The sequence below is a fragment of the Rufibacter radiotolerans genome (genome assembly GCF_001078055.1).
Lineage (GTDB): Bacteria > Bacteroidota > Bacteroidia > Cytophagales > Hymenobacteraceae > Nibribacter > Nibribacter radiotolerans.
Genome location: NZ_CP010777.1, coordinates 2,650,589 through 2,692,500 on the forward strand (window position 1 = coordinate 2,650,589; position 41,912 = coordinate 2,692,500).

36 protein-coding genes and 2 rRNA genes (2 of these 38 running past the window's edge) are annotated in these 41,912 nt (G+C 50.0%); 16 read left to right on the forward strand and 22 right to left on the reverse strand.

Annotation, left to right across the window (positions count from 1 at the left end):
* Window positions 1–812, reverse strand: partial view of a signal peptide peptidase SppA gene (sppA, locus tag TH63_RS11010; protein WP_048920987.1) — the 5' portion only. It extends 955 nt beyond the left edge of the window; 812 of the gene's 1,767 nt are visible here — the first part of the coding sequence; its start codon is at window positions 810–812; the stop codon falls past the left edge of the window.
* Between the two features lie 319 nt (window positions 813–1,131).
* On the opposite strand from sppA, the gene TH63_RS11015 reads away from it, so the two are divergent.
* From TH63_RS11015 to TH63_RS11030, 4 genes are all read left to right on the forward strand, one after another.
* Complete coding sequence (locus TH63_RS11015; protein WP_076606643.1) at window positions 1,132–1,710, forward strand: hypothetical protein; 579 nt, start codon at window positions 1,132–1,134, stop codon at window positions 1,708–1,710.
* Window positions 1,711–2,184: 474 nt separating this feature from the next.
* Window positions 2,185–2,628, forward strand: a complete 444-nt coding sequence (locus tag TH63_RS11020; RefSeq protein ID WP_048920988.1) for a hypothetical protein — start codon at window positions 2,185–2,187, stop codon at window positions 2,626–2,628.
* Window positions 2,629–2,770: 142 nt separating this feature from the next.
* Entirely contained in the window at window positions 2,771–3,295 is a 525-nt protein-coding gene (locus TH63_RS11025) for a hypothetical protein (RefSeq protein WP_048920989.1), read from the forward strand.
* 174 nt (window positions 3,296–3,469) lie between these two features.
* The gene (locus TH63_RS11030) at window positions 3,470–4,039 is read left to right on the forward strand and encodes a hypothetical protein (protein ID WP_048920990.1); all 570 of its coding nucleotides are present in this window, start codon (window positions 3,470–3,472) and stop codon (window positions 4,037–4,039) included.
* An 84-nt stretch (window positions 4,040–4,123) separates the two neighbouring features.
* Here TH63_RS11030 and TH63_RS11035 read toward each other — a convergent pair whose 3' ends face one another.
* From TH63_RS11035 to TH63_RS11055, 5 genes are all read right to left on the reverse strand, one after another.
* Window positions 4,124–5,404, reverse strand: coding sequence for a replication-associated recombination protein A (locus TH63_RS11035; protein WP_048920991.1), 1,281 nt, complete (start codon window positions 5,402–5,404; stop codon window positions 4,124–4,126).
* A gap of 348 nt (window positions 5,405–5,752) precedes the next feature.
* Entirely contained in the window at window positions 5,753–6,091 is a 339-nt protein-coding gene (locus TH63_RS11040; protein WP_048920992.1) for a hypothetical protein, read from the reverse strand.
* A 62-nt stretch (window positions 6,092–6,153) separates the two neighbouring features.
* Window positions 6,154–6,789: a hypothetical protein gene (locus TH63_RS11045; protein ID WP_156180547.1), complete on the reverse strand. Its 636-nt coding sequence runs from the start codon at window positions 6,787–6,789 to the stop codon at window positions 6,154–6,156.
* A gap of 27 nt (window positions 6,790–6,816) precedes the next feature.
* Complete coding sequence (locus tag TH63_RS11050; RefSeq protein ID WP_048920994.1) at window positions 6,817–7,431, reverse strand: NuoI/complex I 23 kDa subunit family protein; 615 nt, start codon at window positions 7,429–7,431, stop codon at window positions 6,817–6,819.
* Between the two features lie 4 nt (window positions 7,432–7,435).
* Window positions 7,436–8,539 carry a complex I subunit 1/NuoH family protein gene (locus tag TH63_RS11055; protein ID WP_048920995.1) on the reverse strand — a complete coding sequence of 368 codons (1,104 nt, stop codon included), beginning with the start codon at window positions 8,537–8,539 and terminating at the stop codon, window positions 7,436–7,438.
* 246 nt (window positions 8,540–8,785) lie between these two features.
* Here TH63_RS11055 and TH63_RS11060 point away from each other — a divergent pair, with 246 nt between their 5' ends.
* Complete coding sequence (locus tag TH63_RS11060; protein ID WP_156180549.1) at window positions 8,786–9,511, forward strand: hypothetical protein; 726 nt, start codon at window positions 8,786–8,788, stop codon at window positions 9,509–9,511.
* A gap of 77 nt (window positions 9,512–9,588) precedes the next feature.
* Window positions 9,589–10,191, forward strand: a complete 603-nt coding sequence (locus tag TH63_RS11065) for a DUF1801 domain-containing protein (protein ID WP_048920997.1) — start codon at window positions 9,589–9,591, stop codon at window positions 10,189–10,191.
* Here the strand turns inward: TH63_RS11065 and TH63_RS11070 are convergent.
* The 4 genes from TH63_RS11070 to murI all read right to left on the reverse strand — a co-directional run bounded on the left by TH63_RS11070 (window position 10,184) and on the right by murI (window position 13,681).
* A complete protein-coding gene (locus tag TH63_RS11070) occupies window positions 10,184–10,720 on the reverse strand; it encodes a flavodoxin family protein (RefSeq protein ID WP_076606467.1) in 537 nt (178 codons plus the stop codon). The genes TH63_RS11065 and TH63_RS11070 overlap by 8 nt on opposite strands.
* 92 nt (window positions 10,721–10,812) lie before the next feature.
* The gene (locus TH63_RS11075; RefSeq protein WP_048922767.1) at window positions 10,813–11,994 is read right to left on the reverse strand and encodes a glutathionylspermidine synthase family protein; all 1,182 of its coding nucleotides are present in this window, start codon (window positions 11,992–11,994) and stop codon (window positions 10,813–10,815) included.
* A gap of 163 nt (window positions 11,995–12,157) precedes the next feature.
* The gene (locus TH63_RS11080; protein ID WP_076606644.1) at window positions 12,158–12,787 is read right to left on the reverse strand and encodes a hypothetical protein; all 630 of its coding nucleotides are present in this window, start codon (window positions 12,785–12,787) and stop codon (window positions 12,158–12,160) included.
* A 78-nt stretch (window positions 12,788–12,865) separates the two neighbouring features.
* Window positions 12,866–13,681: a glutamate racemase gene (murI, locus tag TH63_RS11085; protein WP_048922768.1), complete on the reverse strand. Its 816-nt coding sequence runs from the start codon at window positions 13,679–13,681 to the stop codon at window positions 12,866–12,868.
* A gap of 157 nt (window positions 13,682–13,838) precedes the next feature.
* On the opposite strand from murI, the gene TH63_RS11090 reads away from it, so the two are divergent.
* Window positions 13,839–14,240: an SPW repeat domain-containing protein gene (locus TH63_RS11090; protein WP_048920999.1), complete on the forward strand. Its 402-nt coding sequence runs from the start codon at window positions 13,839–13,841 to the stop codon at window positions 14,238–14,240.
* Between the two features lie 129 nt (window positions 14,241–14,369).
* Window positions 14,370–16,274 (forward strand): ABC-F family ATP-binding cassette domain-containing protein, encoded by a 1,905-nt coding sequence (locus TH63_RS11095; RefSeq protein ID WP_048921000.1) that lies wholly within the window; start codon window positions 14,370–14,372, stop codon window positions 16,272–16,274.
* A gap of 275 nt (window positions 16,275–16,549) precedes the next feature.
* Here TH63_RS11095 and TH63_RS11100 read toward each other — a convergent pair whose 3' ends face one another.
* The 4 genes from TH63_RS11100 to TH63_RS11115 all read right to left on the reverse strand — a co-directional run bounded on the left by TH63_RS11100 (window position 16,550) and on the right by TH63_RS11115 (window position 22,791).
* Window positions 16,550–17,230: a P-loop NTPase family protein gene (locus tag TH63_RS11100; RefSeq protein WP_048921001.1), complete on the reverse strand. Its 681-nt coding sequence runs from the start codon at window positions 17,228–17,230 to the stop codon at window positions 16,550–16,552.
* A gap of 87 nt (window positions 17,231–17,317) precedes the next feature.
* The gene (locus TH63_RS11105) at window positions 17,318–18,532 is read right to left on the reverse strand and encodes a CaiB/BaiF CoA transferase family protein (protein WP_048921002.1); all 1,215 of its coding nucleotides are present in this window, start codon (window positions 18,530–18,532) and stop codon (window positions 17,318–17,320) included.
* Between the two features lie 156 nt (window positions 18,533–18,688).
* Window positions 18,689–20,260 carry a T9SS type A sorting domain-containing protein gene (locus tag TH63_RS11110; RefSeq protein WP_082161644.1) on the reverse strand — a complete coding sequence of 524 codons (1,572 nt, stop codon included), beginning with the start codon at window positions 20,258–20,260 and terminating at the stop codon, window positions 18,689–18,691.
* 1,001 nt (window positions 20,261–21,261) lie between these two features.
* Window positions 21,262–22,791 carry a T9SS type A sorting domain-containing protein gene (locus tag TH63_RS11115; RefSeq protein WP_197088547.1) on the reverse strand — a complete coding sequence of 510 codons (1,530 nt, stop codon included), beginning with the start codon at window positions 22,789–22,791 and terminating at the stop codon, window positions 21,262–21,264.
* Between the two features lie 613 nt (window positions 22,792–23,404).
* On the opposite strand from TH63_RS11115, the gene TH63_RS11120 reads away from it, so the two are divergent.
* The gene (locus tag TH63_RS11120; protein WP_231583465.1) at window positions 23,405–24,955 is read left to right on the forward strand and encodes a DEAD/DEAH box helicase; all 1,551 of its coding nucleotides are present in this window, start codon (window positions 23,405–23,407) and stop codon (window positions 24,953–24,955) included.
* A gap of 83 nt (window positions 24,956–25,038) precedes the next feature.
* On the opposite strand, the gene TH63_RS11125 is transcribed toward TH63_RS11120, so the two are convergent.
* From TH63_RS11125 to TH63_RS11140, 4 genes are all read right to left on the reverse strand, one after another.
* Entirely contained in the window at window positions 25,039–25,977 is a 939-nt protein-coding gene (locus TH63_RS11125) for a 1,4-dihydroxy-2-naphthoate polyprenyltransferase (protein ID WP_048921005.1), read from the reverse strand.
* 10 nt (window positions 25,978–25,987) lie between these two features.
* Entirely contained in the window at window positions 25,988–26,479 is a 492-nt protein-coding gene (locus TH63_RS11130) for a glutathione peroxidase (RefSeq protein WP_231583466.1), read from the reverse strand.
* 206 nt (window positions 26,480–26,685) lie between these two features.
* Entirely contained in the window at window positions 26,686–28,482 is a 1,797-nt protein-coding gene (argS, locus tag TH63_RS11135; protein ID WP_048921006.1) for an arginine--tRNA ligase, read from the reverse strand.
* Between the two features lie 6 nt (window positions 28,483–28,488).
* On the reverse strand, window positions 28,489–29,469 hold the full coding sequence (locus tag TH63_RS11140) for an arginase (RefSeq protein ID WP_048921007.1): 981 nt from the start codon (window positions 29,467–29,469) through the stop codon (window positions 28,489–28,491).
* An 83-nt stretch (window positions 29,470–29,552) separates the two neighbouring features.
* On the opposite strand from TH63_RS11140, the gene TH63_RS11145 reads away from it, so the two are divergent.
* Both TH63_RS11145 and TH63_RS11150 read left to right on the forward strand, forming a co-directional pair.
* The gene (locus TH63_RS11145; protein ID WP_048921008.1) at window positions 29,553–30,953 is read left to right on the forward strand and encodes a type III PLP-dependent enzyme domain-containing protein; all 1,401 of its coding nucleotides are present in this window, start codon (window positions 29,553–29,555) and stop codon (window positions 30,951–30,953) included.
* Between the two features lie 86 nt (window positions 30,954–31,039).
* Window positions 31,040–31,204 (forward strand): hypothetical protein, encoded by a 165-nt coding sequence (locus tag TH63_RS11150; protein ID WP_156180551.1) that lies wholly within the window; start codon window positions 31,040–31,042, stop codon window positions 31,202–31,204.
* A 149-nt stretch (window positions 31,205–31,353) separates the two neighbouring features.
* Here TH63_RS11150 and TH63_RS11155 read toward each other — a convergent pair whose 3' ends face one another.
* Window positions 31,354–31,887: a D-glycero-alpha-D-manno-heptose-1,7-bisphosphate 7-phosphatase gene (locus tag TH63_RS11155; RefSeq protein ID WP_048921010.1), complete on the reverse strand. Its 534-nt coding sequence runs from the start codon at window positions 31,885–31,887 to the stop codon at window positions 31,354–31,356.
* A 130-nt stretch (window positions 31,888–32,017) separates the two neighbouring features.
* Here TH63_RS11155 and hemG point away from each other — a divergent pair, with 130 nt between their 5' ends.
* From hemG to TH63_RS11170, 3 genes are all read left to right on the forward strand, one after another.
* A complete protein-coding gene (gene hemG / locus TH63_RS11160) occupies window positions 32,018–33,358 on the forward strand; it encodes a protoporphyrinogen oxidase (protein WP_076606468.1) in 1,341 nt (446 codons plus the stop codon).
* 24 nt (window positions 33,359–33,382) lie between these two features.
* Window positions 33,383–34,114 (forward strand): polyprenol monophosphomannose synthase, encoded by a 732-nt coding sequence (locus tag TH63_RS11165; RefSeq protein ID WP_048921012.1) that lies wholly within the window; start codon window positions 33,383–33,385, stop codon window positions 34,112–34,114.
* A gap of 191 nt (window positions 34,115–34,305) precedes the next feature.
* Window positions 34,306–35,268: a TerC family protein gene (locus tag TH63_RS11170; protein ID WP_048921013.1), complete on the forward strand. Its 963-nt coding sequence runs from the start codon at window positions 34,306–34,308 to the stop codon at window positions 35,266–35,268.
* Window positions 35,269–35,460: 192 nt separating this feature from the next.
* On the opposite strand, the gene TH63_RS11175 is transcribed toward TH63_RS11170, so the two are convergent.
* On the reverse strand, window positions 35,461–37,122 hold the full coding sequence (locus tag TH63_RS11175) for a biosynthetic peptidoglycan transglycosylase (RefSeq protein ID WP_231583467.1): 1,662 nt from the start codon (window positions 37,120–37,122) through the stop codon (window positions 35,461–35,463).
* Window positions 37,123–37,314: 192 nt separating this feature from the next.
* Here TH63_RS11175 and TH63_RS20550 point away from each other — a divergent pair, with 192 nt between their 5' ends.
* A complete protein-coding gene (locus TH63_RS20550) occupies window positions 37,315–37,551 on the forward strand; it encodes a hypothetical protein (RefSeq protein ID WP_197088699.1) in 237 nt (78 codons plus the stop codon).
* Between the two features lie 141 nt (window positions 37,552–37,692).
* Window positions 37,693–39,045, forward strand: a complete 1,353-nt coding sequence (gene purB, locus TH63_RS11180) for an adenylosuccinate lyase (RefSeq protein ID WP_048921015.1) — start codon at window positions 37,693–37,695, stop codon at window positions 39,043–39,045.
* A gap of 262 nt (window positions 39,046–39,307) precedes the next feature.
* On the opposite strand, the gene rrf is transcribed toward purB, so the two are convergent.
* Both rrf and TH63_RS11190 read right to left on the reverse strand, forming a co-directional pair.
* Window positions 39,308–39,419 (reverse strand): 5S ribosomal RNA (rrf, locus tag TH63_RS11185).
* 115 nt (window positions 39,420–39,534) lie between these two features.
* Window positions 39,535–41,912: ribosomal RNA gene (locus tag TH63_RS11190) — 23S ribosomal RNA — on the reverse strand; it runs 515 nt beyond the window's last position.

The following is a 41,912-nucleotide window of genomic DNA, read 5'->3' on the forward strand; positions in this document are numbered from 1 at the left end:
GCCTTCATGAAATCGGTGGCCTGGTCATAGTAACCCAGGTGAGAAACGATGCCCAGTTTAAGGGCGTCTTTGGCGTTGTGCACCAGCATGGAGTCTGAGATGTTCTTCACCACGGCAAAGTCTTTCTTGCGGGCGGTGGCAATGTTGCGCAGCATGAAATCATTGAGCGAGTTCAAAAACGAGGTGGTTTGCGCCCGGCTGGGGTCGCTCATCTTGTCTAACAAAAACGGCTCAACGGCGCTCTTGTACTCCCCAACTTTGAACACATAGGGCTGCAGTTCCAGCTTCTCCAGGGTGCCTTTGAAAAACATGACCTCAGAGCTTAAGCCGTTCAGTTCTATGGCGCCTTGCGGGTTCAAATAAAACCGGTCTGCCACCGAGGCCAGGTAATAGGCTTTCTCACTGGAGAACTCACTGTAGGCCACCACAAACTTTTTGGATTTCTTGAAATCTATCAATGAGTTTCTGATTTCTTCCACGGTGGCCATACCGGCTTGCAGCATGTCAAGATTCAGGAAAATGCCCTTGATGTTATCATCGGCTTTTGCTTTTTTGATGGAGGCTTTGATCTCATCCAGGCCAATGCCCCTTTCGCCGAAGAAATCGCTCATGCCCAGGTCAGCGAACGGGCTACGGGGAGCCCGCTCCACCACCGGCTGGCTTAACTTGATCTCCAGCACAGAGCCTTCCTCAATGGATACTTCATCCTCTACTGAGGCCGCGGCTATCCCTATCAGGAGCAGCACGCCTACCCCCATAAACAGGAATAACCCTACTATGGTGGCTAATACAAACTTTAAGAATTGTCGCATATCAATTATAAATCACACTTTAACCGGCAAGGCTTCAGCTTTTGGTACTAGTGTATTGGTCGTAATTTAGGAAGAAGACTTACAACTTGCCTGTAAATTATGTTAAAGACATATTTATCTTGCTTGCCTGAAACCGCAAAAGGCTCTGTCTGCGGGTGGTTCTGGAATTTTCCTATTTCTGTTTTGGGGCGGTTTTCTTAAAATCGTGCTTAAAACAGTTAGGCCATCTGGTAACCGAATGGCCGGTGCCGGGCGTAATAACCAAAACCAGAATGAGCCGCCCCCCTTGTTACTGGCCCTTTGCCGTATACTACAGAACATGAAAAAATGGATTTGCCTTCTGCTGTTCATCTTTGGCGCTCTGCTCACGCAGGCCCAGCAACGGCGCAACCTGAATTTCAAATACTTCGGGCTCACGCTGCACCCAAAGGGAGACAACAACGCAGAACTCATGCCCCTGAACCCCGATGGCAAAGGCTACCTTGTGTTGAACGTGGGCGGCAGCGTAGGCTATGAGCATTTTCTGGTGCCGGGCAAATTCTCTGTGAAAGCCATTCAGGCCCTGTACGCCGACTGCGCACTTCGGTTTGCCGGCTTCACCCATTTTGGTCTGCGGGCCGTTATTTTTGATATAGGTCGCCATTCAATGAACGGTGGGCTGGGCCCCACGCTGGTGTACCGCCGCAACTGGTCTGATTTGGAGGGCTACACGCTTTCCACCTCGTTTTTTGGGGGCGACCCCGATGACACCTGGCAATACAAAATGGTCTGGTACGCCGGCGAATTTGAATACAACTACCGCCTCTCTGACCGCACCGACCTCTCCACCTCCTTCGTGCCCGGCTACCCCAACATCATGAGCCTTTCCTTTGGCGTGCGCTATTGGCTGAAGGATTGAGAGATTGAATGATTGAGTAAATGAGAGAAAGACTAGGTTCCTACTTAGGGCTTCTACCCTTTAATGAGGCAAACTTCCCGACTAGTTTCTTCCCGGACCGACTTAGGTTTTGGGAGTAAATCCTTGATGATGTTAAGGCTACTTTGAGCCTTGTATTCTAAAACAAGGCCGGAAATAAGCTTGAAGTCAGTAACGCATTTTAGGAAAACTATATAGTATATTCGGCAGTGCAGTTACGTTTAGCCGACCAATGGTGGCTGGCTAAACCGAATAACTCCGTTTAGCAGCTAGTTATGCTTCATTATATAGATTCAACGCCAAATAATTGTAAGCGCCTGCTTTGAAGGTAAATTTTATGACAATTTTCAGTCAATTTCATCTATGCATTAATGTGAATGAATAAGAATCTTAAACTGATTCAATTAAATTCCGAAATATATGAAGATTATCTAAAAACAGGTTTTTAAACTATTTATGCTGAAACTAGGCGGATACATAAACTTATTAATTGCATTTGTACATCTTATCGGACTGATTTGGATGGTTCAAGTGTTTAAGTTATTTGGTATTAGTAAACAAATGAATGAACTTTCAGAAATCCATTCATCATTTCCATATTTACTAACAATTGTTGTTGCTTTAGTATTTTTCGTTTTTGGCCTTTATGGACTGTTAGCCGACGATAAACTCCCCAAAATGCCGTTCCTAAAGCCCGTAATATTTTTAATTGGGGGTATTTATATATTCCGTGGACTTGGAGAATTAATCTATGAAACAACGCGAAGCAAACACTCGACAACAGAAATAGCATATTCATTTGTCGCATTGGCAATTGGATTACTATATCTAATCGGAGGATTTAAAAAATGGAAAGTAACAAGAAAAAAAAATAACGAACGCATAACAACGGCTTGGTAAAAGGCGGGCTTACTTGCTTCGAATTAAGGCTAGTGCAAGGCTGAGCGTTTTTACTTTGTATGAACTTTAGTACTAAAAAACCCGCCCTTCACTAAGCTACAAATCGTTAGCAGCCATACTGTCAAACCGTTTAAATCTTAAAATGGAGGAGAGAATTCAATTTCTAAGGAAAAAAGCTGACCGAAAAAGAAAGTTACCAGAATTCTTAAATGAACTAGCAAAAATATCAAACCGATGCTTTGACGAGACTGAAGTACTATCTGTTGAACAAACTGAAATACTCAAATCTGAAATATCAAAAAGGAATTTTTACCAGTCAGTTCTAGTAATTGCAAAACCAACCGGAGAGAGTAATTACATTAAACAAATCTTGACTGCTTTAAAGCCCTGTTTGCTAGAAATGTCGGCTTATTTTTCAACAAATAGATATTTAGACAGCTTCTATCTCCTAACAGATGCTAGTTTTGTTATTGATACATTTGAAAAGATTATTGATTTTGATGGCGATACGCTCTTTGTTTATGACATTACCCTTAAAAATGGTTTTTTAATTGATTTAAATGAAGAAAGTTGGGCAATAGGTGAAAGGATCGAAAAACTCCTAACTTATGAGTTGAGAGTTTGGGGGACCGAATGGATTATGAAAGTGTCAACACAACTTTCATAATCCTTTAAATCACGGCAAAATACGGCTACTAACAGTGTTTTTATAAAATTAAGGCTGGACTTTAAGCTTTTAACTTAATATCGCTATTTTGATTTGTTGGTTAATTGAAACTGATATTTTTCAAATGCCACAGCTTCATAAAAACATTAACGTTGTAGTGCATTAATAAATAAGATGAGAAAGGAATTAAAAGATTTTAACTGGCACGTCTACGGGCTTTCTCTCTCTGACTATGAATATACATTTCAAATAGTCACAGAAGTAATTAGAGATAGGAAAAAACAACTTCAACAAAAAATCGACACTCTTGAAGTATTCGACGGAGACGGGAATCTTATAGACTTATCTACAGGCGAAGGTGACGAAGCTATTGACGATATATCATACTATAACTACATTGAAAATCTTTATCTCTGGCATTTTGGCCTTTGGCGATTGCAAGGTGTTTTCGAAGGCATTTTAAAACAAGAATTCTTCCATCAAGAAAAGCTTCCAGGTTTAAAATCAAAGTTAGATTTCATTAAAAAATTAAATTATAGAATTTCACAATCTGACTATGATGAAATATTGGAATGGGGAAAACTTAGAAATGCTTTGTCTCATCACCCTCCAGAACAGTATAGACCTTGTGAACTTGAAGAAAAAGATTTAAAAGAATATTACGAATTAGTAAAAAGAATTACAGAGGATTTACTCGAGCAAAAAGAGAAAAATAACGACCCCACAAAAACTCCTATGCGGTAGCTATGCCTCCTTATAGCAAAGCCGTAAAATTTCGAAAACCAAGCAGTGTCCTGCAAAATCTTTATTCTTTCAATCACTCAATACCTAGTACCCGTACCACTCGCCCCACTGGTTTCTTAAATTCTTACGCATTTCGTTTTCGCGGGCGTTGTTGCCGGGGTTGAAGAAGACGGTGCCTTTTAACTCGTCTGGCAGGAAATTCTGGGCCACGAAGTTGCCTTCATAGTCATGGGAGTATTTGTACTCGTTGCCGTAGCCAATTTCCTTCATGAGCTTGGTGGGAGCGTTGCGCAGGTTCAACGGCACCGGCGGGCTCCCCTGCTCCCGCACCATGGCCCGGGCCGTCCGGATGGCTTTGTAGGCGGCGTTGCTCTTGGGCGAGGTGGCCAGGTAAATGGCGCACTGGGCCAGAATAATATCGCACTCGGGGTACCCGATCACGTTAACCGCCTGGAAGCACTCATTGGCCATGATAATAGCCGTAGGGTTGGCATTGCCGATGTCTTCAGAGGCCATGATGAGCATGCGGCGGGCAATGAATTTAGGATCTTCGCCGCCTTCTACCATGCGGGCCAGCCAGTAAATAGTAGCGTTGGGGTCTGAGCCGCGCATGGACTTGATGAACGCCGAGATGATGTCATAGTGCGCTTCGCCGCCTTTGTCATACAGAGCCAGGTTCTGCTGGGCAATCTGCTTCACCAACTCATTGTTGATTACCACCTTCTCCTTGGAGCCCGAGGAACTGCCGTCAATCACTATCTCCAGCAGGTTGAGCAGCTTGCGGGCATCGCCGCCGGAGATGGTCAAAAGGGCCTCGTACTCGGCAATTTCTATCTCGTGGTTCTTCAGGATTTCATCTTCCGTCAAGGCTTTCTGGACCAGTTCCACCAGCTCCTTCTTCTCCAATGACTTGAGAATGTAGACCTGGCAGCGGGACAACAATGCCGGAATCACCTCAAATGAGGGGTTCTCAGTGGTGGCGCCAATCAAAGTCACAGTACCTTTCTCCACCGCCCCCAGCAGCGCGTCCTGCTGCGATTTATTAAACCGATGGATCTCATCTATGAACAGCACCGTGCCCTGGCGCTTGCGGGCCTGGTCAATCACATCGCGTATGTCTTTCACGCCGGCGTTAATGGCGCTCATGGCCACAAACGGCACCTTAAGTTGCCCCGCAATGATTCCGGCCAGGGTGGTTTTGCCCACGCCGGGCGGTCCCCAGAAGATCATGGAAGGTACCATGCCGGCCTCAATGTAGCGGCGCAGCACCCCATTGGGACCTACCAGGTGTTGCTGCCCGGCGTATTGGTCCAGGTTGTGCGGGCGCATGCGCTCCGGCAAAGGGGCTTTGGTGGTTTGGAACATGGTAAGAAAGGCTCTGAAAAGGTATTATCCCACTAACGGGGAAAGCTGCCACGAAGATACTTTGAATTGCTTTCCGTTTTATGCCTCTTTTCCGGAAAATGGGCTCAAAACGGAGGAGCAATTGCCAAGGGTTCATAGAAAGACAATTGCCTTTCTTAGGTGCAGGGCCAACAGGTCCTAAACAAATAACTGGTTCAGGTGTCAGCCCGGCTCTGAAAAGTATGGAAGTTTGAAACTTTAGCGAGGCGCTAGCCTCACTGATTCTTGGGAAGGCCTACAGCAGATAATGGAAGTATCCATCAGACGGCTAAGATACTCACGGAGAAAGAAGGAAATATCTAAGAGACGCTACAGCAACTTGGCTATGTCTACCGCTACGGCATAAGTAAACAAAACAAACAGCGTGATAAAGAACCCGTAGCCTACCAGGTACAAGAGCTTTTGCTTTTTATAGGGCTCCTTTGCCCGGTAGCTTTTTATCAGGAAGAAGAACCCCACGGGAGTAATGAAAACGGCTAGCAAGGCAGGCAAACTGATGGTCAAATCTCTGATGGTCCCTTCCAGCTTAAGAGCAGGCAACAGCAGGGCCATGAGAATGGTGAAGGCCGTTAAATATAGAATGGCCCGGTAAAGGGCTTTCGCCTTTTTCAGGTTTTTGTTGTTGCCCAAAACTGCTTCTGTTTCCATTGTCTTATATTCTTTCCTCCTTCCCGTTTTAGGCCTGTTTTAAAGAAAACAGGCCTAAAACGCTACTTTGTTGCTTCCTTTATAAGGCGGCCATCAAACAGATGGGTTTGTTCCAGCAGGTAAGTTTGGTATTCATACACCAGCTTTTTAGGGATGCGGGCAAAGTCCATCTGTTTTTCCCCCACCACCTTTTGGGTTGCACCGCTTACGGTATTCAAATCCAAATGCGTTTTGTGAAATCTCCTGAGTTCGGAGGGCAGATCATTTACTTGGATTACCCGCCACCGGGGCGTTCTGGTCACGCCGGTTTCATAGTATTGCGCCACCAGTTTCTCGCTGGGGTTTTGCGACGAGCGGTAAATGATGCGGTCTTCTTTTATATCACCCAGAAACTTTAAACTCAGGAAAAAGGCGATGCCCACCGGCAAGAGCAGCACGTCTGAGTATATCAGCAAGGGAGTAGATTTCTTCAGCTTTACCATCAGCAGGTAATAAATACCTTCAATGTACAGGAATACCAAAACCATTAACAGCAGCAATAGAAGCAGGTGGCCCTCCAGCAGAAACTGGGCAAAGGCAGAGCGGGGCTCATACCGGTAACTTGCCCACATCTGAAGCAGAATCAACGCTATTCCTACAGCCCCTATGGCTAGGATTTTTGACTTTGCCGTTTCTGCCTTTTTATGGTTGTCCTTCATACCACCTGGAATGTTGCGCTGGGTCTGCTACGGTTTTTTTTGCTGCCCGGCTTTCAGGGCCTCGGCCTTTGCTTTGGCCACCGCCTCCTGCTGATCGGCCCAGAGGCGCTTCTTTTCCTCGGCCTGCTCGGGGCTGAGGTCCGTGAAATGGTAGATCATGTTTTTGATGTCCACCTCCGGGAAGTCATAGACCTTGGTCATGGTCAGGCAATCGGTAGGGCAGACGGTGGTGCAGAGTCCGCAGTAACAACATTTGGCCAGGTCAATGTCAAACATGGGCGCGAAGAGCCGTTTTTTAGTGCCGTCTGAGGTTTCGCCTATGTCTTCGGTGGCTTTGACAGACTCAATGGTGATGCAGTCTACGGGGCAGATCTTGGCGCAGAGGTCGCAGACAATGCAGTCGTCAATCTCATTGTGCAGGCGGTAGCGGCCGTTCTCGGGTACAGGCAGCGTCTCATAGGGGTACTTCAGGGTCACCAATCCGGTTTGATGCGCGAAGTAGTTGGGGTCCGCGATATCCAAGGGAGCGCGCCGGCGCCTGGCCTGAAGCATGTGCCTGAACGTAAGCGCCATGCCCTGCCAGAGCGATTGCGCATTTCGCCAAAAGCCTCGTCTTTGTAAGCTGCCTGTTTCTTTGCCCATTTGGTTAAATCATGAATAAACGCCACACCGCCGCCAGCAATACTAACACCAGCGCCGCCGGGGTCAGCAGTTTCCAGCACAGGTGCATGAGTTGGTCTACGCGCAGCCGCGGATAGGTCCAGCGCAGCCATACCTGCACCGTCATTAGCACCAGCGCCTTGCCTACCAACCAGAAGAACGCCCATAAATGCCCACTCCAACTCCCCAAGGCACCCGTGGTCCAGTCGGCCAGGCGCACAGGGCCCAGGTTGGGGAAAGGCGTGTTCCAGCTGCCTAGAAACAAGACCACGGCCACCAAACTCACCAGCAACATCATGGCGTACTCGGCCAGGAATAGCGCGGCAAACCGGAAGCCACTGTATTCTACGTGAAAACCCGCCACCAGCTCAGATTCCGCCTCCGGAATATCAAAGGGCGCCCGGTTGCACTCGGCCAGCGACGCAATAAAGTAAATCACAAACCCAATGCTGAGCAGCGGCATGCGCAAAATGTTCCAGGTCAGGAATCCACCCACCTGCGTCACGTCCACTCCCCAGGCCTTCAGCCCGAACAGGTAATTGGTCTCCTGCCCGTACCCGGGAAACTGCCGCAGGTGCAGCCCCTGCTGAAAACTGATTTCCTGCAAATCAAGGCTCTGGCTGATGATCACCACGCTTAGAATCGCCAGCCCCGCCGGAATCTCATAGGACACAATCTGCGCCACCGACCGCATGGCCCCCAGCAGCGCATATTTGTTATTGGAGCCCCAGCCCGCCATCAAGAGCCCCACCACATCCAGAGACACAATGGCCAGTAGAAAGAACAGGCCCAACGAGGTGCCCGAGGGAATAAGGGTTGGGGTGAGCGGCACCACGGCAAACCCCGCCAGCACCGCCGCGAAAATTACCAGCGGGGCCAGTTTGAAAAGCCACTTATCGGCGGCGGCCGGCACTATGTCTTCTTTCTGGAGGAGCTTGAGGATATCGGCGGCAAACTGCAGGGTGCCGTACGGCCCGGCCTCAGTGGGCCCCAGCCGGTCCTGGATAAAGGCCGACAGCTTCCGCTCGGCGTAGAAGATGATTACCACCACGCCCAGAATCAGGAATATGACAAACGGCAACGCCAGCATGCGCTCAAAGGATTGTTCTGACCAAAGGTACTTAATTTAGCTATTTGTTTTTAGCTACGGGATAATGGTTTTAAAAGCCGTTTTCAGGGTCTTTTTAGAAATAAAGGCCTAAAAAAAACTCTCCGAAACCCCATGGCATCTTCTAAAAGAGGAAGGCGCCTTGCCTAGTTGTTTCGCCATTTTCTTCTGGTGTTTTATGGTCCGGAAATACTCTTTAATTTAGGCCTCTGGTTTAACCTGTCTCCTATGCTCCTACACCTTCTCTGGCCTTTGCTTTTCTTCTGGAATACCGTTGGTTCGGCCAAGGCCCCTGCCCTTACCGGCCAAGACGTAATAGCCAAAATGCACCGGAAATACGCGGGCAAGTTTGACCCTTATTTCACGTTTGACCAGACCGCGGTACTGTACAAAAGCCCCCAGGACTCCACGGTGCAGGTATGGCACGAGGCGATTGTTTTCCCGGGCAAGTTGGTGATCAAGTTTGACGATTTCTCGGCCGGTAACGGGGCCATCTATGCCCAGGACAGCCAGTTCGTTTTCAAAGACAATGTGTTGCAAAGCCGGAGGCGCCGCGTGCATGAACTTTTGGTACTGGCCTTTGACGTGTACCACCAGCCGGTAGCGCGCACAGTGGCCCAGCTGCAGGAAGCAGGCATTGACCTTTCCCTGGCCCGGCAAACCAGCTGGCAAGACAAGAACGTGTATGTGGTAGGCAACCCCGAAGGCAGCCATTTCATCATTGACCAAAAGAAGCTCTGGCTACTACAGACAGTAAGGCAAACCGGGGAAAACAGAACCGTGGTGGACCTGAAAGGCTACCAGAAACTACAAGACAACTGGATTGCCACCAACCTCACCTTTTCCCTCAATGGCAGACGCACCATGCGGGAAGTGTACTACAACATGAAATTCCCGAACGCTTTGCCTGCAGATATATTCACGGTAGCCGGATTTAACGCCGCCCGCTGGTAACCTGTTTTATGCCAGGTTTCCGGAAAACAGCCTTGAAACGAAGTAAACCTTTCTCCAATTATTAATCTAACACCAAAATGGCCACCGTTAAACTGACGCCCGCCCAGCAGGAAGAAAAAATTGAAGTCTTTTTCACCCACGGCCCGGCTTATGCGCAGCCTATCTGCGAGAAACTGAGAGAGGCCATTGCCACCGCAGACCCAGACCTGAAGGCCTCCTGGAAATGGGGAACTCCGGTGTATGAGAAAGCGGGCGCAAGCATGGTCTGTGCCATTAGTGTGCACAAACAGCATGTGAACCTCACCTTCTTCCAGGGGGTACAGGTGCCAGATACCTATGGCCTTTTCACTACCGGCCTTGACGCCAAAAACATGCGCACCATCAGGTTCACAGAGGCTGGCCAGGTAAATGAGAAACAGGTGGCAGAATATGTTATAGCCGCCACGCACGTAAAACCAGATAAGTCTGCCAAATCCACGGAACGCAGCGTAATTGAAATACCCGAAGACCTGAAACTGGCCCTCGCCCAGGCCCAGCAACTAGACAAATTTGAGCAGATGGCCTACACGCATCGCAAGGAATACGTGCGCTGGGTCACCGAAGCCAAACGCCAGGAAACGAGGGATAGCCGCATTCTAAAAACCGTAGACCGGATTATGGAGGGTAAGAAATTCAGCTGATCTCCTGCAAGGCGTCTTTTATTTCCCGCAGGAACTCCCGGTGGTCGCCTACGTGGAAGATGCTGGTCTCCACCTCCTCGGTGGAACCGTACAAACTACTGCCGTATTTCATGTTCAGGTACTTGGCCGTCAGTTTAAAGGGTACCTCAAAGCCATCGGGCAGTTCAGAATCTGAGCCAACGGCCACCAGGAACAGGGTTTTGCCCTGTAGTTGCCGGCCCAGGTCCTTGTGCGCCGTCACCACATCGGTGAGCCGGTCAAAGAATGTTTTCAGGAGGCCGCTCATGGCATACCAATACACGGGCGTGGCCATGATAATGACCTGGTGCTGCGTTACCTGCTCTATGATTTTCAGGAACTGATCATCGGGCGTGTAGTCGTTCTCATAGCGGAAGGGCGCAATATGGTAATCGAGTAGGTCCAATAGCTTATGAGGTGTGTCCTGGAAAACGGTTTCCAACAAACGATGGGTATCACTGTCTTTGCGGGCGCTGGCCTGCAGGATAAGTGGTTTAGGTTCTAGAGTCATAAAGGAGAAGTTTAGCCTTTATTTCTACCCATTATCCCTGCTTTGGTTTCGTCTACTCCATCTATCTATTTCTTAAAAGTACCGGGTTTTAGCTACTCCACCACGTGCCCCACAAACTGCGATAGGTTGGTGATGATGCCGCGTTCCCGCCGAAACCCGATGGCGCAGCCTTCGCCGGCCCAGAAAACGCCTGCCTGGTAGCGGTAGCCCTGGATGTCCTGGGGCAGTTCGGCCCAGGCCTGGTAAATGCGCGGCTGGCTGTGGTACTCACCGATGGTAGAGGAAACATCTGTGTTCTCCCGCACCTCTATGTTCTGGCCTTCGCGGCCGAAGAAAGGTTTCTCCACGGCCTTGCCTTCAAAGGGCGTGAACTCAGTGCGGAGCAGGAGCGGGTGGTACGGGAACTGTTGCCAGAGCCAGGCCAGGAAGCCTTTGCTCTGGAAAATGAGGGAATAGGCCGGGTTGGCAATGATGACCGTGCGGCTAAACTGCAACTCAATGATATCAGCGCAGAGCGCGGGCTCCAACTCTGCCAGCAGCTCCCAGGGCACCAGCTTGAAGAGGAACGGGAAGCGGCGCCACTGCTCTGCCCCTGTCTGGGCCCAGATGCCGCGTTCAGCGCCCAGCGTAGAGACTTCCATCTCATCGGCGGCGCAGATATGGGTCTCAAAGCCGGCCTCGCGGGCGGCCTCGGCCAATACCTCACAGTTCGTATAATCTTCTTTGTTGCCACCCAGATAAACCAGCAGCAAGGCCGGCTCCAGTTCGGCGTTCAGCCCTTGCCAGGTCTTGAATTGCTCCACCAACCCTTCATAGAGCCCGTTGGCCTGCTGGCTTTCATTCTTGCCTGCGGCGGCCAGGCTGGCCCACTGCACCACGGCGGTCTCCGGAATAGAGGTGGCGGTATCGGCGTTGAACTCCAGCAGTTTAATACCTTCTGGCGTTTGCGCGAAGTCAAAGCGGCCGTACAAATGCCAGTGCCGGTCATCTTCCCAGGAATGGCGCATGGCCTTCCACAATTTGGGCGGGATGCCAATCTTGCGCATGAATTCCTCGGGCAGGCCTTCGGGCACCGCCTCCACCATCATCTGGTATAGGGTGTTGGCCGCCTCCAGCAGGTCATCAGCGGCCGCCTGGGATAGCACCACTGCTTCCCCTGACAGGTACGTCTGGCATTCTTCCTCCACTACCCACTCCCACCCCATCTGCTTTACCATGTTGGTGACATCGCCGTGGTGCGGCATCAATTTTACGGAAAGGGCAGCGTCTGACATAGGCTGGAAATTTAAAAGAATCTGGTTGTGGGAAGGAAAAATCAAACAGCGTTTTAAGGCTGATTTCACGAAAACAGCCTTAAAACAGAAATTGCATAAAACAGGATTGTAGCCCCAGAATATCTAAGGAGCCTTAAGCTTTTACTGGAAACTAAGCCCGGGCTTATCCGCCGAACCCGCCAGATCTCCCGCCAAAGGTGCCAGAGCGGCTGTTGGTGGGGCGCGAAGAACGCACGTTGCCCGAAGCCGCCGGACGGCTATACGCGCCGGTGGTTCCCCGGAACGCCTGGGCGCCCCTGGACCGCTCGGCGGTGGTTTGCTGCCGCCAGGACTCGTTGCGCTGGATGGTGTTGGGGTTGGCGTAGTAGGCGCGGTTGGGTGACAGCATGCGGCCAGCCATGTAGCCAATGCTGCTCCACATGAGCACGTTCATCATACTGAACCCAGACCCGTTCTGGGGGTTGGCCTGGCTGTATTGCTGCATGCGCTTCTCCAGCTCCAACCCTTGCAGGGTGTCTACCTTGCCGTCATTGTGCTTGAGAATAGCCATTACCTGACCGGCCGGCGCTGGGCGCTCGTCGGTGATCTTCCATTCCTCGGGGTTCACCTCGGTCATCTCGGTAATCATTCCCTGGGTATAAGTCGGGGCGGTCTCGCCGGAGTTCCACTCCGTGGAGGCTTCATTCTGAGCCGAGCGGTTATCTGAGCATGAGGATAGCCCAAGGCAGGCGGCGGCGCTCACCAACAGCACGTTGCGGGAGAAATCACCAATAAGGAAATAGCGCTTTTTCATAGTCAGGGATACGATAGCCGTTTCAGGCATGTTTTTGTAAAAGTAAACGAAAAACAGACACGAATGATTGCCCTGCTCCTACTCCCACAGCGGGTAATGCTCCAGATGCACTTTCTCTTGGAAGAAAAGCTGCGTGGAGGCCTCAAAGGAGACCGTATAGTCAGACACGTAGAAGTGGGGAGGTCCCAGCAGGCGCTCCGCAGCAATGCCGTTTTTGGCCAGCACCTGCCCCACATGACGGGCCACCAGTTCCGAGGCGTCCAGCACCTCCACGCTTCCGCCGTAAAAGGTGGCAATCTGGTCTTTGATTAAAGGATAATGCGTGCAGCCTAGAATAAGTGCCTCAATTCCGTCTAAGGCGGGGTCAGAAAGATAGGTTTGAATCACGCTCTCAGAGATGGTGTTGTTAAAGAAGCCTTCTTCTATCATGGGCGCCAGCAAGGGCGTCGCCAGTGACTTGAGTTGGATGTGGCGGTCCAGGTCGTCTATCTTTTTTTCATAGACATTAGAAAGCACCGTCTGCTTGGTCCCGATCAACCCGATAGTTTTTCCGGCAAACCTTTCGCCCACGTAGGCCACCACCGGGTCAATCACGTTCAGGACAAGGGCCTTACTGCCCACGTATTCGCGCACCAGTTCATAGGCCGCCGCCGAGGCGGAATTGCACGCAATAAGAATAATCTTACAATTCTTCTTGAGCAGTAACTCACAAATTTTGATGGAATACGCCTGTATGGCCGCCGTAGATTTATCGCCGTACGGCAGGTGGGCGGTATCGCCAAAATAGACCAGTTGTTCCAGGGGCAAATGCTTTTTAATGGCCTTGGCCACGGTTAAACCGCCAATACCGCTATCAAAAATTCCAATAGGGCGTTCCCAATCTTCCGCTTTCATCATGCTCTTTTATTTCAAAAAATCAGGGTTTACCCCTTACCTCCGTAAAAGTACCCATATTGTTAAAATACAAAACCAAACTGCACCTCACCAAAACAACTCTATTTCAAAAACGTAAAAGTTCATACAAGTTGAAACTAAAATAGGAGGATAAAAAATGAAAATATTATCAACCCGCGCCCACGGGATCATAGATTACCTGGTGGGTATGTTATTGATTGCGGCTCCGTTTATTCTTGACTTTGACCGCGGCGGTGCCGAAACCTGGGTTCCTATCATTGTAGGTGCCATTATTATCTTACAGGCCCTGATGACTAACTTTGAGGTGGGCATGTTTAAAATGCTTTCTATGAACATGCACTTGACCATGGACTACCTGATCGGGGTTTTCCTGGCGGCATCTCCCTGGATCTTCAATTTTGATGAATACGTTTATTTACCTCACCTGGTAGTAGGTGTTATGATTGTGCTGGAAGCCATGATCACCCGTGTGGTGCCAGAACACGGCACTGACACCCGTCATCCGTACAGAGGCGGAGGCATTCACCAACCACATTAAGGTAAAATAACTTAAATTAGTGGAAGACAATAGAAAAGGCTGGGAGTAATCCTGGCCTTTTTCTATTGTCTTCTGTTTTTGCTGGCGCTGGTTCTGGTTTGCGCTTTTTGGTTTGCGTACCTTTGTGCCATGAATTACCTATCAGCAGACTCTATCTCAAAAAGCTTCGGTGACCGCTGGCTTTTCCAGAACCTTACCTTTGGCATAAACCGCGGGCAGCGCATAGCCCTCATTGGCGCAAACGGAACCGGAAAAACCACCTTGCTCCAGATACTGGCCGGTTCTATGCCACCAGACAACGGCTCTGTGAGCGTGCGTAAAGGCATACGGGTAGGGTTCTTGTGGCAACAGCCTTCGTTCCCGGCCGGAGCGTCTGTGCAGGAAGCCATCTTCTCTGGGCAGACCGAGGTGTTGGACGCCATCCGGGACTATGAAGCCTGCATAGCCGACCCCAACACCTCAGACAACAAGATGCACGAGGTGATGGAGCGCATGGAAAACCTGCACGCCTGGGAATACGAGGTGCGCACCAAGCAGATCCTGGGTAAACTGGGCATCCAGAACCTGGACGTACAGGTAGAGCACCTGTCTGGTGGCCAGAAAAAACGCGTGGCCATGGCCCGGGTCTTGATTGAAGAGCCTGATCTTTTGATTCTGGATGAGCCTACCAACCACCTGGACCTGGAGACCATTGAGTGGTTTGAGAACCTGCTCACCACTGAGCAGACCACCCTTTTGATGGTAACCCACGACCGGTACTTCCTGGACCAGGTTGCCAACGAGATTGCCGAACTGGACCGCGGCCAGCTCTACACCTATAAAGGAAACTACAGCTACTACGTAGAGAAAAAAGCCGAGCAGGAGGAAGCCAATGCCGCCGAGATGGGCAAAGCCAAGCAACTGATGAAAAAGGAGCTGGACTGGATGCGCAAACAACCCCGCGCCCGCGGCACCAAGTCTAAATCAAGGGTAGACGCTTTCTATGACCTGAAAGAGAAAACCTCCCAGAAAGACACCCGCACATCACTGGAGCTTTCCGTGAAGAGTACCCGTCAGGGCAACCAGATCCTGGAAATTGACCATTTGAGCAAGCGCTTCGGGGAGAAAGTAGTGCTGGACGACTTCAGCTACGTGTTCCGGAAGAAGGACCGCGTGGGCATTGTGGGCCCGAACGGTGCAGGCAAGACCACGTTCCTGAATATGCTTACCGGCCGCCTGGCCCCAGACAGCGGCGAGATCATAGCCGGCCAGACCACCGTCTTCGGGTACTACACCCAAAACGAGCTCACCTTCAATGAAGACCAGCGCGTGATTGACGTGGTAAAAGAGGTAGCCGAAGTAGTGGAAACCGGCAACGGCGAGGTAATTACTGCCAGCCAGTTCCTGCAGCATTTCCAGTTCCCCCCGGCCCAGCAGTACACGTTTGTAAAAAAGCTGAGCGGTGGTGAAAAACGCCGTCTTCAACTACTGCGCGTCCTCATCAAGAACCCCAACTTCCTCATCCTGGATGAGCCTACCAATGACCTGGACATCCAGACCCTGAACATTCTGGAAGACTTCCTGCTGAACTTCGGTGGCTCCCTTTTGATTGTGTCCCATGATAGATATTTTATGGACCGTTTGGTGGAGCACTTGTTCGTGTTTGAGGAGAACGGCCACCTGCGTGACTTCCCGGGCAACTACACAGATTACCGCGAATGGCTCAAGGAACGCGAAAGCCTGAAGGGCACCGAGGAATACAAAGCCGCCCTGAAAGCTGCGCAGGCCGCCGCAAACGCCCCGGCTCCGGCTGCTGCGCCAACCGCAGACGCTACGCCTAAACGCAAGGCCTCTTTCAAGGAAAAGCAGGAATACGAGTTCCTAGAAAAGGAAATTGCGGCCCTGGAGCACGAGAAGGAAGCCTTGGTGGCAGAGATGAACGCCGGCGAGGCCAACCACGTGCGCCTAAGCGAGATTGCCGAAAGAATTCAACAAGTGGACCACGCCCTGGAAAGCAAAACCGAACGCTGGCTGGAACTTGCTGTGTTTATCTAAGCATCTGCTATTGGGGATGATACACAAGAGCAGCGTTTTAAGCCTGTTTTCTGAAAAACAGGCTTAAAACGCTGCTCTTGCCTTAGGGTACTTTACTTAAGTTGGAGTTTCTGTTTTTGGCTTACTTTCAGGAAAACAGGCTTAAAACGGGTTTCCTCCCAAGTTTTTATCTAATAGAGATCAACTAAAGCAGTCGGGCCTGGCAAGAGTAAAATCTGCCAGGCCCAACTGCTTTAGTTTTAATATGTTTTCAACCTCTGGCTTGCCAGCTGGCCTTAGTACATTTGGGGCGTGCGCTGGTAGCTGAAGGAGAAACCTACTTTCTGGGGCGTACTTACCTGCTGCTCTTCCAGTTTCTGTTTTACCGTGATCTTCCGAATTTCATCTACGTCTGGCGCCACCAGGTCATTGTTAACAGAGGCGATCATGGCGCTTTCCACCAGGAGCCGAAGGATGCCGGGGTCCAGTTTGTTATGGGCCATGTCATTGTAGGTAAGGTCCAGCTGCTTCACCCCTTCCAGGTAAAAATGGTTGTCAATGTTGATGAGAATACGGCCCAGCAGATAGCCAGGGTCATTTAAGCGGTTATATTTAATGGAATCGGCCATGAAGTTATAGGCCATGATGTGCCCAAAAAACCGGCGCCGGAAATCCTCTTCCACGTAGCGGCTTTTCATGAGCTCATGATCCTCAGGCAGGGTGATAATGTTGGAGTGCATAATGAAAATGAGCAGGTCTCCGGAGAATTTAATATGAAACTCAAATTCATTGACGCTCCGGTACTCAATAATCACGTTGGCGTCTACCTTGGTCACCCTCTCCTTCAGGATGTCTACCAACGTCACGGAACAAGCCCTTAGCTGGTCAAATGCTTCTTTGGTGTTTCTGAAAATAGCCTGTTTGGTAGTAGACTTCTGACGTAACCCTTCATAAATAGCTTCAATTCTATCTTCCATAATTATTAGTTTCGTGAAAGTTTACCGCTGGACCAGTACCAGGCAAAGTATCCTGTATTGTACCCTGCGCAGCGGTTTTAGGTTGCCTTAAATCGCCTGTCTCCCTTTTACCGTCCCTTTCCTTTCCAGCACTTCCAACTGCTGCTCAGAGACCTTGCCCAGTTCCTGCAGCACCTGCCAGGAGTGCGCGCCCAGCACCGGCGGCGGTGTCAAAGACGCCTCTCCTTCTCCTTCCAGGACGAAGGCAATTTGCCGAATTCCGGCCGCCTGTCCGTTTTTTCCCTGGAGTAGCTGTGGGCCAGCGCCTTCCTGGGCCAAGGCTTCGGGCACCGTATGAATGGCCCCGGCGGGCACGTTCTGCCTGTTAAGATGATGAAGGAACGGGTCACGGTTCTGCTGCGCCACCAACTCCTTCAGCTTTTGGGTCAGCGCCTCCCTATTGGCTACCCGGGCACTATTCGTCTTAAAGGAATCCTGACTGGCCAGCTCCGGCTGCCCTAATATAGTACAAAGTGCGGAGAACTGGCGGTCATCGCCAATGGCCAGCACCAACTCCTTTCCATCTGCCGTCTGAAAGACGGTGCCGTAGGGTACAATATTGGGGTGCTCAGAACCCATTCGCTCTGGCGCCACCCCGGCCACAAGGTAATTGGTGCCCTGGTTGGCCAAGGACGCAATGGCCGCCCGCAGCAAGGACACCTCTACCAGTTGCCCCTTTCCGGTCTTCTCCTTAAGATACAGGGCCGCCAGCAACCCTTCCTTTAACTGGTGGGCCGCCAGGAGATCTATCAAGGCCACCGGCATTTTGAGGGGAGCGCCTCCCTTTTCCCCGTTTAGGTACATAAAACCGGCTTCGGCCTGCAGCACGGCATCATATCCGGCCCGGGCCACCTCTTTGCCGTAGCCCGTGATACTGCCGTACACCAAAGATGGATTTACTTTGACCAAGGATGCAAAGTCAAGCCCCAGCTTTTCGGCGTCGCCGGGCTTGAAACTGGCCAGCACCACATCTGCCTGCCGGATGATCTGGTACACCGCCTTTTTCATGGAACTGTCAGACAGGTCCAGGCACACAGATTCTTTACCCCAATTGGCAGCCGAAAAATAAGCTGACACCATGGTTTCCTTTGCTTCAGAAGGCAGTTTCCAGCGCCTGGTCACATCTCCGTTGGTTTTGGCATTCTCTATCTTGATTACCCTGGCCCCCAACTCCGCAAAAAACTGGCCCACGCTGGGCCCCGCCAATACGCTGGCCAATTCCACCACTACCAAATCATGAAAGAGCCCTTTGCCAGATGCCATACGTTTTAAAGCTGTTTTCCCAAAAGTGGGCAAAAAACGTAGAAATGAAAATTCAGGGCCCACATCTCCACGTATTTACTGTCCTATTTAACAAAAAAGGGGCAGCGACTCTCAGCCACTGCCCCTTTTCAAGTTACGCTAGTCCATCAATCCCGCTTATTGGATCACAATCCGGTGGGTGGTGTTTTGCCCGTTGGCGGTCACGGATATCAGGTAGATGCCAGCTCTGAGGTTCAAACTGCCAATGTTCAGGTTCGCCTCTGACCGCCCCGCGCCTACTTCCTGGCTAAACATCTGGCGTCCGGTCATATCCCGTAACCTGATGAGAGCCGCTCCTTTATTGGCTTGCCCGAAGAAGACGGTAAATTCACCGTTGGTAACCGGGTTAGGCGCTATGCTCATTTTGCCAGTTCCGGTAGCGCTGTGGTTCACAGCTATCACTTTTGAATATTCAAATGCGTTGTCAAGGTCAACTTGTTTCAGGCGGTAGTACACGGTGCCTGAGGTCTTGAAGCGGTCTGTGTAGGTATAGTTTTTCACAACTGTTGAGTTTCCGGAGCCTTTCACCTCGCCTATTTTCTGGAAGTTCTTGCCGTCCAAGCTGCGCTCTACCTCAAACTTGTCGTTGTTGATCTCGCTGGCGGTGCTCCAGGTCAGTTCCACGGCCCCATTGCGGGATACTCCATCAAAGCTGGTTATGGTTACTGGGAATGGCGTACCATCACCGCAGTCAGCTACTATCACTGTTGCTTCTGCTATGTCAGTACCGCAGGAGTTAGTGGCAGTCACGCTGATGGTCTGGGGCTGACCTAACTGTGCTTCTTCAAATATAGCTACTACGGTGACATATCCCGGGCCTTCATCCAGCACAACAAATCCTTCTGGCACGTCAAAGACATAGGTTGTTCCCTCTACAAAACTTTCTACGCTAATGGTGGTGGGTTCATCTGATAAGTTACAGATGGTGTCTGGGGCGGCAAGGGTCACATAAGGCAAGGGGCATGGGCCGCAGTTCGCATTTGTTTCCACAAAAAGAGAGGCGGAAGCCGTGCCGCAGAATCCTGCTTTGTAACCCCCTACACCCGTTCCGCTATTACCGTTTCCAGATACCTCTGTGTTATCCGTCACATATAGCGTCACCTCTCCGTCCATTAGGCCGGCCTCTACTACCAGCGTTTCAGTGCCTTGTCCGCTTATGATTTGCCAGTCTGCAGGCACTACCCAATTGTACACGAATTCACCAGAGGCGTTGGCCTGGCCGTTGCCTTTATTAACGGTAGCGGTATAGGTTTGGGGCTCGCCAACACAAACAGAGTCTGGGCCGGTAATAAAGGCTTCAAAGTTTTGCCCTGGTTTTACCGGTATGGTGGCCACCTTGGTTCCGCATTCGCCATCCTGTACTTTCACTACCACAGTACCGGACTTCTTCCCTACCTTAACCCGAATCTGGCTGGTTCCTTGGCCTTCCAATATAACCCAACCCGCACCCTCTGGATCACCGGCGGCTGCTCTTGGCGGGGTCCATTCATAAGAATTATAAATGTTGGCAATTTGATAAATGATAGTGGTGTCACCGGCGCAAGGGTGTTGTTGCGCAGATCCGTTGGCACCGTTTCCGGTTATGGGGCGAACGGGATTATTGCAAGGCCCTTGGGCATAGGTGAAATTGGGAAAACCCGAAATTATGAGCAACAGAGTGCTGACCCATAAGAGTATAGGTGTTTTCATGATTCGAAAATTTTGAAGGTTTATGCTGATAACAAGAAGCAGTTGATCAAAACACCCTGTGGGAAGGGACAAAAGGGGCGGGAAAAGCTTGAATTATACCAACGTTGCCAAAAATAGGGCAATAGGGTTTTGACCCTGCTTTCAAAGGGCTTTTCCTTACTATCTATATCTGTGAATTATGTAATTACCAGGGGTAAAAATAGCACCTTTGGGAAAGGCACCAGGGGGAGGTTATTTATAGAGTCTAATTAGAAGTAAAATAAGACTTACTTTCTTTTTTTTACACTTAAACTTCTGCGAGTGAGAATGTATCTTTATTTCCATACGCATTAGATTTAAAGTTCAATTAGTTAACTACTTACTATTCAACTAACCTACTATCTATAACGAGACCAATACTCATCTGTTTCGGTGGAATTGCATTATCTCGTTATAGTAATACCATATTCTTCTCATAGTACAAATTAATTTACTTTACTTATGCCCCATTGAATACTCCAATACAATAGCTTATTCAAATGAAGGAAAGCATCAATTATTCTAATTCTATAGACCTAAAAGCAGTTGAGAATCGGCTTAAAAATAAGAAGAGATGCGACACATAGAGCCACATCCGTTCTATCTATTGAATATCTATATTTATTAAATTACTACGAGTAGAGTGGTTGTTTCCATCTGCACCTACTGCCACCAGGTAGGCGCCCGTCCTCAAGTTTAGCTCACCTATGACCTAATGAATCTAAGATTCACTGTCTTCCACTTCCTGAGAAAGCACCTGTCACTCGGTCCTAGCCCTATTCCTCTACCTGGTTTGGGTCCCATTGATAAACTATAGACATTGAAATGAAACCTCCCAAATAAATATTCAGGATTACCGTAGCCAAGGCACCTCAAGCATCTCTATTAAGTCACTTGAGAACTAGCCTTACTTAATAAATAAAAAAAAAGAGGCAGCGACTTAGTAGCCGCTGCCTCTCTCCTCTTTTCAATCAATCTTAATCTTACTGCACTACTATCCGTTGGGTAGTGTTTTGCCCGTTGGCTGTGACAGTGATCAGGTAGATACCTGGTTTTAAGTTAAGCGAACCAAGGTTCAGGCTAATCTCAGCGCTTTCGCTGCTTACTTGCTGGGTGTTAAGAGTGCGTCCTGCAAGGTCAATCAATCTGATGGTGGCAGTTCCTTTTACTTTATTCTGAAAGCGAACAGTCACGTTTCCGTCAGTTACCGGGTTAGGATATACACTCATACCGGCGGCAGAAGAAGTACTTGCACTGTGGCTCACTGCTATCACTTTGGTGTACTCAGACTTCTTGTCAAGGTCAACTTGTTTCAGGCGGTAGTACACGGTGCCTGAGGTTTTGAAGCGGTCTGTGTAGGTGTAGTTTTTCACCACGGTGGAGTTACCGGATCCTTTCACCTCGCCTATTTTCTGGAAGTTCTTGCCGTCCATGCTGCGCTCTACTTCAAACTTGTCGTTGTTGATCTCGCTGGCAGTACTCCAGGTCAGTTCCACGGCCCCGCTGCGGGACACTCCGTCAAAGCTGGTCATGGTTACCGGGAATGGTGAGCCAAGTCCGCAATCTGCTACAATTACAGTAGCTTCAGCAGTGTCGGTTCCGCAATCGTTAGAAGCAGTTACCGTGATGGTTTGGGGCTGGCCTAACTGTGCTTCTTCAAACACGGCTACCACGGTTACATATCCTGGGCCTTCTTCCAAAATGATGAATCCTTCTGGTACGTTAAAGGTGTAGGTTACGCCTTCTTCTACTTGACCAACGCTAATGGTGGTAGGCTCGTCAGCTAAGTTACAGATGGTGTCTGGGGCTACTAAAGTTACTTCAGGTGCTTCGCATACGCCGCCACCGCAATTCTCATTTGTTTCAACCAGCAATTGGTCTGATGCTAATCCGCAATATCCTGCTTTATAACCACCTACACCGTTTCCATTGTTTCCGTTGCCGCTTACGGCAGTGTTATCGCTTACATACACGTTCACTTCGCCGTCAGTAGCACCAGGGATCACTACAATTTTTTCAGTGCCTTGTCCGCTTTGGATGGTCCAATCTGCAGGAACAGTCCAGTTAAAGATAAACTCACCTTTTAAGTTTGCCTTGCCAGTGTCTTTCTTAACGGTTGCAAAGTATGTCTGGGGCTCTTTAACACAGATGGAATCTGGACCGGTGATAACAACTTCAAAGTTCTTACCTGGCTTAACGGGCAGGGTGGCTACTTTAGTACCACAAATCGGGTCGGTTACTTTCACCTTCATGGTGCCGCTTTTCTGACCTACTCTAACCGTTACACAGTTAGTACCTTGTCCTGAGATAATCTCCCAACCTACAGGTGGCTCGCCGGCGTGGGCTCTTGGAACATCCCATTCAAAGGAAGTGTAGTTCCGGTCATTTTCAATGCAGTAGGTTTCAATGTCGCCGGGGCAGGGATGCTGGTTGCCGGTAATTGGTCTTGGCTGAGACTCGTTACAAGGGGCCTGGGCCTGGGCCAGATTTACAAAAGCGAAAAGTACAAGCATAAGGGTGCTAGCCCATGAAAGTATAAGTTTTTTCATGATTGAAAAGATTTGATTAAAAAAAGAAGACTTTAGTTTAACTGATTGTTTATCAGCGTTAACCTTTATACAGTAATTGCACCATGGTTAACTCTGACAGGCATTATGAAGGAAAACATCGAAAGGAAGTATAACTGCTATCATATGCGATTCGTAGTTTGTTTTAAAAGATACTTACTTTATAATTTCCTATTTTTGAATATATAAGCTTTAACGACCAACCTAATTTGCGGTTACATCAAATTGCACTTTCAATTAATGTTACAAATATCTTCTTTGCATAACACAATTTAATAGTTCATTTCTAATCATTTTAACCTGTTTTAACATATATAGCTACATTTTTATATTAAAAGTTGTTGTATTTATTCAATAAAGTGCTTTTATTTTTTTACGGTTTCATTTCACCCAAAATACAATTTCAGTATACTGTAACCTATATATAGGAATTTTACAACAAGCTTGTGATCTGTAGAATAATTCCCTCCCTCTGAATTAGGGTAAAAGATTATCTTTACCGACCTTTACCTAGTTACCGGCATTGTTTCCTGGTGGCATTGAAGAAGATACAAATACAATGAGTGTTACATTTGATGATTTCAACCTACAGCCTGACCTGCTAGATGGCATCAGGTCTATGGGTTACAAACAAGCTACCCCTATCCAGGCCCAGGCAATTCCCTTTATTTTAGAAGACAAAGACTTAATTGCCTGCGCCCAAACCGGAACCGGTAAAACGGCCGCGTTTCTGGTGCCTATATTAAGTAAGATCTCAGTGGCGAAGTTTGATTTCACCAGCACCCTGGTGTTGGTGCCTACCCGCGAGCTTGCCAAGCAGATTGACGACCAGGTAGAAGGCCTAAGCTATTTCACCGGCGCCACTTCTATCGCTATTTATGGCGGTAATAATGCCCAGAACTGGGACCAGCAGAAAAAGGCCCTTACCAGCGGCGCTGATATTATTGTAGCTACCCCGGGCCGGTTGATCGCGCACATGCAGATGGGTTATGTAAGGCTGGACCAGCTTAAATACCTTATCCTAGATGAGGCCGACAAAATGCTGGACATGGGCTTTATGGATGACCTGATGAAGATCATCTCCCAATTGCCCAAAGAGCGTCAGACGCTGCTTTTCTCGGCTACCATGCCGCCTAAGATCAGAACCTTCGCCAAGCAGATTCTGCATGAAGCCGAGGAAATAAGCCTTTCCATCTCTAAACCAGCCGCCAACATAGACCAGCAGATCTACCTGGTGTATGACAACCAGAAACTGCGGGTGCTGCAGCACATCTTGAAAGATGCCAAGGTGCAGACCATGATTCTATTCACCTCGCGCAAGAATGCGGTGAATGACATTGTGCGCTCCCTGCAGAAGATGGGCTTTGAGGCCGAAGGCATAAGCTCTGACCGTACCCAGGATGAGCGCGAAGCCACCCTGCAACGCTTCAGAAACAAGCAACTACAGGTCTTGGTGGCGACAGACGTCATGTCCAGAGGTATTGACGTAGATAATATCAGTCACGTGGTGAACTTTGACGTTCCGCAGGACGCCGAGGACTATGTACACCGCATTGGCCGTACGGCCCGCGCCGGCACCAACGGCATGGCCATCACGTTTGTGAATGAGCAGGATCAGGAACGCTTGGTTAAGATTGAGAAACTGATTGAGCGCGAACTGCCTAAGCAACCCTTACCAGAGGGTATGGGCGAAGGCCCGGCCTTTAACCCAGAAGCCAACCGCCGGAAAGGCGGTCGCGGAGGTTCTTCCTCTGGTGGCAGAGGCGGCGCACCCGCTGGCCGAAGCGGCGGAAGCCGTAGTGGTTCAGACAGCAGCCGTACCGGTGACAGAAAGCGCGAAGGCAGCGGCAGCGGCGGAGACCGTAACCGCAGAAGGGATGACAGACCCAGAACCGAAAGACCAGCCGGCGCCCCCACTACAGCCACGGCAGAAGGAGCCCAGCCCCGCGCCCCAAGATTAGAAGGACAACCCCAGGCTCCCCGGGCCGAAGGCGAAGAAATAAAGAGAAAGAAAAAGCGCCGGAAAAAACCAGCCGACAGAAAACCGGCAGAAGGCGGAAGCCAACCTACTTCGGGTGCACCGGCAGCCTCTGCTTCTTCTCCAGAATAAAAAGCTGTAAAATCAAAAAGCGTTTTGGGCCTGTTTTCTGAAAAACAGGCCCAAAACGCTTTTATAAGGGTTGGTAAAAGTTTTTATCTGTCAAGCATCAGCCCAATACCCAGCAACACTACAAACAAAAGCGTTGATAAGGCCATCTGCTTCAGGAGCGGGTCAAGTTCAGCCGGGGTCTGCCGGCGCTTCACTTCGCGGCCATTATAATAGAACATAGGCAGCGCGCCCACAAAGAGCCAGGGCCATAGGGTGGCATTCTCCCTCACCCCCACAAAGATAATGGTACAGGCTATCCCTGAAAGCAGCAGAACCCAATGGTAGGCCCGTGCCCGCAGCGCGCCCAGCCGCACCGGCACCGAACGCTTTCCTGCCAACTCATCAGATTTCAGGTCTCGGATGTTGTTTACGTTAAGCACCGCCGCCGAAAAGAAGCCCAGGCTGGAGGCCGGCAGCAGCAGTTCCAAGAACAGGCGCTCGGTCTGCAGGAAATACGTACCCAAGACCCCTACCCAGCCAAAGAAAAAGAAAACCGAAATATCTCCCAGGCCCGCGTAGCCATAGGGTTTGCCCCCGTTGGTATAACCAATAGCCGCCCAGATAGCCCCTAAGCCCAAGGCCAGGAAAAACATAAAAAGGTAAATACCTGAGGTACCTAAGGCTACCCACAATAGGGCTACGCCAGAGAGAAGGGATAACAAACTAAAGACCACAATAGCGGTTTTCATTTGCCCCGGCGTGATCTGCCCGGCCTGCACAGCCCGCTTAGGTCCCTCCCGGTGCTGACTGTCGGCGCCGTGCTTGCTGTCACCGTAGTCATTGGCCAGGTTAGACAGAATCTGGAGGAACAGCGTGGTCACCACGCACACCACCAGCACCGGCCACCTGGAAAGGTGATCGGCGGCAGCCAGGAACCCCCCCATGCCAATACAGGACAAGGCCAGCGGCAAGGTCCGTAGCCGGAAAGCTGAGATCCAGGTGCCAGCCGCTGGCCGTTTCGGGGTCGTTTTTTCTAAAACCACTTAAAAACGCTTAGCTATTGATGTCCCGGAGCAGTTCCTCGCTGAGAGGAGAAACTTTGGAAGGATAAAATTTTAACACCCTGCCATCTTCGCCAATGAGGTATTTGCAGAAGTTCCAGGTTGGGGCCTCTGCGTTGCTGCCGTTCGCCTCTTTAGACGTGAGCCACTTGTAGAGGGACTGCTGTTCTTTGCCCGTAACGGCTGCCTTCTCAAACAGCGGGAAAGTCACCCCGAAGTTCTTCTGGCAGAACTGCGCAATCTCCTGGTTACTGCCTGGCTCCTGCCCGCCAAAGTCATTGGCCGGAAAGCCCAGCACCACCACTTTGTCGCCGTGCAGTTTATGGAGTTTCTCCAGGTCCTCGTACTGCGGCGTGTACCCGCATTCAGAGGCTACGTTCACCAGCAATAGTTTCTTGCCTTTGTAGGCCTTCAGGCTGGTGTCTTTCCCGTCAATGGTTTTCAAAGGGATGTCATAGATAGAAGAAGCGGCTGTTGTTTCCATAGTAGTTGCGTTTTTTGAATCCTGAGTGGGACCAGACTGCGCAGAGCAGGCCGCCAAAAAGGAAAGTGATAGACTAAGCAGAAGCGTATTCATCTTGTTTTGGTTTATAGGCATAACCACAGGCCAGGTATTTTGTTCGGGCACTACCCCGTCATTTAGATAAGAAGGCAAGAACCTTTCGGCTCTTGCCTTCCTTGATCTCTTTCTTACATCCTTTCCGGCACGGTGATGCCTAGCAGGCCCATCATGCGCTTAATAGTCTTGGCCACCTGGGCCGAAAGCGCAATCCTGAAGCTGAGCACCTGCGGGTTGGTCTCCTGGAAGATAGGCACCTCGGTATAGAAGCGGTTGTAGGTCTTGGCCACATCAAAGGCGTACTGCGCAATGGTGGACGGAGCGAAGTTACGGGCCGCCTCCGCAATGATAGAGTCTGCGTAATTCAGCAGGATAAGCGCCTCGCGCTCGGTCTCGTGCAGCACTTCCACCCCGGTGAACGTCTCGGGTCCCCAGGATATGCCCAGTTCTTTGGCTTTACGCTGAATGGCGGCAATACGTGCATGGGTGTACTGGATAAACGGACCGGTGTTGCCTTTAAAGTCAATGGACTCCTCCGGGTTAAACAACATGCGCTTTTTGGGGTCTACCTTCAGCAGGAAGTACTTAAGGGCACCCATGGCCAGCGTGTGGTAGAGTTGCTGCGCCTCTTCTGTAGAGAAGCCGTCAATCTTGCCCAGTTCATCTGTTTTCTGGCGGGCGGTGTCAATCATCTCCTGCACCAGCTCGTCGGCGTCCACCACGGTTCCCTCCCGGGACTTCATCTTTCCGCTGGGTAGGTCCACCATGCCGTAAGACAGGTGGAAAATACCATCAGCATAGGGTTTCTGCAGTTTCTTTAAAATAGCCTTGAGTACCTGGAAATGGTAGTTCTGCTCATCGGCCACCACGTACAGAGACTGGTCATAATGGAAATCCTGGTACTTGAGTTCGGCGGTGCCGAGGTCCTGCGTGATGTACACCGAGGTGCCATCGGCGCGGAGCACCAGTTTCTCGTCCAGGCCTTCGGCAGTGAGGTCAATCCAAACGGAGCCATCGGCTTTTTTATAGAATACACCATTGGCCAGGCCTTCCTCTACGCGGTCTTTGCCTAATAAATAGGTCCCGGACTCATAGTAGAACTTGTCAAAGTCCACCCCAATATTCTGGTAGGTAGAAGTAAAGCCCTCATACACCCAACCATTCATTTTCTCCCAGAGGGCGATGGTCTCCGGGTCATGCTGTTCCCATTTCTGGAGCATTTCCTGGGCTTCCAGCATAAGCGGGACCTGCTTTTTGGCCAGTTCCTTTTCTACGCCCTGGGCTACCAGCGCGTCAATCTCCTGCTTGTAGGCTTTGTCAAACTCCACGTAGTACTTGCCTACCAGGTGGTCGCCTTTCATGCCTGCGCTCTGCGGGGTCTCGTCCTGCCCGTATTTCACATACGCGATCATGGACTTGCAGATATGGATGCCCCGGTCGTTCACCAGGTTCACTTTCACCACATCGGCCCCGGCCGCTTTCAGGATCTCAGCCACCGAGTAGCCCAAGAAGTTGTTGCGCAGGTGACCCAGGTGCAAAGGCTTGTTGGTGTTGGGCGAGGAATACTCTACCACCACTTTCTGTTTCGGGCCTGTTTTGGACAAATCGGCCCCGAAACCCGACACCTGATGGGCGAACTCCTGCAGCCACACACTGTCTTTGATCTCAATGTTCAGGAAACCCTTTACCACGTTAAAGCCGGCTACCTGGGGTGCCTGCTGGGTTAAGGCCTCGCCTAGCCCCTGCCCTATCTGCTCAGGACCCTTGCCCAGGGCCTTGGTAAGCGGGAAGGTGACAAAGGTAAAGGTACCGGCAAACTCCTTACGGGTAGGCTGTAGGTTGATCTGCTCTGCGGGAAGTGTGTATTGATACGTCTCTAGCAATACCTGGCTCAGGGCCTGGGCAATCTGTGATTCAAGTTGTTTCATCTGTGTTTAGGCAATGGGAGCCGCGTTGGCTTCTTGCGCCAGGCGGGACTGAATAGCTTCAGTGGTGTATTCTAAAATGTCAAAGGCGTTTTGCGCCATTATGTTCTCCGCGTCAAGGGTAGGGTTGATCTCTACCATCTCAAAGCAGATCACCTTGGGGCTGCTGACCAATTGGTGGCACAGCTCTTTGGCCTGCGCCACGTTCAAGCCTACCTCTACCGGCGTGCCCGTTCCCTTGGAGAACTTAGAGTCCAGGCTATCCACGTCAAAGGAGATGTAGATAATATCACAATCGCGCAGGCGGTGAAGGGCTTCCTGAGCCACTTGCTCCACACCCTTGGCAATGACCTCTGGGTAGGTGAAATTCTTGATGTTGTATTTGTCAAACAAGTAGACCTCTGGCTTCTCATAGCTGCGGGTCACTATATAGACAATGTGTTCGTGTTTTAGCTTAGGCGTCTCAGTGCCCACGCGCTTGAGAGATTCCCAGAAGAAGATGGTCTCAGGGCTTGGGTCGTTCACTTTGCAGTCTAGGTTATCTTCACCTAAGGAAACCGCCAGCGGCATGCCGTGCATGTTGCCAGACGGGGTGGTGTAGGGCGAATGGATGTCGGCGTGGGCGTCTACCCAGATCACGCCCAGCGTTTTGTCTGGGTAGGTGGCCTTGATACCTGCCAGGGTGCCGCCGGCATTGGAGTGGTCCCCGGCCAGCACCAGCGGGAACATGCCCAGTTCCAGGGTCTGCTCTACCGTGTTACTGATGCGCTTGTAGGTCTGCAGGATGCTGTCAATGTATTTGGCATGCGGAAATAGGTTTTTCTCAAACATGACATCATTGAGGTTGGGAACCTCTACGGCCGTAAATTTCTTGAAATAGTCTGAGCCCTTGTTCAGGCAGGCTATCTTGAGGGCATCTACCCCTAAACTAGCACCGCGAGTTCCTGCGCCAAGCTCAGATTTCACCTCTATCAGTCTGATTTTTTTCATGCAAAACAGAAACTAGTTTTTGCAAAGATGGTAAAAGACTAGCAATATTGCACGTTATTGCTTTCCGTAAGCACAACCTTATAATGGATAAATACACAGACCTCATTCACCAAACCTTTGACTTCCCAACCGAGGAATTCTCTGTCACCAATAACGAACTTTCTTTCAACGGAATACCCATGATGGAGCTGGTGAAGCAGTACGGCACGCCGCTGCGTCTCACCTACCTGCCTAAGATCAGTTCCCAGATTCAGAAGGCTAAGATCCTATTCAAGGAGTCCATGGCCAAGCTGAATTACCAGGGCTCTTACACCTATTGCTACTGCACCAAGTCCTCGCACTTCTCTTTTGTGCTGGAAGAGGCGCTCAAGAATGACATCCATATTGAAACCTCTTCCTCTTTTGACATGCCTATCATCAAGGCACTGTATGAGAAAGGCAAGGTGACCAAAGATATCTTTGTGGTCTGCAACGGGTACAAGCGGGACCTGTACCGCGACTACATCACGGGCATGATCAATGAGGGCTTTAAGAACGTGACGCCCGTGCTGGATGATTTGAATGAGATTGACCATTACCAAGGCTACGTAGAAGGCACGTGTCAGGTGGGCATCCGTTTGGCCTCAGACGAGGAGCCTAAGTTCCAGTTCTATACCTCTCGTTTGGGCATCAACTACAATGATGTGGTGGGCCTGTATGAGAACAAGATCAAGGACAACCCCAAGTTCAAGCTTAAGATGCTCCATTACTTCATCAACACGGGCATCAAGGACACGTCTTACTACTGGTCTGAGCTGAGCCGTTTTGTGCACAAGTACTGCGAGATGAAACGGATCTGCCCTGATCTGGACACCATTGACATTGGCGGCGGGTTCCCTATCAAGACCTCCATCCAGTTTGACTACAACTACCGGTACATGATTGAGGAGATTCTGCGCACCATCCAGAATATCTGCAAGGCCGAAGGCGTGCCGGAGCCCAATATCTTCACCGAGTTCGGAATCTATACCGTGGGTGAAAGCGGCGCGCACGTGTATTCCATCCTGGATACCAAGCTGCAGAACGACAAGGAGCTCTGGTACATGATTGACGGCTCTTTCATTACCAACCTGCCAGACACCTGGGCCCTGAACCAGCGCTACATCCTAATGGCCATCAACAACTGGGACAAAGACTACCAGCGCCTGAACATTGGCGGCCTCACCTGTGACAGCCAGGATTACTATAACTCTGAGATGCACTCGTTCCAGGTATTCCTGCCCAAGGTGCAGAAAGAGCAGCCAGAGCCGCAGTACATTGGCTTCTTCCACACGGGCGCCTACCAGGAAAGCCTGAGCGGGTACGGCGGCATCAAACACTGCCTTATCCCTTCGCCCAAGCACGTGATCATTGACCGCGAGGCCGACGGCACGCTCAAATCATGGGTTTTTGCCGAGGAGCAGAACGTTGATTCTATGCTGAAGATACTGGGCTACAAGGCGTAAAAAAATAATTTACGGCTTTTGTCTTTCATTGCTAAACAAAAGCTGTAGATTTGAAGTAGAATACCCAAATGTTGTACTATAATAATATGAAGAACCTTTTTCTTTTCGCTGCCATCTGCTCTTTAGGCTTTGCTTCTTGCAAATCATCTACCTGCCCGGCTTATGCTCAAAAATCTGATCAATCAGGTGAGCACAAAGTTTTGGTGAAAGCCGTTGCCAAAGCCCCTGCTGCCCGCAGCGTGAACGGCTAACGTTCTTCTACCACATACCATCAACTGGAGAACCGGGAGCTGCTTCCGGTTCTTTCTTTGTTTACGCTAACCTGGTTTAACTCACCAGTTTGCATTTTTTACCTGATAAGCGTTTCGGGCCTGTTTTTAAGAAAACAGGCCCGAAACGCTTATTTTGTGTGGCTCACTATCCACTGGGCGGCCTCCAGTAAATCTGCCTTCTGCGGCACATCTGTAACCGGGGCATGCGGCCCTACCAGAATAGCAGGCACCCCACTCTTGCGGGCGGCTTTTATGTCCCGTAACTGGTCACCTACCATCCAGCAGGCACTTGGGTCTAAATTGAATTTTGCGATGGCCCGCTCCAGCATCAGGCTGTCTGGCTTACGGGAAAGGGATTCCGAGCTGGACGGGTGCCCCGGAGCCATATAAATTGCATCTATTACCTCGCCGGCGGCCGTCTGCAGTTTCTGGTGGCAGGCCAGCGCATCTTCTTTGGTGTAGAGGCCTTTAGCAATGCCCCCCTGGTTGGTGATGACAATAAGCAGATAGCCGGCCTGTTTGAGCAGGGCCAGGGCCTCGGGCACGCCCGGTGCCACCTCAAACTCATGCGTGCGCCAGGTGTAGTCTCCCCGTTCCACATTCAATACCCCGTCCCGGTCCAGGAAAACCGCCTTTCTTTTAACCGTATGCTGTTGCTCCATGGGTTCAAAAATAAGCAGAACCAACGACGCTTTCTCTCTATAAAACCCGTTTAGAGCTATTTTCTCTAAAATGGATGTAAAACGTGTTTTCCTGGGCTGCGTACGTTAGTGCAGTATCAATGGAGTTTACATGCGGGTAGCCATTATAGGAGCGGGAATATCTGGATTGGCATTGGCTTACTACTTACAGAAGCTAGGGGTTCGCTATGACCTCTTTGAAGGCGAAACCGACGTGGGCGGCCTGATCAGGACTGAGACCAAAGGACCTTACCTGCTGGAACTGGGTCCACCCTCTCTTCAAATGGGCCCCGAGGTGCAGGAACTTTTGCAGGAACTGAAACTGGAAGAAAAAGTCATCCCAGCCGCCAGTAATAACCAGGACGTCTTTATCAGGAAGGAAGGGCATTACCACGGGGTGCCCTCTACGCTCCGGAAACTATTGCTGAACCCTTTTTTCCACTGGCGCACCAAACTCCAGATCACCCAGGAATCCAAACTGCCACCCCAGGAAGTGCCCGACGAGACCGTCACCCAATTCTTTAAACGGCGCTTTGGGCAGGACGTGGTAGACTACGTGGTGCAACCCATGGTTACCACCCTGTACGGCGGAGACCCCGAGAAACTCCTGCTGGAGAAAACCTTCCCCCATCTAAAGGAACTGGAACGCCAGCACGGCTCCGTGCTGCGGGGTCTGGACCTGGAAGAAGGGTTGTATACCGAACCGGTCTTTTCCCTGTCTGACGGCCTACAAACGCTACCCCAGGCCATTGCCTCCAAGCTGGTGTCCTTGCACGTGGCGCACAAGGTAGAGATGATCCATAGAGCCAAGGGGAAGTTCCTGCTCAGCATCCAGCATGACGTAGAGAGCCTGGCCGATGAGGAGTTTGATGCCGTGGTCATTGCCTTGCCCGCCCACGCGGCCGCTGAGTTGCTGGATTTCACCTCGCCCGGGTTAGCCGCCGCCTTGCATAACATCACTTACCTTCCTTCTACGGTGGTGCATACCGCCTATAGAAAGCATGCCGTGGGGTTTCCCCTGGAAGGATTTGGCGCCTTTCACCCCGAGAAAGAAAAGCCCTTCGCCAATGCTGCCATCTGGCGCAGCGTCTTGTTCCCAGGCGTGTGCCCTGAGGACGAGGTACTTTTCTCCTCGGTCATCAGCGCTGGCCTTACGCCTGAGAAGGCCCTCTTGCCACAAAATGAGATTCTGCTGCGGGTACATGAAGAACTTAAGCAGAACTACAGTATCTCTTCCAACCTTCCTGTTTTCCAGCACGTGCACCATTGGCCCCAGGCCTACCCGCAGCCAGATATCTTCATCACCGATGCCCACCTGCTGGCCAAGGCCCTGGAGGAAGAACAACTGTATGCCTGCGCCAACTGGATTGCGGGCCCCACCGTGCGGGACAGCATTACCTACGCCAAAGTCCTGGCCCAGAAAATATATTCCCAGCGGGCTTCCCTCCTATAATACCTTATAAGCTATATTTGGGGGATGAAAGAGTCTGTGGTGGTCATCCCGACCTACAATGAAATAGAGAATATTGAAGCCATTATCCAGAAAGTCTTTTCGCTGCCACACCCTTTCCATGTTTTAATTGTAGATGACAATTCCCCGGACGGCACCGCCCAAGCCGTCATGCGCCTGCAGACCGAATACCCGGACCGTCTTTTCCTGGAACAGCGCAAAGGCAAGCTGGGCCTGGGTACCGCCTATATACATGGGTTCAAATACGCGCTGCGCGAAGGCTACCAGTACATCTTTGAGATGGACGCCGATTTCTCCCACAACCCCAATGACCTCATCTCGCTGCACCAGGCGTGCGCCGTGGAGGGCTATGACCTGGCCATTGGCAGCAGGTACAGTAGCGGCGTAAACGTGGTGAACTGGCCCATGAGCCGGGTGCTGCTCTCCTACTTTGCCAGCCGCTATGTACGGCTGGTGACAGGCATGCCTATCCATGACGCCACCGCCGGTTTCAAATGCTACTCGCGGCAGGTGCTGGAGACCATTAAGCTGGACAAGATCCGGTTCATTGGCTATGCATTCCAAATAGAGATGAAGTTCCTGACTTACAAGTTTGGGTTTAAGATCAAAGAGGTGCCTATCATCTTCACAGACCGTACCAAGGGCCAGTCTAAAATGAGCAAAGGCATTATCAGGGAAGCGTTTCTGGGCGTTATTCAGATGAAACTGGACAGTTATTTCAGGTACTTCACCCGCTAGTTTCCTAGTCTGTTTTGGGGCTGTTTTCCCAGAAACAGCCCCAAAACAGAAATATGTCTGTACCACCCGCCATGGTTTTGCAGTAGTTTCGCCGTATCTTTCCCCTTTATCATGTAGCTTATGCTTCATGGGTGACGCTGGGCAGAGGGGTATGAAGAGGCTTACGCCGAAATCTTTAACTTTTACAGACATTGAAAACTGACATCATTTTCTGGGTAGCCTTCAACGCCTTTGTTCTGGTATTGCTGGTGCTTGACCTTTTTGTGTTTCACCGCAAAACGCACGTGGTCAAAATACGGGAGGCTCTTTTCTGGAGCGGGTTCTGGATTCTGCTTTCCCTGGCCTTCAATGTCTTTATCTATTTCTGGAAAGGCAGCGGCCCCGCGCTTGAATTCCTGACCGCCTACCTCATTGAAAAGTCCCTGAGCGTAGACAACCTCTTTGTCTTCATCTTAATTTTCAACTACTTCCAGGTGCCGGCTAAATACCAGCATAAGATCCTATTCTGGGGCGTGCTGGGAGCATTGTTCTTCCGGGCCATCTTTATCCTGGTAGGCGTGGCGCTGTTGGCCAAGTTCCATTTTATTGTCTATATCTTAGGCGGCTTTCTGGTGTTTACGGGTATTAAAATGGCTACCTCCGCCGGCGGCGATGACATTGACCCCGACGCAAACCCCGTAGTGAAGTTCATTAGCCGCTATATGCCGGTAACCAACCGCCATTATGAAGACAAGTTCTTTGTAAAGATTGATAAGACGCTATTCGCCACGCCGCTGTTTTTGGTGCTTATCATGGTGGAGACCACAGACATTGTCTTCGCCGCAGATTCTATCCCGGCTATTCTGGCTATCTCCAAAGACCCTTTTATTGTCTACACCTCTAACGTGTTTGCCTTGTTAGGTCTAAGGGCGCTTTACTTCGCTCTGGCGGGTATCATGCAGCTGTTCCATTACCTGCACTACGGCCTGTCACTTATCCTAATCTTTATTGGTGCCAAGCTTATGCTCTCAGACTTCATCCATATCAATATGCTGATCGCGCTGGGGGTAGTGGCCTTTATTCTGGTTGCCTCGGTGGTGCTCTCCCTTATGTTCCCTAAAAAAGATGCCCCGCCGGTGCCGCTGTCCAGCCCGGAAGATGAATCTGAGGACTAGCCAGCGAAAGGCGTTTTGAGGCCGTTTTCAGAAAAACAGCATCAAAACAGAATAAATTTCTGGCCCCCCGGTTTATTAGTTGAACCAGCAACCTAGGTAGGCTATCCAGTTGTAGGGCAGAACAGAATAATAGAAAATGGAAGAGGGCCGCGTTTTGCAACGCGGCCCTCTTCCATTTTCTATATAGGCTAATTAAAAGTCCAGCAAATCTATTGGCGCCAGCTCCAGCGTATCCATTATTTGGGTGGTATCTGGTTTGGCTATGATAAAGTTGCCGGCCCGGCCGTTCAGGTTCACATAAGGCGCCACGTTGTTATGGTCATTTGAGCTGATTAGACCCCGTTTGTACATGAGCCCCGAAATTAACTTGAAGAAGTACCTTGGGTAGGCCCTGAGGTCGCCATACTGGTCAAAATAGGTCCTATACTGCTTAGGCTTGGGCACTATGCTGGCCAGGAACAGACTCTCGTTAATATTTAACTGGTTAGGGGCTTTAGAGAAATAGAACCTGGCAGCCTCTTTCACGCCATAGACATTGGGACCCCATTCAATAATGTTCAGATACACCTCAAACATGCGCTGTTTGCTGGTGAGCCTAAGGTTTTCAATAATCCAGACAATCAACGCCTCTTCCACCTTTCTGGTGATGGTTTTCTTTCTTGTAAGGAAGGCGTTTTTCACCAGCTGCATGGACACGGTACTTCCGCCGCGCACAAAGGACTTCTCTTTGATGTTGGTGATCAAGGAATGCCGGAAGGCGCCTTCATGGAACCCTTTGTGCGTCATGAACCTTGGGTCCTCCGCAGTCAGGATCGCATACTTTAAATAGTTAGGGATCTGGTTGTAGGGCGTAAAGTCAGGGTTAGCCGGTCCCACTACAAAGGTTCTGGACACCTTCCCTTTTTCATACACGGTGTGCGTGAAATCAGTATTAAGCTTTCTAAGGTCAACGGGGCCGTACTGCGTGATATTAAAGTCCGGTGAGGCATCTAAGTCAGAATCGAACTTAAGGCTGTCTACGCGAGCCATGTCCACATAAAAATTCATGCGGTACTTAAAGGTACCGGTGGCTTTCATGCCCTGGAACGTATCAAACAAACCCGGAGGCATAGACTCAAACAGATCATTGGCCGGTATCTCCGGCGAATCAATATTGATCCCTATTTTACGGTTAGGCCTGGTTTCATAGGTGACCTGCGGGTGGAAGATGGCTTTGTTGATACGCACCTCAGACCCTTTTCCCAGCGAGTAATAATGGTCGCCTAAGGTGATGACGTATTTTAACGCACCATCTTTTACCGTTACATTCTCATCTGCAATCTTGGGGTGGTTCAGCACCAGGCCATGGGCACTGGATTCGCCTTTGATGGTAAGCTGGTTATTTTTGAAAACCTTATCTGTGATACTGAGGGTGAGGGTATCAAAGCGAACGGTTGCCCCAAACTTCTGCTTTATATAAGGCACTTCAATGCTGCCAGATTTTTCGTCACCGTACATCTTGGCAGACAGCAGGTATTTGTTGGGGTTGATGACGCCGCGTACAAACATGGTATTGGTGACAGAATCTGTGGTAATGGTCATACGGCCATCAATTTCCCCATCTTCCATAACTAAATCAGGCACCAGCATGTTAATGGTTCGGCCGTCGTTTTTAAACAATACCCCCAAATTGCGGAAGTTGACGCCATCAGGTACGTTCTCAAAGGCGGTCTCTATTAATTGGTTCAGAAGCGTACCATAGTTAGACTTTTTGGCTGTAGAGTCCGCTGCAGCTCCTTTTGCTTTCTTTCTATACAGAAAGGAAAAGTTATCAACGCTGTCTTGCTTGAAGGCTGTAATGTTACCGTTTGCCAAATTAAACTGTTTAAAAACCAGCCTGCCAAGGAAAAGAGATCTAAAACTAACAGTGGCCTGCACAGTGTCTACCTGCATGAGCTTAGGCTGATTGTTTGGTAAGAGAGCGATATCCGTTACCAACACGGTATTCAGGTCCAGGAATCTGGCACGGCCAATATGCAGTTTGGCCGGATATTTAGCTTCCACCTTTTGAATGACCTTCGTGACAGCGTACTGCAAGAGCCTTTCCCGGTTCAGGAGGAAGACGGTAAAAGAAATAGCGAGCAAACCAATAAACACTCCGGCTCCTATAATGAGCTTCTTCCTATTTCTGGCAAAAAAATCTGTGAATTTAGACAAAGTAATAAGTTACCGTTAGTTGTATTGGGCAAACGAACATCAAGCATTGCGCCAATCTGCAAAACTAATGCAATACACGACACATAAAAACCCTATGGTAGTGCAACTGAATAAATACGGAAAGTATTGTATAAAGTTAGTTAGCCCTAAAAGGCCTGGCCATTTTACTGCACTTTTACCTTAGAGGTTCTCAGGCAACCTTTATATCTTTGGCCAAAATAAGAGCCCATGAATTTATCTGCCCTTACAGCCATATCACCCATTGATGGTCGTTACAGATCACAAGTAGAAGACTTAGCCCCGTATTTTTCTGAATTTGCTTTAATAAGATACCGCCTCTTGGTAGAAGTGGAATACTTTATTTCCCTTTGCGAACTTCCCTTACCTCAACTAAAGCACTTTGACCACAGCCTGTTCCCAGCCATGCGGAAAATCTATGAGAGCTTTTCTTTGGAGGATGCCCAGAAAATAAAGGATACAGAGAAAGTAACCAACCATGATGTAAAAGCGGTAGAGTACTTTCTGAAAGACAAGTTAGAGGAATTAGGGGTAGGCGAAACAAAAGAGTTTATCCATTTTGGGCTCACTTCTCAGGACATTAATAACACGGCTATCCCTCTGTCTCTGCAGCAGGCTATTAAAACCATCTACCTGCCTGCCGTAAGCATTTTGGTTGAGTCCTTAAAAGGCCTGGCAACTTCCTGGAAAGACATTCCTATGTTGGCGCACACCCATGGCCAACCTGCTTCTCCTACCCGCCTAGGAAAGGAAGTACAGGTATTTGTAGAGCGCTTAGAACAACAATTGGTGCTTTTCCACCAAATTCCTTTTGCTGGGAAGTTTGGAGGGGCCACCGGTAATTTTAACGCCCATTACGTAGCTTATCCTTCCATTGATTGGGTTTCTTTTGGGAATACCTTTCTCAAAGGGAAGCTCCAGTTACAAAGAAGCCAAGTCACTACCCAAATAGAGCATTATGATCATTTAGCTGCGCTCTTTGATAATGTAAAAAGGATTAATACCATCCTTATAGATTTCTCCAGAGACATATGGCAATACATCTCCATGGGCTACTTTAAACAGAAAATAAAGGCAGGCGAAATAGGGTCTTCTGCTATGCCCCATAAAGTAAATCCTATTGATTTTGAAAATGCAGAAGGCAATTTAAGTATGGCGAATGCTATTTTTGGTTTCCTTTCTGAGAAGCTCCCAATTTCCAGATTACAAAGGGATTTAACAGATTCTACGGTCTTGAGAAATATTGGGGTACCTATTTCCCATACTTTACTTGCTCTTAAATCTTTACAGAAAGGTATTAATAAACTCCAGTTGAATGAAGAAGCTATTAAACAGGACCTGGAGGAAAATTGGGCAGTGGTAGCAGAGGCAATTCAGACGGTACTAAGAAGAGAAGGCTACCCATCTCCTTATGAGGCTTTAAAGGGATTGACGAGAACCAATGAGAAAATCACAGAGCGGTCCATCCAAAACTTTATTGAAACATTACATATTACAGATGCTCTCAAAAAGGAATTGAAAGCAATCACTCCGTTTACTTTTACAGGAATTCAGTTATTCTAACTCAATATAGAAGCTACAGATTATTAAATAGGCCCAGCTATTTATTAGCCGGGCCTATTTAATTATACCCGTATTTTTTGACTTATAAATTATCAGGAGGGGTAATTAGAAGTAAAAGTGCTTATGCTTAATTAACGTTGTTTGTTATTTAAATAACTGGGATGGTATCATTACAAGGAGCACATTTCCCGGTCCTCCCCGCCATGCCTTTAAACGCCTCGAGGGCCCGTCCATCGCTGGGGGGCCCTCGGGGGTTGTTGGGGGTTGGCGGCTACCTACTCTCCCGCGTGTGACCGCAGTACCATCGGCTCGGCGGGGCTTAACTTCTCTGTTCGGAATGGGAAGAGGTGGACACCCGCGACATAGCCACCATTGCCTTGAGGCATCTCTGCCTACCGCACGGTATCGCTACGCGTGCTCAATGATGTCGGGGGGTGCTTTGATATACATGGGAAGAAAGAGAACAAGTAGGGTACGCGCCTTGGTTCGGCGGGAAAGCTCTCGGGCAATTAGTACGGCTCGGCTATGACGTTTCCGCCTTTACACCTGCCGCCTATCGACGTGGTCGTCTCCCACGGCCCTTAAAGGGATTTCTCATCTTGGGGTGAGTTTCGCACTTAGATGCTTTCAGCGCTTATCTCATCCGAGCGTAGCTACCCTGCGCTGCGGCTGGCGCCACAACAGGTCCACCAGAGGCTCGTCCATCCCGGTCCTCTCGTACTAAGGACAGGTCCCCTCAAAAATCCAACGCCCACTACAGATAGGGACCGAACTGTCTCACGACGTTCTGAACCCAGCTCGCGTGCCACTTTAATGAGCGAACAGCTCAACCCTTGGGACCTTCTCCAGCCCCAGGACGTGACGAGCCGACATCGAGGTGCCAAACCTCCCCGTCGATATGAGCTCTTGGGGGAGATCAGCCTGTTATCCCCGGCGTACCTTTTATCCTTTGAGCGATGGCCCTTCCATGCGGAACCACCGGATCACTATATCCGCCTTTCGGCCCTGCTCGGCTTGTGGGCCTCACAGTCAAGCACCCTTCTGCTATTGCGCTCTGCGCACGGTTACCAAGCGTGCTGAGGGTACCTTTGAAAGCCTCCGTTACTCTTTTGGAGGCGACCACCCCAGTCAAACTACCCACCAAACAATGTCTCCCGCTCAGGGATTAGGCTCCAAACAACTCAAGGGTGGTATTTCAACGTTGCCTAACCGACGCCTAGCGACGCCGGATCAGAGGCTCCCACCTATCCTACACATGAGTTGCCCAGAGTCAATGTTAAGCTATAGTAAAGGTGCACGGGGTCTTTCCGTCCCGTAGCGGGTACTCGGCATCTTCACCGAGACTACAATTTCACCGAGCTCACGGCTGAGACAGCGCCCAGATCGTTACACCATTCGTGCAGGTCGGAACTTACCCGACAAGGAATTTCGCTACCTTAGGACCGTTATAGTTACGGCCGCCGTTTACCGGGGCTTCGATTCAATGCCTCGCCTTGCGGCTAACATCCCCTCTTAACCTTCCGGCACCGGGCAGGTGTCAGGCCATATACCTCATCTTTCGATTTCGCATAGCCATGTGTTTTTGTTAAACAGTCGCCTGGGCCTCTTCACTGCGGCTTCTCCATCGCTGGAGGAAGCGCCCCTTCTCCCGAAGTTACAGGGCCATTTTGCCGAGTTCCTTGGCCGTGATTCACTCGAGCACCTTAGGATTCTCTCCTCGACTACCTGTGTCGGATTGCGGTACGGGTAGCGTAACCTTAAACGCTTAGCGGGTTTTCTTGGAAGTCTGATTAGGGCCGCTATCCCCTCGCCCGGGGGCTTGGGGTACTATCGCATTTCATCAAAGTCGGCGTACTTGACTACCGTCTCTATAACTACGTGCTTTAACCTGGTATTCCGTCACCAGGCGGGCCTTTCACTACTCCGTCACCGCATCACTGGGTTACGCTAGTACTGGAATATTAACCAGTTGTCCATCGACCTTAGCCTTCGCGTCAGCCTTAGGACCCGACTAACCCTGATCCGATTAGCGTTGATCAGGAAACCTTAGTCTTTCGGTGTGCGGGTTTCTCGCCCGCATTATCGTTACTTATGCCTACATTTGCTTTTCCCGACGCTCCAATACCCATTACCAGGTACCTTCTACGCAGACGGGAATGCTCCCCTACCACTGTATTATAAATACAATCCATAGCTTCGGTACTATGCTTGATGCCCGATTATTATCGATGCCCTGTCGCTCGACCAGTGAGCTGTTACGCACTCTTTAAATGAATGGCTGCTTCCAAGCCAACATCCTGGCTGTCTGGGCAACTGGACCTCCTTTGTTCAACTTAGCATAGATTTAGGGACCTTAGCTGATGGTCTGGGTTCTTTCCCTCTCGGCTTGGGACCTTAGCACCCCAAGCCTCACTGCCGAGTATGTCACGTGGCATTCGGAGTTCGTCAGGATTCGGTAGGATTTGACTCCCCCTAGTCCTATCGGTAGCTCTACCTCCACGAGACTCAACCTCGACGCTGCCCCTAAAGGCATTTCGGGGAGTACGAGCTATTTCTCAGTTTGATTGGCCTTTCACCCCTACCCTCAGGTCATCCAAATCCTTTTCAACGGAAACTGGTTCGGACCTCCATTGCGTGTTACCGCAACTTCATCCTGCCCAAGGGTAGATCACAAAGTTTCGCGTCTACCCCCCCTGACTGTGCGCCCTGTTCAGACTCGCTTTCGCTGCGGCTCCGCGTCTTGAGACGCTTAACCTTGCCAGGGAGGAGTAACTCGTAGGCTCATTATGCAAAAGGCACGCCGTCACCCCACGAAGGGGCTCCGACCGCTTGTAGGCGCATGGTTTCAGGTTCTATTTCACTCCCCT

What these genes read in the sequence shown, in the direction of transcription:
- TH63_RS11020 (WP_048920988.1), top strand. Translation starts at nt 2,185, where the DNA reads ATGCTGAAACTAGGCGGATACATAAACTTATTAATTGCATTTGTACAT.
- TH63_RS11035 (WP_048920991.1), bottom strand. Translation starts at nt 5,404, where the DNA reads ATGTTCCAAACCACCAAAGCCCCTTTGCCGGAGCGCATGCGCCCGCAC.
- TH63_RS11115 (WP_197088547.1), bottom strand. Translation starts at nt 22,791, where the DNA reads ATGCTTGTACTTTTCGCTTTTGTAAATCTGGCCCAGGCCCAGGCCCCT.
- TH63_RS11145 (WP_048921008.1), top strand. Translation starts at nt 29,553, where the DNA reads ATGGATAAATACACAGACCTCATTCACCAAACCTTTGACTTCCCAACC.
- murI (WP_048922768.1), bottom strand. Translation starts at nt 13,681, where the DNA reads ATGAAAGCGGAAGATTGGGAACGCCCTATTGGAATTTTTGATAGCGGT.
- TH63_RS11075 (WP_048922767.1), bottom strand. Translation starts at nt 11,994, where the DNA reads ATGTCAGACGCTGCCCTTTCCGTAAAATTGATGCCGCACCACGGCGAT.
- TH63_RS11080 (WP_076606644.1), bottom strand. Translation starts at nt 12,787, where the DNA reads ATGAAAAAGCGCTATTTCCTTATTGGTGATTTCTCCCGCAACGTGCTG.
- TH63_RS11100 (WP_048921001.1), bottom strand. Translation starts at nt 17,230, where the DNA reads ATGGAAGATAGAATTGAAGCTATTTATGAAGGGTTACGTCAGAAGTCT.
- TH63_RS11045 (WP_156180547.1), bottom strand. Translation starts at nt 6,789, where the DNA reads ATGAAGGACAACCATAAAAAGGCAGAAACGGCAAAGTCAAAAATCCTA.
- TH63_RS11095 (WP_048921000.1), top strand. Translation starts at nt 14,370, where the DNA reads ATGAATTACCTATCAGCAGACTCTATCTCAAAAAGCTTCGGTGACCGC.
- TH63_RS11090 (WP_048920999.1), top strand. Translation starts at nt 13,839, where the DNA reads ATGAAAATATTATCAACCCGCGCCCACGGGATCATAGATTACCTGGTG.
- TH63_RS11015 (WP_076606643.1), top strand. Translation starts at nt 1,132, where the DNA reads ATGAAAAAATGGATTTGCCTTCTGCTGTTCATCTTTGGCGCTCTGCTC.
- TH63_RS11060 (WP_156180549.1), top strand. Translation starts at nt 8,786, where the DNA reads ATGCTCCTACACCTTCTCTGGCCTTTGCTTTTCTTCTGGAATACCGTT.
- TH63_RS11150 (WP_156180551.1), top strand. Translation starts at nt 31,040, where the DNA reads ATGAAGAACCTTTTTCTTTTCGCTGCCATCTGCTCTTTAGGCTTTGCT.
- hemG (WP_076606468.1), top strand. Translation starts at nt 32,018, where the DNA reads ATGCGGGTAGCCATTATAGGAGCGGGAATATCTGGATTGGCATTGGCT.
- TH63_RS11050 (WP_048920994.1), bottom strand. Translation starts at nt 7,431, where the DNA reads ATGGGCAAAGAAACAGGCAGCTTACAAAGACGAGGCTTTTGGCGAAAT.
- TH63_RS11040 (WP_048920992.1), bottom strand. Translation starts at nt 6,091, where the DNA reads ATGGAAACAGAAGCAGTTTTGGGCAACAACAAAAACCTGAAAAAGGCG.
- TH63_RS11105 (WP_048921002.1), bottom strand. Translation starts at nt 18,532, where the DNA reads ATGGCATCTGGCAAAGGGCTCTTTCATGATTTGGTAGTGGTGGAATTG.
- TH63_RS11055 (WP_048920995.1), bottom strand. Translation starts at nt 8,539, where the DNA reads ATGCTGGCGTTGCCGTTTGTCATATTCCTGATTCTGGGCGTGGTGGTA.
- TH63_RS11130 (WP_231583466.1), bottom strand. Translation starts at nt 26,479, where the DNA reads ATGGAAACAACAGCCGCTTCTTCTATCTATGACATCCCTTTGAAAACC.
- TH63_RS11140 (WP_048921007.1), bottom strand. Translation starts at nt 29,469, where the DNA reads ATGAAAAAAATCAGACTGATAGAGGTGAAATCTGAGCTTGGCGCAGGA.
- argS (WP_048921006.1), bottom strand. Translation starts at nt 28,482, where the DNA reads ATGAAACAACTTGAATCACAGATTGCCCAGGCCCTGAGCCAGGTATTG.
- TH63_RS11120 (WP_231583465.1), top strand. Translation starts at nt 23,405, where the DNA reads ATGAGTGTTACATTTGATGATTTCAACCTACAGCCTGACCTGCTAGAT.
- purB (WP_048921015.1), top strand. Translation starts at nt 37,693, where the DNA reads ATGAATTTATCTGCCCTTACAGCCATATCACCCATTGATGGTCGTTAC.
- TH63_RS11165 (WP_048921012.1), top strand. Translation starts at nt 33,383, where the DNA reads ATGAAAGAGTCTGTGGTGGTCATCCCGACCTACAATGAAATAGAGAAT.
- TH63_RS11070 (WP_076606467.1), bottom strand. Translation starts at nt 10,720, where the DNA reads ATGACTCTAGAACCTAAACCACTTATCCTGCAGGCCAGCGCCCGCAAA.
- TH63_RS11025 (WP_048920989.1), top strand. Translation starts at nt 2,771, where the DNA reads ATGGAGGAGAGAATTCAATTTCTAAGGAAAAAAGCTGACCGAAAAAGA.
- TH63_RS11155 (WP_048921010.1), bottom strand. Translation starts at nt 31,887, where the DNA reads ATGGAGCAACAGCATACGGTTAAAAGAAAGGCGGTTTTCCTGGACCGG.
- TH63_RS11110 (WP_082161644.1), bottom strand. Translation starts at nt 20,260, where the DNA reads ATGAAAACACCTATACTCTTATGGGTCAGCACTCTGTTGCTCATAATT.
- TH63_RS11065 (WP_048920997.1), top strand. Translation starts at nt 9,589, where the DNA reads ATGGCCACCGTTAAACTGACGCCCGCCCAGCAGGAAGAAAAAATTGAA.
- TH63_RS11030 (WP_048920990.1), top strand. Translation starts at nt 3,470, where the DNA reads ATGAGAAAGGAATTAAAAGATTTTAACTGGCACGTCTACGGGCTTTCT.